General features: G+C 43.3%; 51 protein-coding genes (1 of these 51 running past the window's edge). 14 read left to right on the top strand and 37 right to left on the bottom strand.

Annotation, left to right across the window (positions count from 1 at the left end; all coding sequences use genetic code 11):
• Positions 1-40: the 3' portion of a glycosyltransferase family 2 protein gene (locus PNK_RS00250; protein ID WP_059059545.1), read on the top strand. It extends 869 nt beyond the left edge of the window; only the last 40 of its 909 coding nucleotides appear in the window; its start codon lies off the left edge, out of view; its stop codon occupies positions 38-40.
• Between the two features lie 356 nt (positions 41-396).
• Positions 397-2502 (top strand): hypothetical protein, encoded by a 2106-nt coding sequence (locus PNK_RS00245; RefSeq protein ID WP_059059543.1) that lies wholly within the window; start codon positions 397-399, stop codon positions 2500-2502.
• 65 nt (positions 2503-2567) lie between these two features.
• Here PNK_RS00245 and PNK_RS00240 read toward each other — a convergent pair whose 3' ends face one another.
• The 4 genes from PNK_RS00240 to hemF form a co-directional block, all read right to left on the bottom strand.
• A complete protein-coding gene (locus PNK_RS00240; protein ID WP_059059541.1) occupies positions 2568-3431 on the bottom strand; it encodes a class I SAM-dependent methyltransferase in 864 nt (287 codons plus the stop codon).
• 279 nt (positions 3432-3710) lie between these two features.
• Positions 3711-4550 (bottom strand): SAM-dependent methyltransferase, encoded by an 840-nt coding sequence (locus tag PNK_RS00235; protein WP_059059539.1) that lies wholly within the window; start codon positions 4548-4550, stop codon positions 3711-3713.
• 157 nt (positions 4551-4707) lie between these two features.
• Positions 4708-5391, bottom strand: a complete 684-nt coding sequence (locus tag PNK_RS00230; protein ID WP_059059537.1) for an outer membrane beta-barrel protein — start codon at positions 5389-5391, stop codon at positions 4708-4710.
• 75 nt (positions 5392-5466) lie between these two features.
• Positions 5467-6267: an oxygen-dependent coproporphyrinogen oxidase gene (hemF, locus tag PNK_RS00225; protein ID WP_059059536.1), complete on the bottom strand. Its 801-nt coding sequence runs from the start codon at positions 6265-6267 to the stop codon at positions 5467-5469.
• A gap of 1 nt (position 6268) precedes the next feature.
• On the opposite strand from hemF, the gene PNK_RS00220 reads away from it, so the two are divergent.
• The 3 genes from PNK_RS00220 (at position 6269) to PNK_RS00210 (ending at position 7784) form a co-directional block, all read left to right on the top strand.
• A complete protein-coding gene (locus PNK_RS00220; RefSeq protein ID WP_059059534.1) occupies positions 6269-6460 on the top strand; it encodes a hypothetical protein in 192 nt (63 codons plus the stop codon).
• Between the two features lie 119 nt (positions 6461-6579).
• Entirely contained in the window at positions 6580-7317 is a 738-nt protein-coding gene (locus tag PNK_RS00215; RefSeq protein ID WP_059059533.1) for an SIMPL domain-containing protein, read from the top strand.
• Positions 7318-7439: 122 nt separating this feature from the next.
• Complete coding sequence (locus PNK_RS00210) at positions 7440-7784, top strand: hypothetical protein (protein WP_059059531.1); 345 nt, start codon at positions 7440-7442, stop codon at positions 7782-7784.
• A 37-nt stretch (positions 7785-7821) separates the two neighbouring features.
• Here PNK_RS00210 and PNK_RS00205 read toward each other — a convergent pair whose 3' ends face one another.
• On the bottom strand, positions 7822-8259 hold the full coding sequence (locus PNK_RS00205; protein WP_059059529.1) for a YchJ family protein: 438 nt from the start codon (positions 8257-8259) through the stop codon (positions 7822-7824).
• Between the two features lie 167 nt (positions 8260-8426).
• Between PNK_RS00205 and PNK_RS00200 the strand changes: the two genes are divergently transcribed.
• Positions 8427-9248, top strand: a complete 822-nt coding sequence (locus tag PNK_RS00200) for an inositol monophosphatase family protein (protein WP_059062291.1) — start codon at positions 8427-8429, stop codon at positions 9246-9248.
• Between the two features lie 87 nt (positions 9249-9335).
• A complete protein-coding gene (locus PNK_RS00195; RefSeq protein ID WP_059059527.1) occupies positions 9336-11399 on the top strand; it encodes a hypothetical protein in 2064 nt (687 codons plus the stop codon).
• A 106-nt stretch (positions 11400-11505) separates the two neighbouring features.
• On the opposite strand, the gene PNK_RS00190 is transcribed toward PNK_RS00195, so the two are convergent.
• From PNK_RS00190 to PNK_RS00115, 19 genes are all read right to left on the bottom strand, one after another.
• Complete coding sequence (locus PNK_RS00190) at positions 11506-13065, bottom strand: hydantoinase/oxoprolinase family protein (protein WP_059059525.1); 1560 nt, start codon at positions 13063-13065, stop codon at positions 11506-11508.
• A gap of 12 nt (positions 13066-13077) precedes the next feature.
• A complete protein-coding gene (locus PNK_RS00185; protein ID WP_059059523.1) occupies positions 13078-14136 on the bottom strand; it encodes a DUF917 domain-containing protein in 1059 nt (352 codons plus the stop codon).
• Positions 14123-15403, bottom strand: coding sequence for a cytosine permease (locus PNK_RS00180; RefSeq protein ID WP_059059522.1), 1281 nt, complete (start codon positions 15401-15403; stop codon positions 14123-14125). The genes PNK_RS00185 and PNK_RS00180 overlap by 14 nt, the downstream gene beginning before the upstream one ends.
• Positions 15404-15426: 23 nt before the next feature.
• A complete protein-coding gene (locus PNK_RS00175) occupies positions 15427-16893 on the bottom strand; it encodes a hypothetical protein (RefSeq protein WP_059059520.1) in 1467 nt (488 codons plus the stop codon).
• 252 nt (positions 16894-17145) lie between these two features.
• Positions 17146-17280, bottom strand: a complete 135-nt coding sequence (locus tag PNK_RS13830; RefSeq protein WP_269446520.1) for a hypothetical protein — start codon at positions 17278-17280, stop codon at positions 17146-17148.
• Between the two features lie 122 nt (positions 17281-17402).
• Entirely contained in the window at positions 17403-17585 is a 183-nt protein-coding gene (locus PNK_RS13255) for a hypothetical protein (protein ID WP_158021645.1), read from the bottom strand.
• 106 nt (positions 17586-17691) lie between these two features.
• A complete protein-coding gene (locus PNK_RS00170) occupies positions 17692-19236 on the bottom strand; it encodes a hypothetical protein (RefSeq protein ID WP_059059519.1) in 1545 nt (514 codons plus the stop codon).
• A 205-nt stretch (positions 19237-19441) separates the two neighbouring features.
• Complete coding sequence (locus tag PNK_RS00165) at positions 19442-19756, bottom strand: hypothetical protein (protein WP_059059517.1); 315 nt, start codon at positions 19754-19756, stop codon at positions 19442-19444.
• Between the two features lie 253 nt (positions 19757-20009).
• Positions 20010-20699, bottom strand: a complete 690-nt coding sequence (locus tag PNK_RS00160; RefSeq protein ID WP_059059515.1) for a biliverdin-producing heme oxygenase — start codon at positions 20697-20699, stop codon at positions 20010-20012.
• A 24-nt stretch (positions 20700-20723) separates the two neighbouring features.
• A complete protein-coding gene (locus PNK_RS00155; protein WP_059059513.1) occupies positions 20724-21035 on the bottom strand; it encodes a hypothetical protein in 312 nt (103 codons plus the stop codon).
• Positions 21019-21228: a hypothetical protein gene (locus PNK_RS00150; RefSeq protein ID WP_032124717.1), complete on the bottom strand. Its 210-nt coding sequence runs from the start codon at positions 21226-21228 to the stop codon at positions 21019-21021. The genes PNK_RS00155 and PNK_RS00150 overlap by 17 nt, the downstream gene beginning before the upstream one ends.
• Positions 21225-22514, bottom strand: coding sequence for a cbb3-type cytochrome c oxidase subunit II (locus PNK_RS00145; RefSeq protein ID WP_059059511.1), 1290 nt, complete (start codon positions 22512-22514; stop codon positions 21225-21227). Before PNK_RS00145 ends, PNK_RS00150 begins: the two co-directional genes overlap by 4 nt.
• Positions 22511-23944, bottom strand: coding sequence for a cbb3-type cytochrome c oxidase subunit I (locus PNK_RS00140; protein ID WP_032124716.1), 1434 nt, complete (start codon positions 23942-23944; stop codon positions 22511-22513). Before PNK_RS00140 ends, PNK_RS00145 begins: the two co-directional genes overlap by 4 nt.
• Positions 23945-24194: 250 nt before the next feature.
• The gene (locus PNK_RS00135; protein WP_059059509.1) at positions 24195-28367 is read right to left on the bottom strand and encodes a c-type cytochrome; all 4173 of its coding nucleotides are present in this window, start codon (positions 28365-28367) and stop codon (positions 24195-24197) included.
• Positions 28368-28409: 42 nt separating this feature from the next.
• On the bottom strand, positions 28410-29735 hold the full coding sequence (locus PNK_RS00130) for a cytochrome b N-terminal domain-containing protein (RefSeq protein WP_059059508.1): 1326 nt from the start codon (positions 29733-29735) through the stop codon (positions 28410-28412).
• A gap of 21 nt (positions 29736-29756) precedes the next feature.
• Positions 29757-30269: a QcrA and Rieske domain-containing protein gene (locus PNK_RS00125; RefSeq protein WP_032124713.1), complete on the bottom strand. Its 513-nt coding sequence runs from the start codon at positions 30267-30269 to the stop codon at positions 29757-29759.
• A gap of 9 nt (positions 30270-30278) precedes the next feature.
• Positions 30279-30422 carry a cbb3-type cytochrome oxidase assembly protein CcoS gene (locus PNK_RS13250; protein WP_158021644.1) on the bottom strand — a complete coding sequence of 48 codons (144 nt, stop codon included), beginning with the start codon at positions 30420-30422 and terminating at the stop codon, positions 30279-30281.
• A 3-nt stretch (positions 30423-30425) separates the two neighbouring features.
• Complete coding sequence (locus PNK_RS00120) at positions 30426-32270, bottom strand: FAD-dependent oxidoreductase (protein WP_059059507.1); 1845 nt, start codon at positions 32268-32270, stop codon at positions 30426-30428.
• A 259-nt stretch (positions 32271-32529) separates the two neighbouring features.
• Positions 32530-33153, bottom strand: a complete 624-nt coding sequence (locus PNK_RS00115; protein WP_059059506.1) for a hypothetical protein — start codon at positions 33151-33153, stop codon at positions 32530-32532.
• 166 nt (positions 33154-33319) lie between these two features.
• Here PNK_RS00115 and PNK_RS00110 point away from each other — a divergent pair, with 166 nt between their 5' ends.
• Complete coding sequence (locus PNK_RS00110) at positions 33320-33925, top strand: HD domain-containing protein (protein WP_059059505.1); 606 nt, start codon at positions 33320-33322, stop codon at positions 33923-33925.
• A 426-nt stretch (positions 33926-34351) separates the two neighbouring features.
• Here the strand turns inward: PNK_RS00110 and PNK_RS00105 are convergent, their stop codons facing one another.
• Entirely contained in the window at positions 34352-35518 is a 1167-nt protein-coding gene (locus PNK_RS00105; protein ID WP_079992733.1) for a class I SAM-dependent methyltransferase, read from the bottom strand.
• 4 nt (positions 35519-35522) lie between these two features.
• The gene (locus tag PNK_RS00100; RefSeq protein ID WP_032124708.1) at positions 35523-36185 is read right to left on the bottom strand and encodes a transaldolase family protein; all 663 of its coding nucleotides are present in this window, start codon (positions 36183-36185) and stop codon (positions 35523-35525) included.
• A 360-nt stretch (positions 36186-36545) separates the two neighbouring features.
• Here PNK_RS00100 and PNK_RS00095 point away from each other — a divergent pair, with 360 nt between their 5' ends.
• Positions 36546-37748, top strand: coding sequence for an NAD(P)/FAD-dependent oxidoreductase (locus PNK_RS00095; protein WP_059059504.1), 1203 nt, complete (start codon positions 36546-36548; stop codon positions 37746-37748).
• A 44-nt stretch (positions 37749-37792) separates the two neighbouring features.
• Here the strand turns inward: PNK_RS00095 and PNK_RS00090 are convergent, their stop codons facing one another.
• The 8 genes from PNK_RS00090 to PNK_RS00055 form a co-directional block, all read right to left on the bottom strand.
• Positions 37793-39373 (bottom strand): TraB/GumN family protein, encoded by a 1581-nt coding sequence (locus tag PNK_RS00090; protein ID WP_059059503.1) that lies wholly within the window; start codon positions 39371-39373, stop codon positions 37793-37795.
• Between the two features lie 182 nt (positions 39374-39555).
• Entirely contained in the window at positions 39556-41913 is a 2358-nt protein-coding gene (locus PNK_RS00085; RefSeq protein ID WP_059059502.1) for a glycosyltransferase, read from the bottom strand.
• A 258-nt stretch (positions 41914-42171) separates the two neighbouring features.
• The gene (locus tag PNK_RS00080) at positions 42172-43266 is read right to left on the bottom strand and encodes a linear amide C-N hydrolase (RefSeq protein ID WP_032124704.1); all 1095 of its coding nucleotides are present in this window, start codon (positions 43264-43266) and stop codon (positions 42172-42174) included.
• 228 nt (positions 43267-43494) lie between these two features.
• On the bottom strand, positions 43495-45039 hold the full coding sequence (locus tag PNK_RS00075; RefSeq protein WP_032124703.1) for a hypothetical protein: 1545 nt from the start codon (positions 45037-45039) through the stop codon (positions 43495-43497).
• 197 nt (positions 45040-45236) lie between these two features.
• The gene (locus tag PNK_RS00070) at positions 45237-45992 is read right to left on the bottom strand and encodes a YqjF family protein (RefSeq protein WP_032124702.1); all 756 of its coding nucleotides are present in this window, start codon (positions 45990-45992) and stop codon (positions 45237-45239) included.
• 27 nt (positions 45993-46019) lie between these two features.
• Positions 46020-46313: an acylphosphatase gene (locus tag PNK_RS00065; protein WP_032124701.1), complete on the bottom strand. Its 294-nt coding sequence runs from the start codon at positions 46311-46313 to the stop codon at positions 46020-46022.
• A gap of 150 nt (positions 46314-46463) precedes the next feature.
• The gene (gene dusB, locus PNK_RS00060) at positions 46464-47492 is read right to left on the bottom strand and encodes a tRNA dihydrouridine synthase DusB (protein WP_032124700.1); all 1029 of its coding nucleotides are present in this window, start codon (positions 47490-47492) and stop codon (positions 46464-46466) included.
• Positions 47492-47758: a YggT family protein gene (locus PNK_RS00055; RefSeq protein WP_231909259.1), complete on the bottom strand. Its 267-nt coding sequence runs from the start codon at positions 47756-47758 to the stop codon at positions 47492-47494. The genes dusB and PNK_RS00055 overlap by 1 nt, the downstream gene beginning before the upstream one ends.
• A 160-nt stretch (positions 47759-47918) precedes the next feature.
• On the opposite strand from PNK_RS00055, the gene PNK_RS00050 reads away from it, so the two are divergent.
• From PNK_RS00050 to PNK_RS00035, 4 genes are read left to right on the top strand one after another with little or no spacing between them, the layout of a single operon-like run.
• The gene (locus PNK_RS00050; RefSeq protein WP_032124699.1) at positions 47919-49538 is read left to right on the top strand and encodes a hypothetical protein; all 1620 of its coding nucleotides are present in this window, start codon (positions 47919-47921) and stop codon (positions 49536-49538) included.
• 3 nt (positions 49539-49541) lie between these two features.
• Positions 49542-50165: a hypothetical protein gene (locus tag PNK_RS00045; RefSeq protein WP_032124698.1), complete on the top strand. Its 624-nt coding sequence runs from the start codon at positions 49542-49544 to the stop codon at positions 50163-50165.
• Positions 50162-51466 carry a toxin-antitoxin system YwqK family antitoxin gene (locus tag PNK_RS00040; protein ID WP_051981797.1) on the top strand — a complete coding sequence of 435 codons (1305 nt, stop codon included), beginning with the start codon at positions 50162-50164 and terminating at the stop codon, positions 51464-51466. The genes PNK_RS00045 and PNK_RS00040 overlap by 4 nt, the downstream gene beginning before the upstream one ends.
• A complete protein-coding gene (locus tag PNK_RS00035; RefSeq protein ID WP_158021643.1) occupies positions 51441-52022 on the top strand; it encodes a 5-formyltetrahydrofolate cyclo-ligase in 582 nt (193 codons plus the stop codon). Before PNK_RS00040 ends, PNK_RS00035 begins: the two co-directional genes overlap by 26 nt.
• Before the next feature lie 89 nt (positions 52023-52111).
• Here PNK_RS00035 and PNK_RS00030 read toward each other — a convergent pair whose 3' ends face one another.
• Positions 52112-53818, bottom strand: a complete 1707-nt coding sequence (locus PNK_RS00030; RefSeq protein WP_059059500.1) for a RasGEF domain-containing protein — start codon at positions 53816-53818, stop codon at positions 52112-52114.
• A 338-nt stretch (positions 53819-54156) separates the two neighbouring features.
• On the opposite strand from PNK_RS00030, the gene recA reads away from it, so the two are divergent.
• A complete protein-coding gene (gene recA, locus PNK_RS00020) occupies positions 54157-55254 on the top strand; it encodes a recombinase RecA (RefSeq protein ID WP_032124695.1) in 1098 nt (365 codons plus the stop codon).
• A gap of 116 nt (positions 55255-55370) precedes the next feature.
• Here the strand turns inward: recA and PNK_RS00015 are convergent, their stop codons facing one another.
• Positions 55371-56267 carry a polyprenyl synthetase family protein gene (locus PNK_RS00015; RefSeq protein ID WP_051981795.1) on the bottom strand — a complete coding sequence of 299 codons (897 nt, stop codon included), beginning with the start codon at positions 56265-56267 and terminating at the stop codon, positions 55371-55373.
• Between the two features lie 272 nt (positions 56268-56539).
• Positions 56540-57220 carry an acyltransferase gene (locus PNK_RS00005; RefSeq protein WP_032124694.1) on the bottom strand — a complete coding sequence of 227 codons (681 nt, stop codon included), beginning with the start codon at positions 57218-57220 and terminating at the stop codon, positions 56540-56542.
• Between the last annotated feature and the right edge of the window lie 451 nt (positions 57221-57671).

The raw sequence follows: 57671 nt of genomic DNA, 5'->3' as shown, positions 1-57671 counted from the left end.
CAAAAGAACATTAAGCAGCCAAAAGTTTTATTGGAAATAGTATCTCTGAGGATCCCTTAATGCGACCTTGTAATAACACCATATCCAACTGAAATTAATCGATACTACGCTTATTTATTTTTAAATAGATTGTTTATTAATGTTTTGCTAGAATTTGTAACTTATTATTATTAACCTGAAATTTCGAGTTAGATCGAGTTAGATATGTTCGAAGAAAGTCTAATAGCGGCTTGACTATTATCAAGGAGCAATTTTTTGGCAAATAGCTGCAAAATGTTTAAATTTCAAGTAGATGAGCCAAAAAAATCAGGTTTATAAGAGTATCTTGTGCAAGTATAATGTGTTAAGGATAAATAAGGTGATAGTTTCCAACCCTCCAACTGGTTTTTTCAAGCAATGAATGTAGTACCGATCAATCAACAGCACACACAGCCGTGGACTGTTCGAGCTAAAACGTTTGTTCAATCCGCTTCCACAATGACGCTTTTAGCTGGAGGGGCGCTAGGTTCAGCAGCTTTGCTTTACCAGCAGCCACAGCAATGGCTTTTCACGGCAACATCTGTCAGCCTTATGAGCCTGTACGCCACTCCCAAAATTTTGCGACATGGAAATACTTGGATGGTAAAGACAGCCATTGCTGTCTCATTAGCTGCTTTGGGATCGTTAGCCCTCGGTGGATCACTCGTTGCTTCTTTGACTATGGGAAAGGCGTTAATCATCTCGTATCAAATTAACTCTTTAACAGCCAGTTTGTTTTCTTCCTTTTTCTTTACAGGGTTAGTTGGCTATGCCATTCCGCATAGCTGCAGCATACTTCAAAAAGGCCATAGCATGCTGAATCACTCATACTGGCAGGCACGGTTTGCTTGCCTGACCAAGCATTTTAACAATCTTCCACAATTGGGATGCGGATTCTTACAAACGAACATTTTGCCCTATATTAGCTTATATGCAGCTTTAGTAGCCCCCAATCAATTTCAGAGTTTGTGTCAAACGCTATATATTGATCCTCAGCCCTATCTGCAGGCGGTAATTAAAAATTCTCTTCCTCCAGGAACAAACCAATTAAACATCATTCAAAGATTCTTTGGACATCTTCCCCCTGCCCAACAGCAAGATGGAGAAACCAGGGGCGAAACAATAGCTGTTGTATTAGACAACCTCAAATACATCTTAGATTATCTCAGTCCCGAAGAGTTAGATGCAGAAATCGATTTACTGTTAGACCAAAGTTGTCAAATCGTTCCACTACAGCTCTCAAGGGAGGAATTCCTCTCTCTCTTTCAAGGTTCCACACAAAGAGCCATGAATGCTAAAATTGAGCATTTCCTGAACCAAATGGCCGGCCTTCCGGCTCAACAGGAACGCTACAATCAACTGATTGCTGAAAGCGAAGGATTAAGAGTTGCAATTGAAGAACAAAGGGTTATAAATGGAGCGCCCTATTCCCAACAGCTGCTGGAGCTTGATCAGCGCTATATGCAACTGCGGTCGGAAATAGAGCATGTCCATCGACAAAGGCAGAATTGGAAAAATTTTCGCCTCGCTTTAGAAGGAATTGATCGCAATCTTTTCCACCATTTTGCCCGCTTTGAAGAAGTTGAGCAACTTCTTCAAAATCAAGCTGCGATCAGATCGTTTGAAAGCTTTTATCTATCCATGTACGGATTCAATCCTCAAGAAGAGCTGTCTTTGATTGACCGCATTCAGCGAATCACGAATCTTTTAAATGAAAATGCGGCCTTAAAAGCTTGGTCTTTTTTGGGATCCGATAACTGCGGTTTCGAAGCCGATGATTATAATGAGCTGTGCCGCTGGCTAGGAGTTCATTCATTCAATGATATCGAAGCCAAGATGGTTGAAATTGGATTAAGTACAGAAGAAGATTTATACGCTAACAATATTTTACCTCGCCAGCTGATCATTCCAAAAGATCAAATTAAGAACAGCTTACGGCAATACATTGGTGAAAGATTAGAAAGCCAAGGGACTTTTAGAAATCGAGTTTATCGAGCTTTAGCGCAAGTAAGCCAAATTCAAGTCAGCGCTATCAGCAAAAAAGTCTCCCAAGTCATTTATCGCGCAATCACCATAGGACTCATTCTCGTCCCCGTCTGTCTGTACCCTATTGCCTCTGGGATTGGTTTTGGATGCGGACTGATATACTTTATATTAAAGAGATTTGGAAGAGATTTCGGGGCAGCCGTAGGAGGAGTGGAAAATGCCTTATTCGGCGATAGAATAGCCCAAATCGTCACTAATTTTGCCACCGAACGCAACCTTTTTTCCCTTTCGTTGCAATCCAGAGAAAATATGGAAACCTTTAGCCAGTCAAATTTGTTCGGACGCATGCGCATGATTAACTTTGAAATTTTAGCGACGATGGCCATAACATACTTACCCGACTCTTTATGCCACGACTTTCATCCTATCGGCACGCTAGGACTGGGAGGATTTATTCAAGGCTCCGTCTTAGCGAAAGAGGTCATCAACCTTTTCTAGAAGAAATCTAGGCAATTGATCTGACCTGGTTTAACATCCCATGGTCAGACCAATCAAAAAACACATTAGGCTTTCTTGCTGGCCGTGAGCGCAAAGCAAGGGCCATGACAGTGATTAAGCTCTTCATAATTAATTTGAATGTCCGTAAAACCTACATGCTTGCAAGCATCTAAAATAGCTTGCCGCTTCAACCAATGGCTCGTACCACCTGGTCCTCCGCAAAACACTTTCCACGAACGAGACTTGTAAGTATATACGTGATTTTGATAGCGGAACCCTTTATAATTCGCCTCTTCTACGGCTGAAAAACGAGGCTTCAAATAGGTATTTTGATTGCAAAGCTTCGCATCAAAGTAATGCGTCCATAAAAAGACTTTTGATGCCCGTCGCGAGATTAAATCCAATAACTCCACTGGATTTTGCATGTGATAGAGCACGCCTGAAGCAAAGCAAATATCAAATGACTGCGAAGAGTGGCGCAGATATTCCATAAAATCGCCGCAAAGAAATTTCACCCGATTTAAATCCAGCACCTCTTTCGCAATTAAGCACTTCATGTAAGCCCTGGGATTGGCTTCTACCGCAGTGATGGATGCAGCTCCCTGCTTTTGCAGCATATGAGAATGCCCCCCTTCAAAGGGCCCTAGCTCTAACACCGATTTTCCTACGACGCCCCCCAATTGCTGAATACCCCACTTTACCTTGACATCGTTGAATAGGTCAGCCTCTCCCGCTTTCAAGGCTTTTGAAGGGAATTTCGAAGTCCATTCACCTCGAAAAATATCGATTGCATTTTGATGGCTTGGAGCCGTTTGAAAATATTGATCCCAAATTCCTTTGCGCATATTAAATAAAATATTGCATGAATCTTTTAATCGTTTCTGCGCAAGCTGTGCACGATTATTTAAAGCCTTTAGATAATTAACCATTGCCATCCATCTCAAGTTAAAATTAAACGGTTGTAAAACCCCACTACTACTCTGGCATGACCCTCAAGGGCCATCCCCAAATCGGCGAATATTTCTACTTAGTAAAAGTTATTCAGCAATACCTTTTTCAATGAAATAGCCCTTAGCTTAGATCTAAGAAAAAACTTCTCATGAATCGATAAATAGCTGAAAGTCAAAGAGAAAATCCTAGAAATCAGTCTATCCTGACTTTCCTAAGATAGCGCTTTAGATTTAGCATATATTAAAATTATGGGATTATTATTTTTTGGCATAAAAAATCCCATAGGACCACAACCCCTTCTTCAAGGTTGGATACTGGCAACGCGCACCATGGAGATTTTCTGTCTGCGCTGCTGTACGCAAGCCAAGCCACTCACCTATTTTAGATAAAATGATTGCGGGTCCGGCACACCAATATAAACGTTTAGAAGAAGGGATGACATGAGAGGTAATATCGTCAAATACAATGTTTTGAAACCCCTCTTGGATCAGGTAAGATTCAAAAGAGGAAACCATGGTTAGTTGGCTGACTCCCCAGCCTTTGAGCCATCTTTCCATGTCGACTAAGTCTTTGCCCATATAAGAAGCTTGATTTGCAAAGCCATCAGCAACAATTAAGCGGCCATTTCTTTTTAAAAGACGCCAAGCTTCTTTAATAAATGCTCGCTTATCGTCTGCATGACAAATGCTTTCCAATCCCCAAACAACATCAAAATAGCCGTCTGAAAAGCGGGTGTGGCAGTAATCCATGACTTCGAATGAAACCAAAGATTCAACACCCATGTCGCGAGCGTTCTTTTCAGCAGCATCAACTTGCTTTTGACTTAAAGTAATCCCAACTACCTCACAATTGTAGGTTTGGGCTAAAAAAATAGAGCTTCCACCCACTCCGCAACCAGCATCTAAGATGCGATCACTTGCATGGATGGAAGCCTTTTGAGCTAACACTTCATTCTCTCTTCTTAGAGCATCGCGAAGCGTTTTAGTGGTCTCATCCCAATAGCCAGCATGCATGGCACGGCTATGATTCAAATCCCATAAAAGCTGATAATCAATCTCACACGTATCATAGTAATGAACGATTTGATCTTTTCGCATTTTCTTTCGGTCTGCAATTAATTTGATTTTTTCAAATTCTTATCAATCACCCTCAAATAAATAGCGCAACAAATACAGTAAATACAAGTCATTTTCAGACAATAATATCTCAAAAAAAACGCATTGGGCACAAAAGCGCCGCTTATGAAAGAAGCCTCTAGAAGTAATAAGCAATGCCTAGTTTAGCTCCTTTTCCACGAAGACCATGCTTTTCCTTAGACACTGTAATGTTATAGCCCACACCAAAACTCAATGACCAATTTTCATTAAGGCTGTAATCGATTCCAAGAGAGTAATTCGGCCCGCAAGAATGGCTCTTATCAGATATGAAAGGTTTAATTTTTGTATGGGTATGACTCCAAGCATATTGGTAAAGGCCAACTAATGTCCATTTGTCAGTTAATTTGTAGGAAAATTCTAAACCAACAAAGGGGCTGGAAGAGCGGAAGCGCTCTTTTAAGTTATATAAATGAAACTCATCGAAATCGACACGCAAGTGCAAATAACTGAACGTGACGCCTACAGAGGGTAATATGGCTAATTTTTCAGTAATCGGAGTATAATGCCCGACTCCAATTGTGAAGGATGCGATCTGTCCCTGTCCTTTCCGTTCACCTAAAATAAAGCCCGGCTTTATGCATAGTCCTCGCCACACCAAAATCGTCGCATCACCTTTAATCGCACCCATGCGAACGGTGTCTTCCGTCTTTCCAGATTCGAGAATGTCAATCGAGAGAAAAGTAGGCCCAATATCAACTTTACCTTTGATTTCAGCCGACAGAGAAACACTTGCAAAAATCGCACTGACTAATAAAAAGCGGAAAAAAGTCTTTGTGATCATAGATATCCTATTATCGTTTATTTAGCTCATCTAAGGCATGATCGCATGAAACAGCATCGTCTCAGATGAATAATTTTACCATTTGACAAGCGGCGGCATCGAACAAAGAATGGCCTCAGGGTTGCCTCCCGATTGAAATCCAAATTTTGTGCCTCTATCATAAATTAGATTAAACTCGGCATAATGCGCGCGCTGCTGGAGCTGCAACTCTCGTTCTTCAGCCGTATAGGGCTGATTCATTCTTTTTTGATAGATGGGTACAATAGCTTCAATGAAGGATCGTCCAACGGCTTGCCACAATTGTAGATCAGCTTCAAAATCACCCGTATTATAATGATCAAAAAAGATCCCCCCAACCCCTCTTTCTTTTTTGCGGTGGGGAATGTAAAAATACTCTTTGGCTTGTTTGAAAAATTGCGGATATACATGAGAGCCGAATGGAACAAGAGACTCTTCAGCTATGCGGTGGAAATGCTCAGTATCTTCAGCATAAGGAAATCCCATCGGAGTCAAATCATATCCTCCCCCAAACCAATACCGATCCTCTGTTTCAATAAAACGAATATTGAAATGGGTTGTGGGAGCGTGGGGATTGGACATGTGAGTAATTAAACTTACCCCAGTCGCAAAAAAAGGCCCTTTCCCATCAGCTAATGGAAAAGTAGGACCGCCGACTCCTGACCAGTTAACAGCCGCTTTTTCAAATACATTTCCACGCAAAACAGCCATTTCGCCACCACCTTCCTGATGATGCTTCCACGGCTTGCGTTCAAAAGTGGTCGATTGTTCGAGTTCCTCAAATGCACGGATGATAGTTTGTCGCAGTGATTTTAAAAAATCGACCAGTTCTAAACGACGAGGATGTGGAAAAGACATAATGGACCTCTTTCTTTTGAAATTGGAAATCGATTTTAAAAACCCCTTTGTTTTAGAGCCAGAAAAAAACGAAGGAAATCGACCTTCTCCTAAAATCAGCGAGGCTCCTGAAAAAATCTTGCCGACTACAGCTTTCAATGAATGCATGCAAATCCGAGTAAAAAGAATGGACTTCATTGCGCTTCTTTTTTAATCTATTGAACCTGCACACAATACATCTTAAATTGACATTCAAAAACAAGCTACGGGCAGACGCTCGAATATAAAGGATGCTATTGATAGCATCCTAGCCGAAAATGAGGAGAGAGAACCATGCAAAAAACAGCTCGAGAAGGCTTATGGGGTTTTGGCTTACTGATTATGCTAGGCCTAATTTTATCTGTCTATTTAGTGGCTTCAACACTACAAACGATCATCCTGAAGCAAGGGAAAATTACAGTTAAAGGCTATGCTGAGCGCAAAATTGATTCAAATTTTACCACTTGGCAAGGGAAACTCAATGTCCGCTCAGACACGCTCACTAAAGCCTATGAACAACTTAAACAACACCTAGATGGAGTTAAAACCTATTTAAACAGACAAGGCATTGACTCTAAGGAACTTTCAATCTCCCCTATCTACACCTCGATACTCTACAAGTCAGACAGGAATGGGCATTCTACACACGAAGTTGAAGGCTACACCCTATCTTGTGATCTTACAATCAGTTCGAACCAAGTCGAACGTGTTACACAAGTATCAGAGCAGGTAACAGAATTAATTCAAGAAGGCATTGAGCTCTATTCTTATAAGCCTCAATACTTTTACACTAAAATTGACGAGCTCAAAATTGATTTGCTTGGAGAAGCTGCAAAAGATGCCCTAGCACGTGCTTCTCAATTGGCGACTAACAGCGGAAGCCAGGTTGGCCTGCTCCGCTCTGCTACCCAAGGAGTCTTTCAAATCACTCCCGCTTATTCGACAAGCATTTCTGACTACGGCGAAAACGATACATCGACTATTCAAAAAAGCATCAAGGCTGTCGTTACCATGGAATACGGGATCTATTAAATAGGCCGTTCTCAGGACATTGAATTTCAATCGGCTCAAGACTTTTTCTTTACCTTTTAAGGACCAATTTTTAATGTGAAATCAATTAAAAATTGGTCCTTCTTCTTTGGAGATACTTGCACATGAATTCAAATTCTCAGCGCCTCCTCATTCCTCTTCGTCAATTTTTGAAGAGGCTGACTTTTAATATCTTGCTTGGCGTGACGATAATCACAGTATCTCTTTTTTTGGGAATGTTGGGCTATCGCCATTTCGAAAATCTTTCCTGGATAGATGCTTATGAGAATGCAGCTATGATTTTATCCGGCATGGGCCCTGTCTTACAGCCCAAAACCGATTCCGGAAAAATTTTTGCAGGCAGTTACGCACTTTTTAGCGGAATTATTTTTTTGGGAGTCATCGCACTTATCCTGGCTCCAGTTATCCACCGTTTACTTCACCGCTTTCACGTGGATGAAGCAAAATGAAGGAGCTTTTTACCAATCAAAACGAATTTCGGATGCATCACAGTTTTTTTGCCTCATCCCAAGAAAGCTTTCCTTTGGCCAATTGACCATCTACATATAGCCATGCCAGCCCTTTCCTCCTAAAACGACTTTTTTCTGTAAAAGAAAGATCAGTCTGGTCCTTACGTAAATGAGCAATAAAGACCACAAACGCCTCATCGCCCCGTTCTTCAAAATTCAGGATTTCTAGCTTTTCAAATAGGGTCTGCATTGAAAAATGATGAATATTCGCCAACCATGACTTCTGATTGGCAAGATAGTAAGGACTTGCTGGATCTGTCGTAGCTATAATATAAGGCGCTAAATCTAAGGCATAGGCAGCAAAACGTGAACGCATCAAAGCCAGCGCTGTTTCTGGGATTTCTCCGCGATGGTAGCGTTGACAACACATTGGATAAGATTTTCCGCTGCAGCAGGGACAGAGCCGATCTTTCATTTTAAACCTGAATGTTGAATGTAATTGTAACTAGGGCGAGTTAAATTGCTATCGCCTAAATTCAACCTACCTAGGAAATAATCTTGAATGTAGGCATTATGAATTTTGATGACATGCCCTACAAGCATTATCAATCTAATGACACGCCCTTTGCAACAGGTTTTCGCATGCACGACTCAGCTCAACTGTCCCACTGGTTATCACTTGCCACTAAGATCGCCCATCAAGCAGGAACCATTCTAAAAAAATATTGGGGAAATCTACAATCTATCCAAGAAAAAGACTTCCCGGGCGATCTTGTCACAGAAGCAGATAAACAATCAGAGCAGCTCATCGTCAATGCTTTGCAAAAAAAATTTACAAGCCATCAAATTCTTGCTGAAGAGTCTGGACTTTTCACAACAGAATCGGAGTTCATCTGGGTAGTGGATCCGCTCGACGGCACAACTAACTATGCCCACCAATATCCCATGGTTGCCATTTCTATTGCTCTTCTCCATCAGCACATTCCCCTCATTGGGATCGTCTACAATCCTCTAACAGAAGAGTTTTTTTCTGCCGCCCAAGGACTTGGCGCATACTTAAATCAAAAACCTATTCGCGTTTCTAACTGTACCTCTCTAAAAGATAGCCTGCTGGCAACTGGATTCGCTTATGATAGAAGAGAAACAGAGGATAATAACTATGCAGAATTTTGCCGCTTTACTCACTTAACCCAAGGCGTGCGTCGAGCAGGATCAGCTGCACTAGACCTAGCTTACGTAGCCTGCGGCAGACTGGATGGCTACTGGGAACGGGGGCTAAAGCCTTGGGATATGGCTGCAGGCACCTTACTTGTGCAAGAAGCAGGCGGAAGAGCCTCCAGCTACAACCTGGATCCTATCGACTGGTCATCAGGACGCATCCTCGCCTCAAACAGCTTTTTACATGAGAAAATGAGCCAAGAGCTTCTATTTCCAACCCAATTTAAAAAATTAAGACTCAACTAACACAAGCAAATAAATAAAATACTTACGTTTTTAAAAAGTTGAGACTATTATTTAGTTTTTAATAATTATCTTAAAAGCAAAAATAGTATGGTAAACGCCGTTTCTCTCGCCTCCTCCTATCTTCCCCCAATGCCTCACGTGCAAGAGTTACGCCGGGCAGCTTCGCTGGGTGCGCTAGCAGCAGCTGCCTTGAGTTCCATTGCACTCGCTTATTATCACCCCGACAGGTGGATACAAGCAGCAGCTCTTACAGTCAGTGTACAAGCCCTAACTCTTCCTGCTCTAATTAAAAAGGCAAAAACTGATTGGCTAAGACCCCTATTGATCGCATCAATGCTCGGTACCACTTGTCTTCTGAGTGGTGGCATGATGGCCAGTGTTTTTAAACATAGTGCGGCTCTCCTAGGAACTTTAAGAGGGGCCCGCTTCACAAGTACCGTTAATGAATTCATGTGGGTTAGCAGTCTGATTGGATACGGGCTTCCTGCTTGTCAAGTCATCTTTGATAAAATGAAGGAGCTTGCACAGTTTTCCCAATGGAGTGATAAACTTCGCCATTTAAAGACACATTTAGAACAAGAGTTTGGAAATAGGAGAGGATATTTGAGTCAGATGGTACAAGGCAGCTTGATGCTCGCCATACTGGCTTTGCCGAATTTGATTCAACATTGCTTGATCAGTCTTTGTTTGCTTTTAAGAGTCGATAGTGTTCCTTCGTTATTGATGATGGAGGCAAGTTCGACATCTCGTGGAATTGAACGCTTGAAAGAGATCATGAACACTCTCAAGTTCTTAAATCGCGTTGCTGATTTTTTCTCAATATCACTTGCAGACAATGTAAGAGAAGCGATCCATAGCCAATTAAAAACAGCCTTATTTCAAATCGACAGCGAAAGAGACCTGCAAAAAGCCTTTGCTCTTTTACAAAATGATTTAATTCCCCTTATTCCTTCCTGGCAGACACCGGAACAAATGATCGACTTATTTCAAGGCGAGTTTTTAATTGTCCTGAATGCTAAAATTGAGGCATTTATTCAAGACATTGAAAGCGATACAGGAGCGAGAAACCGACTCATTCTGGATTACGAGGTATTCGAACAAGAACTGCAGGCTTTTGAGCAGGCTCGTACCAATCGAGCCCCTCGACAAGAGCTCTTAACCAGAAGAGATCAACTTCTGCCTAAACTTGCCCAGCTAAGAGCAGCCTCCGAGAAGCTTCTTATGTCTAAGCAAGTATGGCAAAATTTTTTCAATTTTTTTCAACTTGTCGAAGAAGATGCTTTGCTTCGTTTAACAAATCCGCAACGCCTCATGAACTTCTTTGAGGAGCATGCTCCCGATTTTCTACGCATTCGAACTATCTATCACTCCTTGACAGGAGAAATAAATCAACGTTTTCAGCGCTGCATCAATTTATTAGTAAACGAAGAGGAGGCTGAAGAAGCTGTCTCCGCCTGTTTATTTTTAGGTGCCGAAAGATGTGATTTCAAGATAGGAGATTATCAGGACTTGCAAAGATGGCTAAATATACATTCAATGCCTGAAATTGAAGATAGGTTAAATGCTATCGGCCTGCAATTTGAAGAGGATCTATACATCAACGGCATCATTCCAAGAAGGGGCTTGATCGATAAGCAAGCTATAAAAACCAATCTTAAAGCTTATATTGACCGGCATCTGGAAAGAGAAAGAAAATGGACAACCCGCTTGTATAAATCAATCTCGCAATTGAGGCAGACAACCCCTTCGCTTAATGCTATGGTCGAAAGAATCATCCAATTTACCTATGCTGTTTATTTAAAAGGCCTGATTTTGCTCCCTGTTTTGCTGCACCCTGAAGCAGCAGCCCTTGGTTGTGCGATCCCTCCCTTAGCGGCAGTTGTACGTCTTTCCCCCTTTTTAGAGAGACTCTCTTCGCGTGAAGACATGCGAGTGTTTATTTCATCTGCTCGCCTGTGTGCACGGCTAAATCTCATTACAATTACCTCTTCAGAATTTAATCGAACAACATTTGATAATGGCAATTGGATAGCTCGTACACGCCTTGTATACTGGATGGCTGTTGCAACTTTTCTCTTGAATTCGTCGTTTGGAAGCTTTCTAGAAGGAGTTGAAATCGGAAAAAACCTCGTGAACCGCTTTAACGCATAGATATTAGATTGCTTTCAAACTTCATTTAGGACAGGAAAAGGGATTAACACAGAGGCAGAGAGTGACACTCTGCGCTAATCCCTTTACCCGTGCCTCACTGTAGGCTTTAGACTTCTAAACGAGGGCCTGACGCAGTTACCAAGACCTTCGCCAAGGCATCCGTTGTATAGGCAAAAGGAAGAATCGACAAACTGGCAATGCGAATTTGGGAGGCATCGGCCCCTTTTTTAATCGCAGCTTGAATGGCTTGATTCTTCAATCCATCGAGTACAGCCTCCCGCTCTTTCAACGATACCACGCTATCGATTACACCAGACACTTCCGCTAATCCAGCACCATAAGCATTGGCTATGCCCGCTCTTTCAGGAATAATCCCTTCCAACTCAAAAGCTTCAAATAAGGGTTGAAGTAAAGAGGCTCCACCGCCTACAACAATGACTGGTATCCCCTTGCGCTTGCCTTGAATGACTTTGATAGATTGATAAACTTGTTTACACACATGTCTGATTACAGTTTGTGCCTCATCTGGCTTCAATACAATCTTTGACGGCATCCCTCCGCTAACACTAAAGTGGCCCGCCGCGACTGCCGCATCTGTAAGAGTTAAAATAGATCCTCCAAATACTTGAGAACTCGTTTTTAGATATCTAGCAACGCTATTTGGACCAATTTGAATATCGCCTGCCTCCCAATTTTTAATTAAACTTCCTCCGCCTAAGGCTAAAGAAATCATGTCAGGCATGGCAAAGTGCAATGGTATTCCACCAATGGTTGCAGCCTGCAAAGAAGAGCGGGCATACCCACCCTCTATCAATCCTATATCGGTCGAGGTCCCTCCAACGTCCACAACAATGGCTTCATCTAATCCGCAGAGTCTGGAAGCTCCAATAAACGAGTTCGTCGGTCCCGCTCCAATAGTTTTAATGGGAAATAATCGAGCTTCGGCCAGGCTCAAAAGGCTTCCATTATTTTGAGTCAGCCACACAGAGGCGCAAATATTGAGATCCTGAAGAATCTGTTCAAGCTGGGCAAACCCCTGCACAATCACTTTTTTGAGAGCGGAATTGAGCAAGGTTGCATTTTCCCTTTCAATCAAACCGATCCCTCCAATTTCATGCGAGAAGGAAACTGGAAAATCACTCCCAGCCAATTCCTTAACCAAGCATCCTATAAGCCTTTCTTGCTCACCATTTAGCGGTGCAAATGCGCCTACAATGCTTATGGCCTCAACACCTGCATCCAACAACTTTTCAATGGCGTCTCTTGCTTGAATCAGGCTGAATCGCCTTGAGCCTCTTGCATCGCATTCATACCCGCCATCAATTACTTGTGTGGCTCCGATGACCTGCTTTTGCAAGGCTCTTGGCCATCCAAATCCAGGTGAAGGAGAAAGAGGCTTAGCATCAGAAATTCTAATCAACCCGACTTTCAAAAGCTGACTCCCCTCTAAAATCGCATTCGTTGCATGGGTCGTTCCCATGATTACAGTTTTGATGCAAGCAGAGCACAAGTTGGCCTGTTGAAGGACATTTTGAATGATGCCTTTGACTCCATCTGTTAATGGATGCGTCGTTGTCCCTTTCGCCCATGCTGCCGTTTTTCCGCTAGCATCGAGTAATACGGCATCTGTATGCGTACCTCCAATATCAATCCCTATCGTATACATGACCATGTTCCTTTACTTATGTTTGCCAATAGATTCAAATCCAAATACCTCAGGGCCTACACAAGCAAGTCCTGCCGCCGTCTGCCAAATGACAGGTGCCGGGAAAGTACAAACGGAGACGGACAGCCCATACCTTAGCCTTTCTATGGGCACGGGCATGCCATTTTCTTCATCAAAAAGAGTGATGATGGTAGGCGTCGTCGCTAAGTAGCTACCATTGTGTTCGACGGCCAAAAATTCATTCTGGTAGTGAATTGCCCATGTTTGCTGGCCTTTTTCTACGACAGCTTTTCCTTTTAAAAAGGAATCTTCAAGTCTAGAATCGATATCTACTAATGTACCAGAAAACAGCACCTCTCCTTGCCAGGGTCGGATAAGTTCCGCTAAAGAAATACCCCCTTGTGCTAACACAGCTTTTCCAATTTCGATGGCTAATGAAAGCATTCCCTTGATCAAGGTTTGCTTAGCTTGCTTGCCTTTCATCGGATAGGTACAGACTGCAGCACTAGCACCCATCGCTGTAGTCAGAGCCCTCAGTTGTCTTTCCATCTGATAGTCATCTTGAGAAGAGACAACGGCATGATTGCCTACACTGTCGGCAATAAATGCAGGAGATGGGGAGAGGCCGGCGAGACGACAGACACTCATGTGCATCTCTGGAAATGCTCTGCCGAAGGTATCTGCATCTAAAACTGGCAGCCCAAGTCGCCCTGCCACAGAAAAAGGAGCCATCGCATTCGATCCTCCAATTTCAAAAGGAAGGATCGCCGCTACAGACAGCTTAAAATGCGCTTGAATCAACTCAAAGAGTAAAGGAAATTCGAGTCCGCTTGGAAGTTTTTCCAAACAGACTAAAGGCGCCCCCATGTATCCAATAGGTACAACTAAATCTTGATCGTCTATGTCACCCACTTGCAACAGAGGAACTGGGCCATAGAGCCCGATATTTTCTTTGGCGATGAGCAAGTCATAGGCCGGATCGCCCCCGCCTCCCGATCCCAAGACATTTGCTCCTACGGCTAAGGCCTCTAACTCTGCTTCTCCAATGGTCATTATGTTAAGCGTTTTCACAGCTTCTTTCCTCCAGGAAAAATTGATTTTTTATTCTCTGTACAAGCCTTTGCAAAAAATAAGAAACGATTAAGGTAAAGGCAGCAACCAATCCCGCATCCAGCACCGGAGCACCCGACCCAGCTAGAGATAAAGGATCAAGCCAAGAGCGTAAGCCAACGACAATTCCGGCCAGCCAGGCCAGCCAAGATAGGGCTGGATTCGCTGCATAGCCGCTTGATTCCAAAAGATAGGCTGTTAGAATAATCCCGCCCATAGCGACAACAAAAATGCCCATTAAATCTAAAACGGATGCAAAACTTTCCAGCAAGGGAATGGTGATCAATCCAAGCCCAATGAGCCCAGCAATTCCCATCGCCGTACTAAAGGACAGTTTTTTGGATAAACTTCGCAAGCTCAATAAAGCCGAATAGAGATTTACATTATTCGTCGTCCATCCAGCAATCAGCATAAAGAGCACAACCCACACTTTCCATCCAAATGCAGCTGAATAAGAAAGAGCCTCTCCAATTGTTGCTGCATGTGTTCCATGATAAAGGAAAACACCCGCTAGTTGAACAAGCGGCATGGCAACAAGATAAGTGGAAATAGAGGCCCAAACAACGGCTTTTGGATGGCTGGCGTGCCTATAAAAACTTGGCAGATCAATTGTCGCTGCAATGGATGACGCAAAGACAAGGGAAACTCCTTTACCATCCCACCAGTTAGCAGGGATCTTGACCATTTGTTCGATTAATGGAGTCTGATCAACCAAATAAACCGCATAGCCAATTGTAAAAACGAGCAGAGGGACGCAAAGATCGGCCATGCGAGTGAGAAAAGTTAAGCCCCAAAAAGCTCCCATGATTATTAAACAGGCCAAAATCAAGCTAAAGATTAGTATCCATTCTTGTGAATTAGCTGAAAAATGGGGATCTAACTGTTTGACAAGCTGGTAGAGATCTGTTCCCATGCACTGCGCCTGGATGGCAAACCAGCCAAGCATCGATAAGGCAAGAGTAATTCCAAAAAAAACTCTTCCATAACTGCCAAAGTAGAAAAACGCGTGTTCAACTGTTGTCGTCTCTCTTTTTAAACTTAAAAAGCCGGCAACTAAAGCCAATCCAAAAAGAAATAGGTTGCCCCATACTATCGACCATACAGTCGAAGCTGGATCTTGATACTTGGCTAGTTCATAGCCAACTAAGAGCAGGGGGAGGCAAATAGCTCCCCCTACTTGAACGCTGGCCAATTGTCGCCAGTTTTGCCTTTGTAGTGCATTTTCCACTGATTGACTCCTATGCCATTCATCTATTTTAAATCTATCCATTTAGCCGTCTGCAAATAGAGTTTGTCGGCTTCATCTTTCATTTGACGCTTAAATGTATCTGCAAAAATATGAGAAAGAATCAAAAGAGATTGATCATGGAATGCACAGCCACTCGCCTGCGCCTCCAGCTTGAATCGATCGAGTTTTTTACCCTCTTCAACATATTGAGAGTCTTTCAGGATTGGAATGACCTCAGATGGTTTTTGATCCAAACTCTCTGCATCACTCGTATACTGCTTATGCTGCGCCCCATCCAACTGGCAAAAGTGAAGGAAATCAAACCCCTTCATGAGCCTTGCGAGATAGTCACAGGTCTTTTCTTGCTGCACCTTCTTTCCACTTCTTTTTCCTTCTACAACAATGACGGGAAAGTCCGCGCCGTCATTCGGTAAAAGCGACGGTTTAAAAGCTTTTGTCTTTTGATCCGGTATGAGCAAAAAAGCGGCTTCAAATGGTGTAGATGGCTCTTGATAGCGATGTGCATGCATGCATTGCTTAATCTTTAAGAGCACGACAATGTCTTTTTGGCTGCAATAGTGGAAAACCGACGTTAAGCTGTAGTAGTCAGGCAATTCGACTTTGCCATCTACCTCCTTTTTGTTTGCAACCAACATCGTGTGATTAAAAATGTCTCCGATGGCTTGCATTTGGTCGATGACAAAATTGGCGGAAGCAAGCGTTAAATGCTTCTTGGCAAGTCGATACACCTCTTTGTCCAAGAGATTGCAATTCAATGCTTGTTTACTTACTTTTACGACATGCTTAAGCGCGTATTGGCTGATCCCATTTGCAAGCGTCGTCTCTTTATAAACGGCATCCTTTTCGGCTAATACCTCCTCGCAGTCTGCACAAGCCACTTTGTCTGCTGCCTTGACCTGCTTATAATCTTTGACCAATGTCAGCATAAAAGCATTAATGGCATAAATTAAAGAAGAGGGAAGCTCTACTGACAAGTCAAATTGAATAATGACCTTATCCATATCAAATTCAAAAGACGTTGACTGTTGAGAATCCTGCAATGCGTGAATGTCTTTAACAGGTGTTAAAAACTCGGACCCATTACCCAACATTTTTTTGCCTTTTTGACACCAAATCACAAGCTTTTCATTCAATGCCGAAAGAGTCGTTTGTTTTTCTTTTAATGACTCCTGAACCAAACAAAGTTTTTCCATAAGGACTGAAGAAGGTGCTAAAAGCTCTTTAGCCAGCATCACCAATCTAAAAGCTCTCAAGTGGCAGGAGCAGTCTGTTGCTAACGCATCAAAAGAACTCAATTGTCCTTTCTTAAGCAAGTCCAACGCCTCATAAGCCAGGCCGTACATAGCCGTAATCGCGTTTAGATTTTTTTGAAATATGCCTGGCTTGCCTAAATCAATTTTTTTGACGGGTAAAAGTAACTGGGGGAAAAGCACTGGAGCTTGATTCCCTGAATGAGATTGTATATTCACAATTAATATCCTTAAAATAAACGTGTTATATAAAAAATGTATTTTTATCGGCAAAACCGTGCGCATGCCAAGCCGGAACCATGGCGCCATCTGCTGTAGAGCATGAAGTAGAGCATGAATAGGTGCTCGCTATAGTTTCGACTTAGCATCAACCTAGGTCGTAGGCAGATACCTAAAACTTAAGGCTCTTCAAACCAAGTTGCTAATGAACGAGGCTTTTTAGCGATTCAAAAATGTGAAAGGGAAAAATGATTACGCGTTGCCGCGACCGCGCAAAGAAGTGCGCGCGAAGACAAAAATAAAAGACATGCAGATTTGGATAACACAGTGGCTTGCAAAGAGGAGGGGCCTTTGCATGGCAGCCTTGATTTGACTAGGATAAAACATATTAAGCCCTTAACAATTAGGTTTTTAGTAAAGACAACATTTAAATGATTTGAGGCTACATGCCTTCAGAATTACCGACAAAGCAAAGATAAGGCTCTTTGAGAGCTTAGCTTTCATTTTTTTTAATTAGGCGAATAAAAAGTAAAAGAGGGGAATAGGTATTTACGCGTTGCCGCGACCGCGACCGAAAGAAATAAAAGAGGAAAAGAGGAAAAAAGAGAAGCAGCCAGATGCACATCTTTTGCACAAGCTTGCGCTGGCAACAGCCCCTTAGGATAAGTGGAGAGTAGATGTGAGTGCTTCATAATATGTTCAATTTAATGGTAATTGATGACTTCGATTATAATCATCTCCATTATTTAAAGTCTAATTTTTTTTAAAACAAGCTTTTTTAGTATCTCTAATGCAAGGCTAGGCATTTGGTACGTAATCCTCGATAATTGTCACTTGAAAGCCCCCTTCACCATGCGTAATTTGACAATCACTTGCATCTGCCACATGGCTTCCAAATAGCTGCACCAAAAAAGTCAGCTCCTTTTTGCGAACTGCAAGATCTTTAAGCGTCGGGGTGGTTATGATTGTTTTCAACAGCTTCTGCTTCATGCCAGCTTCAACCTTTTGCCCGTCTAAATACAAGAGCTCTGTCTTTTCTTTGTTTTCGACTAGCTGCAGCCTTAAAAATGAGCAAATTTGAGTAGCCGGCAAAACATTTAAATAATCGACTAATTTCTCATATTCCTTTTCATTTAAAAGCACCTTCAACTCCTCAAGTTGCTTTAAATCATTCTCAGCCTGAATTTTAGCCATGTCCGCCAAGATAAATGCCATTTCATTATTGGAAATTACAAGACCTGCCGGTTTTTCATTGCACTCTTCTGCTAAGAAATAAACCCCATCTTCAGCCCTGACAATGTAATTTTTCCACTTATCCTCATCTTGGAAAACAGAAGGCATTCGCAACGGCATCATGGGTTTGCTCAATGCAGCCTCTTTCAATTCATCGCCTTGCAAATGCTTCATTGGAAAAATAGACTGCTCTCCAAGCAGGTGAATAGCCTTACTCAGCTCAGTTTTGGAATAAGTTAAATTGAGGGATTCTAAAACAGCCATTGCCTCAAGAATCCTTTTCTGCTGCTTTTCAGTGATAAGAATACCGCTTGGAAAAACTAAAACCTCATCTCCTCGCTTGATGTAATAGCTCTTCATCAAGGCCTCAACATAAGAATGCACGTCTTCTCTTAGTTTATTCTCTGCCTGCCGCTCAGGATTCGACAAGGCGAGAGAGTCAAGCGTAAGCACATCATCAAAGCTCTCTTCTACAGCAATTTTAAGGGCATCATATTTTTTATCAATCTCTTGACACATTTGAAGCAGCTTGGCAACCAAATGATATTTAGCCGTGGCTGCTAAAACATCTCGTGTATCTTTTTCGGTTAATAAACGCCCGAAAGCGTCCCTTAAGCCCCTTGTTTCAGGATCTATCGTGAATAATTCATTGAGCTCCAGCTTCACAAGCTGCTGGGCTTCTAGTGGATTGTACATGACCTTGTCGTAAACAATGCCGACCAAACTTGTGACCAATGGCAAAGGGAGTTGCCCTCCAATACCCGCCAGCAACGACATCATGGGTACAACTGTCTGTGCAATGGTCAATTTTGCAACATCAGCCACTTTAGGTTGAGGGATTTGATAGAAGTAATCCCAAATAGACGCACCAGGTTGTGGCTCGAAAAATTTGCTAACAGCAAATTCAAATGTTTGATCGCCCCATTCCTGCCCATGCTTTTGCAAGACCGTCTTGCCAATCAATTTTCCGGTCGTTTCTCGCTTCGGTAAATAATGGCTAATCTGTCCCCATAGCGTGGGCTCTTTAGACTCACCCACGTACTGCTCCCCAATTTTATTTCCAATGAGTCTCAAAACAACTTGGTTGTTAGACGTTTGAGTTGGCTCCATCCATTAGCCCCTAAATTAAAAAAATCTTAATAAAATCATCGCATGTCTTGATCTATAATATCAAAATTTTTTATCAGCTTGCATTTTGGGGAAATGAGTCGATTATCTGACATAAATGGCCAGGCGTGCCCATTGATAAAGGCAAAAAAAATCCACTCCCTAGGTAAATCAAGGAGATGATTTAACAATGTTACAACAGCATCTGTCAAAGATCTAATTTGAGCTCTTCAGCCACTACAGAATCCTCTGCGCTTTTAAACCAATTAGATAGAAAAACGACATCTCCTCCCTCTTTCTTCCTTTCGACATCAATCGTTTGATTGCTCCATTTTTGTCCATGCGTTTGGACAATATGCTCATCAATTATTTTCCCTGCCGTTTCTTGAGTTGGGAAATAATAAGCGATTTGACTCCACAAACTAGACTTTTTAGGCTCAGGCTTAACGCCATAGTTATCCCCAATCATCTGTCCAATTTCTATCAAAACCACTTGATTATTATATGTTTGAGTTGGCTCCATCTATCATCCTCTTAAGTAAACAGTAATAAAATCATGTATAAATAGATTTAAACAAGCATTAAGATCTAACAAATATTGAACGTGATTTTATTTAAGTTTTTTATTTAATAAATATCTATTACTAAGACACTACAGATACTAAGACACTACAGATTTGTTTATTTTTTAGAGGAAACATGAAAAAGACTGAATCCTTCATGGATAGGAAAAAGCTCGATCGACTGTCTGTCAATCGAGATATGAAGGAATTAGACTAAACTGGATGAAGGGCTGCATCGAATAGTTTTCCAGAGAATTCGAAAGCCTTCTTAGCTTCTGCGGCAAGTTCTTTTCTTTGCAGATCATTTAATGGCATTTGATTCATTTTAACTTTAAAGAACTCCTTAAATGCCCAAGCGTTCTTCTTGTCATGCTTTGTTAATAGGGAAGCAAAATCGTAAAACTCGATAGCATCCGGCCATTTTTTCTCGAGGTGCTGTTTTAAAATCATTCCCCCTGATAAATCTCCCAAATATCTGACATAGGCGTGAGCAACGAGTAGGAGCGGGGTGGAGTCGGCTAAATGATTGAGATGCAGGACATAGTCATTTGCTGATTGGGAGCATTCGATCGGTCTTTGATTGCATGCTTCTCTCAGCAGTTTCAAATCCCTTTGCAAACCATTTTCTCGGCATAGCTCTTCAAAATAGATAGTTTGGATATGAGGAGTCTTCTTGAGATTCGCGCGGAGCCCATCTTCTAGGGATTGATAGATGGCATGCAAATCGACTAAGTGCTGCAGATAATGCTTACCCTCTATGCTATCTGAAAGGATTTGTTTGACAAACTCATGCTGCTCTACCTCTTTATGGATAGTCTTCGTCTCTGATTGAAAGAGTTCAGACAATGTACGGTCGCCTTGTGTCGTTTGTCCGAAACTAAATAAACCTTGAAATACTTGCATAGATTAGCCTATCAGTAAGATAATTTAAGGATGCCCATTTTTAGATTTAGGTTCTTCTTTGGCCTGCACTTCGGCAACCATATTTTGATTTTCAATGGGAAAGGTCGTGTTGGCAGCAATCTGCAATTGCCGCCAGGCGCCCCGGTCAAACCATCCAATGCTTCCATTCCAAAAAAAATAGAAAGAGACGACTCCCCAAATGGGAAGCAACAAATAGGTCCATAAAAGAAATTTTGGGACTTTAGCATCAAATGAAGCAATGCCGGGATCGCCATAGAGCTCGATTTCACCAGGAAAATGAGGGTCTTGAACCTTGTCACTACCTTTTTGTGTCATGTTGATTCTCCCTTTGCAAGTCTGCCTCCTCGTTCATCATTTGATATTTTGCCTCTTCATCCATTCCTAGGCGGCCTTTTTTCCACAAATAAAAAAATACGAGAAAAGAGCTGCCAACTATGCTGATGACAAAGCTATAGTGCAATAAATTACCGTAGATCCCAAATCCATCGACGACTGCCAATATTTTCATTTTAACACCCGCTGCCCTTCGATGATTTCTTTAGTTTTGATTGGATCCTTGCCGAGCCACCAGGCTTGCGTAGGAGCCGTGATACGCGTTCCCTTCGTCATCATGTATTGATAAATGGCTTCAAAGCGGTGATTGGGAATACCGATCGAACTCTTGCCAGTCCCCCGTGGATCATTATCAAAAAAGTGCTGGAAGGAGGGCATAATGGAACCGGCACTGGCCGTCTTTGGCGCCCAAAAGTGGGCCTTATGCCAATCACGGCTAGGCTTTTTAACGCCTACTCGCGAAATATCAGGGCCGATGCGGCGCGTACCAGCAAAGGTAATTTTTTGATAAATATATTCGTTTGCAGACGAAGGCGGGGCCGGGAATGAATCAGAACCATTCAAAACAGTATCTTGAATCAACGTACGCGTTTGGTCCGTATGGCAATACCAACAACCTTCCACGGCGTAAATATGCTCTCCAAGATAGATGAGCTCCTCCCTAGAATGGAATCCCATTTCTGGACTCTTCAGCTCTGCTAAGCTTTGAAGAGGACGCCCATTTGGATCATACCGCCATCTTTGAGTGTTTCCAACGCGGCTCGTGCTAATGCGAAATTCTTGCGGATTTTGAGCATAAATAACTCCATAATCTTGATGATAGGGATGTTTTACGCTCTCATCTAAAATGGCAAAATTTTCATCAACCCAGTTTTGCAAGATTCCTCCATAAGGCTCAAAAGAAAAGGCCTCTTCAACCCCAGGATCGTAGAGCTCTAACACTTGAAAGGTCACCCTTTCTTGAGGCTTATCACTCTTTTGCGACTGTTGGGCAGATTGCGAAAGTTGCTCAGCCCGCACTTTAGCCTCACCTTGCGGCTCGCGCAACATCAAAAGGCGGGACGTCAGTTTGAGCTGAGGATCGCCAGTGCGCGTGATATACTTTTCAAGCTCTTTGGGAGCAACCAAACGGAGATTATTAGACTCTTTGAAAGCCAAGAGTGTAAAATCCTGCTTCAAATGACGCACATACTGCAAATCTGCCCCGCCAGTCGATGCACTGCTGATATAAATGTTTGGATCTTCAACCTTATACATCTGCACTTGATACGGACTCGAAGGGCTCGTCCAAGTAGAATCGACATAGGTAGGCGCAACTAAGACCACTGCAACTGAAGTGGAAAATAGTAGAATCACCCCTATAATAACCAAAATGGCAGACTTATCCAACTTGTGTATAAAATGGGTATGGGCCGGCTCTTTATGAGGAGTAGCCTGCTCCTGTTTGCTATTGTCTGTCATACTGTCACTCTCACTTCTCGCGGCGTATCCACTTGCGATGCAGATTTTAAAACGATTGTGTTAAACATGTTGACTACAAAGATAATATTACCGAATAAAATGACAATTCCACCAAGCCCTCTTAAAATCCACCAGTCGCGCATATCGGCCACGGTTTGTATGAAAGGCAGGCGCGTTAAGTTATCGTGAAATTCGGCGTAAGAAGAGCCATCTGCCCAGTTCGCCCACATGAGACCTTGTAAAAATCCTCCTAGCCAGAGCGAAAACAGAAATAACAGGCTGCCCCATAAATTTAAGGCAAAATGCCAATCTGCAAGCTTGTTTGACCAAAGAGGTTTTTTAACTATAGTTGGAATCGCTTGATAAAGCCCTGCAATGGCAAAAAATGTAAATGTTCCATACAGCGAAATATGAGAATGCCCAATGATCCAATCGGTTTTAGATGTGATTTCATTGACGTTGCGTAAAGATTGCAATGAGCCTTGGGCACAAGTAATCAAATAGAAAATATTACCCATCATCAAAAAGCGGATGGGAGCACTTTGCAGGTATTTACGCCAATCTTTTTGCAGGGTCGCAAATAAGTTATATACGACCGTCCAAACTGGAATAAACATCCAAATCGAAAAAACAATTGAAGTCGTCTGCAACCATTGCGACATAGGACCGTGAATGATGTGGTGTGTACCAATCCAAGCATAAATAAAGGCAATCGACCAAAACCCAATCATCGATAGACGGTGGCTATAAATGGGCGTATTCGCAAGCTTAGGAAGAAAGTAATAGGCTGTAGCCAATCCCATTGGGGTATAGATGAGTCCAACCAAATTGTGTACATAGAACCAGCTAACGTTGACTCTAGACATCCCTTCCGGAACCCAGTTGATGGCCACGCTGCCTGCCAAAACAACAAAAGTCGTCCAAATGATCGTTCCCATGCTATACCAAAGGGAGACATACAGCTTTTCAAAACGGCGGTTAGATATTGTCATGAAAAAATTGACTACAATCATGACCCATGACCCAATAAAAATAAATTTTACAGGTATCCAGGAAACCCAATTGGGCAGCTCAGCATATTCCCAACCAAAGTTTGTCCCCCAAGGATAAGAATTCACTCCAATAATTAAAGCAAACCACCACAAGAGAGCGCTCCATAGCGCAAGCTTCTGGCTCCATAACGATACACCGCACAGCCTTGGAATAAAATAAAGCATCAATCCAATATTCACCGATAAGAGCCATAAAAGGGTAACTGTCCCGACATGAACCGGGCGCACGCGACCAAAATGAATGTACTCGCCAGCAAAGTAGTCGGGAAAGATAAAACCATTAAAGGCAATAAAGACTCCAATTGTCATTCCTACAATCATGAATAAAATGGAAGGATATATAAATAGCTTCGCAGCTCTATCGTCATATGTAACCATGCAACACTCTTCTTTCGTCTTGAGATTTTGGTGCCGTTCAGTCTAAGCAGTAATCAAAGTCCCTTTAAACCAAATTTACAACCTTCATGGGCAGCAAATAGGGTTTAAAGCAAGAGTAAACAAAATTAGCACGATTATTTGCCAGCCTCTTGCCTCATCAGTTTGAACCATGCCGAAATTACCAATGCTTTGGATGGCCCACTTATACTCTTTTATTGAATTATACACAAAATAGATGCTCTTTTTACGATCATTTAGAGCTCGATGGCGTCTTAGTAGCTTCAGAAGACAATTTCAAAGCTTGTAAGATGCTGTATTGCTTGCCAATCGACCGCATCGCCTCTTCTGTATCGGTGATTAATCTGGCCTTCAGTTTATTGAAGGCATCTAAGTCGGCTTGATTCGAAGCTAGCTCTTCGCGCCGCTGGGCAGAGATGATTTTCCCCTCTAGGAGCTGCTGCTCTTTTGCCAACTCATCGATTTTTTCATCCAATTCTTGTTCGATCTTTTTGCGCAATTCGCGGCTCTTTTGAACCAAGTCGCCATTCTTCTTTAGCACTAATTCTTGATTGTCAAAGCTATAACGGGCGGCTTGAAGGCGAATGAGGCGATCATAATTTTCTAAGGCAGTTTCACCCGCATTTTTAGCAATTAAACTAACGCCCAAATTGTAGTAAAGATCCCGCTCCCGCTTTACCTCCGCCTTCATATCAACTAAAAGCTGATCTTGCTGTTTCATTTGCTTAATTTTTTGCTCGACTTCCAACCGTTTTTGGTAAAGCTCTGCCGCTTTTTGAGGCGATTCTTTTCCTTGCATGACAAGGCTTGCTTGCTGCATTTGCTGCTGCTGAAGTTCTTTTTCCTGTTGCATGGCTTGTTTTAATTGCTCATTCCTGGCAACTCGAGCTTCTTCTAGCATTACTTGAGTCGTTTCAAATGCATAGTAAACGGCTTGATCTAAAGCTATCCGCCGGTCCCGCTCTTCACTGAGCGTGCGAATAAACATGACAAGCTGCATGCGTTGCAATGAATTTGTGTAATCCCCCCAAGAAGTCATCGATGTGCCCGGCACCCCATATTTAATCGAGCGGATTAAGCGCAAATCATCTCTCGATTGAATCCAATCAAGATTGGTCAGCATGCGCGGCTTGGCATCCTGCATCGCCTGCCCTCTGATGCCACTGCCATCCCCTTCATTGCCATGACAGACGGCACAATTAAGCAAAAAGTACTTCTGTCCTTCTTCTATATTGTGCAGCGTGTAGTACTTTTTTTTGATGTAGTAGTGATAAGGACTCTCTTTGTCATTCGATGGAACGACATCAAAGACATCCTCGACTGTATAGCCTGGCTGTTCTGCTTTCGGCACGCTTTTGGAATATACTTCCGGTTTAAGAGCCGCGTAGTAGCCTTCACCGGTCGGTAAAAAAGAAAGAGGAGATGGCGGTGAGGGAGGAGTACTATCCGGCTGTTTTTCTTCGCTTGGCCACCCCTCACCTGTTTTACTCGGAAAAGGAATCAAATGCCCTCCCTCTTTTTTCAACTCATTCAAGATGTCTTGCGGCTCATAGCGCCATTTAGGAATCTCTGTTTCTCTGATCACTTCGCCGCCTGGCAAGGAAGAGTAAATCCAATCGACCAAATAGTTTATTTCAGACGCTGTCAAAACAGGTGTATTGCCTATTTCTTCCTGCAGATTTGTTGACTTGTCCTTAGCAACTTCTCCCCAAGGCGGCATGGGTGTTCCTCTCACGCCGTTGGTAATGGAGCGAATGGCTTCTTCTTTGGTCAGATTCCTCAAGAAGTCGGGATTCTTCAAATTTTTTGGGATTGGATAAATCCACTCTGAAATGACTCCATAGCCTTGATGTCCAATGCCATGACACTGCGCACAATGCATTTCATACGCTTCTTGAGGATCAAACCCCTTAAGAGACCAGATGTCGCGTACATGCTTGCGATTGCGAATGCCAAGCTTATCGAGCATGTGAGTGAGTGCATAAAACTTGGTATCGTCAAACGGCATGACCGGCATGATTGAACGCGGCACATGGGCCGATGGGTTGCGAAAATGCTCCATCAACCACTCATCGGAGCGATAGATGCCCGACCAATTCAAGTGTGGCCCGATCAGCCTTCCAAGCCCATAGACTTGAATATAGGTCATGAGAACGCGATGTACCCGTTCCTTCCAAGCTTGATGCTCAGCTCGAAGGCTCTCTATTTTGGCTGGGTCGCTTTCATTTTGAATAAGCTCTTCATAGTATTGATTCTTAGCGCGAGAAGCATAGCGGAAGTTCGAATACAAGGCTTCGATGGCTTCTGGGTGGTTTTGATTAATCTCTTCCAAAATTCCATCTTTTCTAACACCTGTTACAATGCGCTCATCAATGTCTTTAGCATACTTTTCGATCTGAGCTACAATTTCAGATCCGGGAAGCTCTTCATCGTAGGTGCTAAAGCGGATGACTTCAGGAAACAACCGCTTAAACCACACTTGCTGCTCATAGAGTTTGTCAAAAGAAGGATCTGCCTTTTCAACCTGAAATCCAACGTTAGATTCAAAGCCTTGTAAACGATGGCAGCTTGCACAGCCTTGAGTCGCAAAAATTGTCATCGCATAGCGCAAGTCATACATATCGGCCGGTGAAATGGGCTTTTCCCAAGGCATTTTTCTACCCGCTTCCCAAGCTTGCAAGGAAACCTGATGGCTCGTTTCAGCAACGGCTTTGTTTCCTCCCCTTTGGGCCAACAAGAACGTCATTAAATCTTCTAATTCTCGATGGTCAAGTCGAAAATTTGGCATTGTGGATGATTTCAAGTCGGCTTGCGGCCAAACGATTGACTCTTTGATATACCAGGGATAGCTTTCTCCAATACGAGTTAATTCAGGCCCCACACCACCTCTCGCGAGTCCAGAAATGCGGTGGCAAGCAAAACAAGCCTGTGAAAGGTAAAGCTCTTTGCCTCTTTGATAATTGCGCGTTAATTCATCAACATCCGAACTCATAGCCGTTAAGTTCTTTTGGTCACTGACTGCGGCTTCAAAAGAGCGCTGTGTGTCTTTTGCGTGTTGTAAAAGATCTTGATTAAAGTCTAAGGCCTCAGCCTTGACAAACAAGCTTCCTTTGGCCTCCGGATCTGCTTGATGCTGTTTTAGAAAAGCTTCCAAGGCAGCACTGTTTTGCTTTTTGTAGGCAGCTTCGGCCCCCTGTAGGAGCACTTGCGATCCTAGCAAGGCAAGCAAGCTCTGATCAAGCCGCTTATTGATTGCCTCCTCTCTTCGCCCTTCCACAGGCTCGCTCTTAGCAAGCTGAGTTAGGTAATTGAGCTGCGAAGCAGCATTTTCAAGAACTTCTGCTGGCAAGATATAGTTGCTTTGCTTCCCTTTCAATTCTGCAATAGTTTGCTCGTAACCCTTTGTTTGCAGCTGTTCACGCAGGCTAAGCAAATCCATAAGCGTTTGCTTTTCCTTTTCGTAAGCGTCAAATACAATGTTGAGCCGCTTTTCTCTTTTCTGGGTAAGCTCAATCGCAGAGGTTGCCGCTCCATCTAATTGTTTATCACTCGTTTGGTGGCATTGCATGCATTTAGCTTGAATTAAGGAACCGACAAAGAGAGGCTCTGTTTGAAAGAGAAGATCGTGTCCTGGCTTGTCGTTGAACACACGTGCAAAAGGTGGATCATTGCCTGGATCTTTCTCCGTAAATTGCGGAATATCGCCCCGAAACTCAACCTCGTATTGCCCATCAAAAACAGGGCCATGCGCCTTATCAGTCACCAATCCCTTTCCATTGCCGTTATGGCACACCGTACAACCGTATTCTTCAATGGGATGGAATTCAAAGGGGCGCGTTTCATTGCCAATCAAAGGATGCATAGCCAAGACTTTGGTCACATCATAGGTTTGATGACCTACATGGGCAACTTTTAGAGCCGCATACCTTTCAGCCTCGGCTAAACGTCGCTTAATTTCGCCTGTTTGCCCTTCTTTTTTTAGCTGTTCCAAGACATTTTCGTCGCGAAGCGACGCAATTTTTTCATCGAGTTTAAGCCAAATGTATTCTTCATTTGGAATTAAGACAGGTTTGCCATTCTCATCGCGCACCAAATTGCCATTGAGATCTTTAGCTATTTTTGTCGGAGAAAAATAAGGAACTTGCAGAGCAACGTGGCATGATGTGCAACGATCAACAGTAGCGGGCCCTTTATCTTCTCTTTCTAATACGATTTGCTTGATTCCAAGCTTAAAAGGCGGAATGGGATGCTTTGTATAGGTGGAGCGGAACTCCTCTAACGCCAAATAGTCGTCTTGATAAATGCGATATTCTGGAAAAATTTCTCTATAGAGAAAGGCTCCAAAAAGGGCCGTTACCAAGAGGCCTGAAAGAATCAGCAAGATTTGAGGGGTGTCCGAACGCATACTGTTGTTCCTAGTTCCTTAGTTCGTTGATGTGCCAAAGTCCTAATGCCGTGCGAAATTTTCTGTCCATGGCCAGACCCATCCCCAATTGGCCCCTCTAAAATAAGTTCCAATGATGATTAAGATGCCTTGCCAGGTCATGAATAAGGTATATAAAAAGATCGCCAGATAGCGACTCCTGTGGAACCAATATCCTTCCCCATGTGGGTTGCGGTCTAGATATGGAATGGACATTAAGCCTAACACCATCAACGTGGGAATCCCAACTCCTCCCCAAAATGCATTATAGGCAACCATTTCCTGCAGTCCTAAGAAATACCAAGGGGCTTTGGAAGGGTTCGGCGGTTTACTTGGATTGGCCGCCTCTTCTAAAGGTGCATTAATAAACGACAGGCACAAGACGAGCGCTGTTGTCAACAGGAAGACCAGTAGCTCAGCTCTAAGAAGATGGGGCCAAGTAAAGACAAAATTGTAGGGACCTTTGTCGACAGTTGGACACGTTCCCCGAACCAACTCCATGAGACCATAGGTACGCTTGACTCCCGGAGCAAACGATTCTTTCGTATCCGAGCGCTGTACGACGCGGTAAGGATCGGGACGGAATTTATCAGGGGGACGAGACAAGCCTCCGTCTTTGCGAATACGCCAAAAGTGCACGCCAATCAAAGTTCCCGTTATCAAAGGCAAGACAGCCACATGCAAGACATAGAAGCGTATTAAGGCATCTTGTCCGACATTAGTGGAAGCTAAAAGCATCACGCGGTTGACGTTGTACTCAAAGCCTGGGATGTTTGGCACATACCCTGCAATATTTGATCCAACAGTGATCGCCCAAAAAGCGAGCTGATCCCAGGGCAGTAAATAGCCAGTAAAGGAAAGCAAAAGAGTCAATACCATCAAAACGACTCCTATCACCCAATTAAAGCGGCGCGTCCCCTTATAAGATCCCGTGTAAAACACTCGCGACATATGCAGAAAGACAAACAGAACCATCAGATGAGCGCTCCAACGGTGCATGTTGCGATACATCATGGCAAAAGGAGTCGTATCCTGCCAATCCTTCATGATTTCATAGGCACGGTCTTCGGCTGGAATGTAGTAAAACATCAAGACCACACCCGTAAAAGTTAAAAGCAAAAACAGGCTCGTCGTGATCGTCCCAAGCCCTAGCGTGTAAAAAGGATCAAGGGAATGCTTATGGCATTTGACCGGATGAAAATGAAGGAAAAAATTTTTAAAGACGATCTCGGAGCGGTCCACATCGTTATTCGGATAATTATGCCGAAAAATCGAACGAACAAACAGAGAGGGCAAATTTGCCAAGTACTCTCCCCATGTTTCCCTTTTTTTTCCTTGAAAAGCGGTCATATGCGACTCCTTTAATGCATGCTAAACGTTTGGTGTATACCAAGCCGATTCAAAATCAAGTGTTGTTTTGGCCTTATCAACCATTAATTCTCCAGAAGCCGCTTTAAAGACAAAGAAATAAACCAATGGAGCAGGCGCCGGACCGCCTGTATTTTTTCCATGGCGATCATAAGTCGATCCATGGCATGGACAGGAATAGCCTGTCTCAACTAAGTTAACCGTGCACCCCAAATGGGTGCAAACGGCCGTTTGAACGCGCACCTTTCCAGATTGGGTCTCGATAAATACTTTTTGCTTGGGATAAAAAATCTTCCCGTCGCGCGATAAGACCTCTTCTGGACGACCGATAGAAAAGACGCTTGGAGGAACCTTCATGGCATTGGGATACAAAAAACCAAGCAACGAAGCGCCCACCATCTGCCCAGCACCTATTAGGCAAGCTCCTACTCCCATTAGGGCTAGAAAGGAGCGGCGTGAAATTAACGGATCTTTATCGTCGGGATCAATATTCAATGAATTGCGATACTTTGGCATGAACTCTTCTCAATTATCGGGATTTTCTTCGTGGAACAATTGGTATTTAATAGACTCAGAGTCTTCAAACTGACCCTGCCTGGAATAATAGACGTATATAGCAAGCCCCGTCAAAGACGCTGCAATGGAACTAATCAATGTCCAAAAAAGCATGAGTTATCCTATCCACCTGAATGAATAATTCATCACATCCATCGTCACAGCCTGCGTCGGACACTTTTCCGCGCAAAGCCCACAGCGAATGCACAGATCTTCATCCTTCAGCATCGCCGTTCCCATTTGACCCAAATCATCGTCATCCATGGCAGCCGAATCGACACCATAAAAATTGTCGACAGCAAGCCTTAGGTTGCCTTCACCGGCATCCAAGTTAAGCTTGCTAATGGGGATTTGCTTGAGACAATTACAGGGGCACACATCGACGCAACCATTGCACTTGATACACAGCGTTCCATCAAACACGGGTGAAATATGGCATTGCAAACAACGGTGAGATTGCTGGTGCGTCTCTTCGGCGGTGTAATTATTTTCCACCAGGTTTTCATTTTTAATGCGGATAGAAGGAGGTTGCATAGAAGGAAGCGCCCACTTCGTGCGTAAGTAGCTCTTGTCGCGCATAGGGGAAATTTCAGTAAATTCAGCCGAAAATTCCAAATAGGGTTTCGTTCCTCTCAAATCGCTGTCAATTGCCCGTGCCGCCTCTTGGCCATGCCTAATGCCTGTAATAAATAGCGCCGGACCAAAAGCCGCATCTCCACCGGCATAAATTCCCTTTACAGATGTGCGTCCCGACTCCCGCTCGGTTTTGATGACCCCTCTTTCCATCTTCAACTGATCTTTTTTATCCCACCCATCGAAGACACTCATATCCATCGACTGGCCAATAGAAAGTGCGATTGTATCGCAAGGAATGACGTACTGACTATCGGGAACATACTTTGGTGCAAAACGCCCGGTATGATCAAAAAGAGAATAAATGGGCTGAACGCGCAGCCCAACAACCTTGCCCTCTTCGTTGCGCTCAACTGCTATGGGACCCACGCGATTGATGATCTTGATTCCTTCTTCCATTCCATCTTCAATTTCAAACTCATCGGCCGTTTGTTCATCGCGAGCTTCCAAGCAGACCATGGTCACGCTCTTGGCCCCATTCCTTATAGAGGTACGAGCCACGTCAAAAGAGACGTTACCGCCTCCGACAACAACGATGTGCTCCCCAATTTTCCACTGCTCTTCGACACATCGAACGCGTAAGTATTCAATTCCACGAATAATGTCCGGAGCATCGGCTCCGGGAATAGGCAATTCACGCGATTTCCACAGCCCAACGCCTATAAAAACGGCGTTATAACGCTCTTGCAACTCTGTCAGAGTAATATCACGTCCCACCTTCATATTGTAATGCATCTTCGCACCAAGGTGTTCGATTGCATAACATTCGTTAATAGCCACTTCATTTTTTAAGCGGTAGGTGGGAACACCATAGACAAGCATTCCGCCAGGTTTGCGCATCATCTCGTAAACATCGACCTCATATCCTAAGCGAAGAAGGTCGTGGGCACACGTTAAAGAGGCGACACCCGCCCCAATGCAGGCCACGCGCAATCCATTAGGTTCAGGTTTGGTTGATCCGCGGGCATAGCTGTATTCGAGCGACTTGATATGAGCCTCTTTATCTAAGCCAAACCACTCATCGAGATAGCGTTTCTGAGCCCTGATAGTCAAAGTTTTGTCGACCCGGTCACGCCTGCACGCGATTTCACAAGGAGCACCGCATATCATCCCGCAGATAGAAGCAAAAGGATTAGGCCCCCTAGCAATTTTGTACCCTTCCAATAAATTTCCGGCATGCAAGGCCATCATGTAGCCGCGTCCATCTGTTTTGACGGGACAGCCATCACGGCAATCGATTTGACGAATGTAATAATCGAGGTCAGGAATGGTGACATCATACAGTTCCCTATATGCTTCCATTACCTTTTCGTCTTGTTCGTCACCCATTTCTATCCCTCACAAACGCGTAATTGACTTTGATAAACCTTTTGCCTTCAAAATGGAAAAACCTACCAAAGACAAAAAGCAAGCTCCGCCATAGAGATTTATCAAGTCAAAACTTAATTTACTAGCAATCTAGCAAACTGAGTTGTTTTTGAAAAAGACTATTGTAGTAAAAAAGGATACCTTATCAAGGCAGATGTTGATTGAATTGAGGTGAAAGTTGCGGGAAAAAAGAGAGGTAGAAAACCTCTCTTTTCTTAAATTAGAAAAAATCAATGACAGGCATCGGATCATCAAAATGAGGATCTGCCAGCAGATATTGCCCAGCCGGTCTATTATCAAAGGGATTAATCTTATCTAAGCGATCCTCGCAATTGACCGTCCACTCCCTTTCCTTACCATCCATTTCCTTTTCAATGATCGTCACCAAATGGCGATCTTGCGGATGATCTTTGACAAGCATGTATTCGGTATTATGCTCTCTACCAAAAAAGGCTGACACATCTAAATCCGGATCGAAGTGAACATCCGTCTGATCCAATTTGATCATTTCAATAAGATAGGTTTCAGAGGTAATTAAATTAACCATTCTTTTAGCCTCAATTTCTGCTCTTCCCGTCTCCGTAAGATCATAAAGAGGAGCTCCATCTCCAAAGCGGTGAATCCTTTGAGGCAGTTGATCAACAAAACCCTCTAGAGAACCCAATCTCTTATAATAGGCGCCATAACAATAACGACAGACATAATCAACGATTTTTTCAAAAATATTGAGCGCAATCTCGTGAACTTGCTTATCAATGATTTTCTCAAAAAAAGGATGAAGGCGAGGAACTTCATTCAACTGAAGAAAATTCTCAATTATTACAGGATGAATTGTTTGAATCATAAAACTCCAAGTAGATTTTTTTAACAAAGAGCATACGATTTAGCAATGAAGATAATATAAAGAGATAAGTTAATTTTTTCTTAATATTGGTTAGAAAAAGAGCATTTTCAAAAAATAGGGATAAAAGGGATGATTGAAATTCATACATTAGCCAAGGATGTTACGCATGTCACTTCTTCCTGAAATTGTCAATCTCCTACATGAAATTGGAATGCTGGCTCATGTTCCTCGTTCAGGCTTTGCCTTTCTAGGCTCTGGCAAGCAATCGGTTGCCGAGCACAGTTTCCGGGTAGCCTTGATAGGCTATGCTCTGGCTCACTTAAGCGATCAGCCTATCGACCGTTATAAGCTGATGATGCTATGCCTTTTGCACGACTTACCTGAAGCGCGCATCGGTGATCTTAACTACGTGCAAAAAAAATATGTCAGGCCAAATCTTGGCATAGCCTTAGAAGATCTAGCGAAAGGCTCTACTCTTGGGCCTGAAGTAGTGAACTGGATCCAAGACTATGAACAAGGTGATTCGCTAGAGGCTCAAATTGCCCACGATGCCGACCAGATAGAACTCTTGCTCGTCCTCAAAAGAGAACAAGAATTGGGAAATGAAAGAGCATTCGATTGGTTTCAACGCGTACGTCAGCGGCTTCAAACCCCCATGGCACTCAAACTGGCCGAAACAATTCTGCAAACTCCTTCCGATAATTGGTGGATGCAAAATCGCAATGATCCCCACTGGATCGATGGAGGCAAAGGAAGACACCTTCCAGAATAAGAGTTTGATTACATTACGTTAGAACAAATCAGGCCCCTACACAGACAAGACTCTACACCTGCTTGCTCATCAATCTAAGGCCGTCATAAGAGACGCTCACAACTTTTTCTTTCAGCTCGCCTTTTATGCGCTTAAGTCAAAAAATTACCGAGACATTCTGGTATTTGCAGAAAATCATTTGCCAATACACTTTGCAAAAGAGCTTGGCCTATCATTCGGAGTATGTGCAAGTATATTTGCCTGCTTAATCAATGCCAATAAATCTCTATACAATGACAAGCTCTCATCTAAACATCGGTTGTTTCAAGCGAGAGAAATGTACTTCAAATCAAAGTAAATTCATCTCTTTCGGTGCCTGCATTAATCATTCGGCACAGAAATTCGAATCCCTAGCCCACTTAGAAGAATAGCCCCACACCTTAAGGGTCATCCACCCAACTCTTTTTGAAAACGCCTTTCTAAAGAATGATCGATCTGCAGCGCCTCTTTGAAGGTTAGGTAGGCTTGCCACGCCTGCTGTGCATGAGCCTGGTTATCTGCTTTGCGACGCGTGGCGCGAATCAGGAGGTTCTTGGGTGTGTGTTCAAGATCGATAAATTCCATGATTTGAGCCTGATACCCCAAAGCCTCCAAAAGCTGAACGCGTGCTGCATCGGTTGCCAAGGCAGCAAACCGCTCCTTCAAGATTCCATGTGTCAAAAGAGGAGCGAGCGCTTCATTGCGCACCTGCTTGAAAAGCTCATGTTGACAGCAAGGCACGCACAAAATGGCGCGAGACTGCCATCTAACAGCCTTTTCTAAGGCCGCGTCGGTAGCCGTATCACAGGCATGCAAAGAAATAACCAAATCAACGGACTGTTTTGTTTCGAAGCCATTGACATCACCTAAAACGAAGTTTAAATCGTTTCCACATCCAAGCTTGCGAGCAAGTTTTTGACACAGCTCAATGACGTCCGATTTCAAATCTATTCCCGTCATTTTGACACAATAGCCCTTGATCGATGTCAAAAAGTAAAACAGTGCAAAGGTGAGATAGGCTTTCCCACATCCAAAATCGACGATATGCAAAGAAGGCTGAGGACTCAGTTGAGCCAAGAGATCGTCGACCATTTCCAAGAAGCGATTGACCTGCCGGAATTTATCCTTCTTTTGAGCATGCACCTTTCCCTCAGGACTCATCACCCCAAGCTCTATCAAAAAGGGGATCGGTGTTCCTTCATTGAGAATGTAGTGCTTTGTGCGGTTATGAGCTAAAGGAAGGGTAGTTTTTGAAGAAGCCTTCTTGAGAATCGTTACATGCCTCTTCTTGTTGATGAGGACTTGATAATCGGTATCAGTGGCATGCAAAAATGTTTGCTTGAAATCAAATATATTCGCTTGAAAATAAGCAAGAGCCTCTTCTGAAGAGTAGTTTTGATGAAATGCCTGCCGCTCTTTCATCGTCGTGACCTGATAAACTGGCCGCTCTTTAATAGTCAGCTGCCGCAACGTCACTTTTTGCCCCCCCTTTGCGAAAGGGGAACTCAAAACGGCACTCATCAAAGCGTTTTTCTCAAACAGATTAACTAAAAGGAGTTCTAGTTCTTCTGGCATACGATCACGAACTAAAAAGAGAAGAAGAAGCTTTTTTCCAGTCTTCGGAAAACTGGTGAACCCCTTCTAAAGTGGCCGGATTATCTTCAATCATTTTTTCAAAAATTTCATCCTTCAACGTCACTCCATAGATGCCTATTTCGGCACACTTCACAACCTGCTCGATCGAACTTAAGGAAGCCCCTAAAATTTTTGTTTGCAAACGATAGTGCTGAAAAATAGTTGTCATAGAATTGAGCATCTCCCATGGGTCTTTGCCCATTTTTTCAATGCGGCTTATATAGGGAGCAACGTAATTGGCTCCGGCCAAAGCAGCCATCAAAGCTTGACGAGGATGGAAAACGACCGTCGCCATGGTTGGGATTCCCTGCCTAACCAGGAGATGAATGGCCTCTAATCCATTTTTTGTGATTGGAACTTTAACAATGATGCGGTTGGAAAAAGAATAGAGCATTTGCCCCTGCTGGAGCATCTCATGCGTATCATCGGCCACGACTTGAACCGTCACAGGTCCTTCTTGGTGATGCAAAAGGTCTTCTAAAGTTTTTTCTACATCTTTTTTGTTGTGGGCAAGCAAACTGGGGTTCGTCGTAACGCCAGATAGAATCCCCACACGAACAGCTTTTTGAATAGTTTTTACATTGGTGGTATCGAGCCAAATGTCCATAATTCCTCGCCTATTTCATAAGACAACGATCATACCACAACAGTGCAATTTGGCAAAAATTTTTCAGTGACCACCCCGCAAGCAGTAATGCTAGGTCCGTCTCATACAACCCATAGGTTCTCGCTAACCGTTCGTCCCTAGAAGGCTTACAGTCGTTCTAAAACCCTCTGTAACTTGAATAGTTGTTGCTTAAGTATCAACAGTCTGCCTGGTTATAAACTTAAAACCCTTAAAATCAACCTATTAAATAAAAAAACCATTACAAGTATAAATTAAAATAATTTGTTTATTTTCATCTTTTGAATTAAGTTGCAGATCAGGCTTATTGGTATCTAACTATTCATGCACACTGGAGGCTATATGGACCACTATGACGCCATCATTGTAGGGGCAGGACCTGCCGGTGGACAATGTGCGCGGGAACTTGCCCTTCGAGGCAAAACAGTTCTTTTAATCGATCGAGCCAAAGACTTTTTGGAAAATAACTATTCAAGTGGAGGGGGACCGCTTCAAATGATGGAAGAATTTGCCATTCCCTCTTCCACAGTCGGGACCTATTGGAACAGGTTGGCCATCTCTTCTACTAGTACACAAGCGAATTGGGAGGCAGATGTTGCTTTTGGCCCCGTTTTGGACTTTGACAAGCTGCGCGCCTTTCTCGCTGAGGAAACGGTCAAGCAAGGAGGGGAAGTGCGCTTAAGCTGCAGCTATCAATCCCACGCTCTTTCCAATGGCTTCGTGCAGGTCAGGCTTAAAGATTTGGCTACCCAGGAAATCTTTCCAGTAAAAACAAAAGTTTTAGTGGATGCTACCGGAAGCGAAAGAAAAGTCCTTTTAAAAAACGCATACGACAAGAATCAAGCCATGGCTGTTACAGGGATCGAGTATCACCTCAACGTCTCACCAAGTGCCTATGCCCAATTTGCCCAATCGATGCACTTTTTCTTAGGGCATCAATGGATGCCTCAAGGATATGGCTGGATTTTTGCCATGGCACCCAATCGTCTAAAAGTAGGAGTCATCCGCTATTTTCAAAATAAACAGTATCTTCCCTATGACCCTTCTTATCGCCACTATCTGGATAAACTTCTCGCCTTATGCGGAGAAAGTGAGGAAGGAGACATCATTGACAAGCATGGAAAAACCATTTACTACACCAAAGGTCAAAAAGAAAAACGGCATGCAGGTCCCGTGATTGCCATCGGCGATGCCATCTCTTCCATTAATCCGTTAGGATGTGAAGGTATTCGACATGCCTTAGTCAGTGGCCGAATGGGTGGAGAAGAAATAATCCGCTTCTTAAATCAAGACATCGTCAATTTTGAAGATTACGACAAAAGAATGAGCCATTATTTTGGTAGGAAATGGCTCTATTCAAAATACATCATAGAACATCTAGTAACTTCTCGTAAGGATTCATTTGTCGATCGCGTTGTCAACTCCTTCAGGCTCCTGAGCAATCAAGACATTATCGACATCATCTTTCACTATCGTTTTTTCCCCTTCTTCAAAGCCTACCTCACCTACCCCTTCCATCGTCTTAAAAACCGTTATTTAAAATGATTTCCCAGGCAGGCTGAAGCAAAAAACTGTAGGACATATTTCAGCTAAACCTCTTCTTTAATATCTATAAGAGCGTTCAATCGATAAACTTGGTTGGGTGCATGGTTAAACACTTGTTGCGCCTTTCTCAAATGCATATTTAAGTTGACGCTATCAGGAGTGTAGGAGGTCTTTTTCTCACTTTCTCTAAAAAATAGGGAAGGAACGTGGCAAAGCTCCGATAATCCTGGCACCCCGTCGCAATAAGAAAGATGCCCTGCGCCAACGAGTACCATATATTTACTTTCACCCGCTTCCCGCTCAATAATCTCTTTGGCACACATGTTCATGGCAAGCATGCGCGCCTTTCCATCCGAGCCTTCAAAGCTCTTATACCCCACCAACTGAGTAATTGCCATTTCGAGGCCAACCGGGCGAATGCCAGCTTGGACTGCTGCATCAATGAGATTAAAATAATTAGACGATCCTATGCTTCCCCCATATCCAGAAGATAAAAAGGCTCGAAGAAAATGAGAAGGAACCTGCGTTTTAAAAAATTGATCTAACTCATATTGAAGTGTGTCGAAGCAGCAATGCTCCAAAAAGAAGGTTTTGATGCCAAGAGAGGCCAAGTACGCCATGTGCTCCATTAAAATTTTTCTGGAAAGCTTTTCATCATGATTTTCCCCGACCAAGATTCCTTTATGCTCTTTTAATAACACCTCAAAGAGTTGGGAAATTTCTTCTGATGAACCTGTAAATGTTGGGAAAGAGGGTAAAATACACAAAGGAGATGAGAGCGCCTCTTGGTCAACATCTTGCAATTTCTCTTCCCAAAATCCAAACTCTCCGCCCTCTTGTTTGACAATCGATGCGGCCATTAAATAGCGCGTATATCCCTTGAAGATGCTTTTATATCCACTAAAATAAGGGTCTAGATCGGGGCAGATCGAAGCCCAGGTATGCATTTCATGGCGCGTGTGGTAGACAAAAATCTCTCCACCCTCCTCAAATACATTAATGTGATTTCCTTGACTGCGCTGAACCTCTACAATCTGCATAATTTTCATTTTAACTTTAGGATTGAAGAATCCAAGTCGATAGACCGGCTGATCCAATTTCTGCCCAATAACAGCACCCTCCGACTTAGTCACGAAAGAAGGGTCAGTATTCTTTATGTCGATCTCTAAGGGGGTTGTGGAGGGTGATCGATTGACTGCTAACAAGGCATTCTCTCCAGGAACTGGAGAAGCTCTTTTTGATTCACTCACTTCCTTGATTAAAAAGGGCTCTGCAATGCAAAAAATTTTGCTGATTCCCCATTTCGGCTGCATTTTCACTTGTAAAATCTGCACGTTTTTTAGCAGTTTTTTTTTGTCATTTTCTGAAAAGTTAGCATGCTGCAACAATGCAGCGAGCTGCCTTTGCCCTTCCTCCGACTTAAAGAAACAATTGATTTTTTGCAGACTAGCGTCTCCTATACCTATCTTGGCTAAAATGCGCTCTAAGAAACAGGGTTTAGTCAAGGCTAAAAAATGGGATATCGATCGATCTTTAGACAGCTTCAAATAGCTTTTAGTTTTAGCCTCTTTCTGGAACAATTGCGGATCAGTCAAGCTTTGGTAAGTCTTTTCAACAGGTCCCATTCCGTCTCTCCTATATCGATTGCTTGGAATCTTTATCACATTTCAAATTCTGCAGATTCGAAAATGAAAATCAAGAAGTGCTGGAACTAAGACCCCTGATAGTACTCTAAAATGTAGGCTTGCGTACGGATTAGGGCACTATCAAGGCAAAATCTGTGTGCAAAGCAAGCTCGCTAAATCGGCTACTCATTCTTTTGAAAGTATTCAATAAACTGCTCTAAAATCGTTTCAAATTTCTGGACGTACTTGGGTGTATCAACTCTTTTCTCATACTGGCTAAGAGCATGCTCGGACCATTCTTGATACATTACAGGATTTTCGATCAAGCGACATGCTAAATCCACATAGTCATCGATTAGCCCACTCTTAATGACATAATCGCTGCCAAAGTAAGTGGCCGCATAGCGCGCTTGCTGCGGACCATGCTCATCGTACATCGATACTACTGGGCATCCGGCAGCCATAGCATCTAAGATGCCGAGTCCGCTGCCAAAAGGAAATTCATTTAAATACAGGTGCATCGAACGGGCAAATTGGCTCGGATTATAGCACTCTCCTAAAAAAAAGATCCGACTAGCCACTCCATACTGTTCAAAAATAGCCATCCATTGCTTTTTTTTAACAACCTCTCCCATTGGCGCATAAACAGCTTTTGGGCACCGCTTCAAAATTTTTCCAATAGCATGGCACATCTCCGCCGTCACCCTCGTGTCCAAATGATGCGAGATGGTCGTCATGACAAAGCTCCCATCTGGAAGTCCAATCCCTGGCAATCCAAACGGACGATCGAGCCACCCCATGCGTACATCGATGGAAAAATGGAGAATGCAGCTCTCCATTCCCTTTTGACGAAAAGCCTCGTGATTTTGATGATAAGCCTCATCTGTACTTAAAATGGCTAAATCGAAGCAGGGATAGGATGGAAGCGTTCCGTGATCAAATAAGACTCGAATAGGCACTTGTGTACTACTGCTAATCAAGCTGTTGAGCTCGTCTGGTCCATGGAAAATAGCGAGATCGATTGAAAGACTCTGCAAAGTATCGAGCGTATTTTTAATAGCTAGGTCATAAGTAGGCGATTCTCCATCAAACAAGGCAGTCACGCCTATATCATTAAAATATTTAAGCGTCAAAGAGCCCCTTTGCGACGAAGAGGGCGAGCTAAAATGGCTAACGGGATAGCTTAATACGTGGTCTGCAAGCCTTTCCGTACTAATGACGTATACGTCAAACCAGCGACGATCTGCAAACGTACAAAGAGTTTTTAAGAGTTTCGTTGGAGCATGGCCGCCGTCGACAATTTGAGGTACAACATGTGCTAATCTTATCTTATTTTTAGGAAAAAAAGATGGCCTTCCACGCACTTTTAAACGTTGTTCTATTTCTTCTTTAATGTAATTTTCTGGTAGGGGGCCTAAAGGAGCATTAACTGGAAGATTTCCTTTGTGAGGGTCAAACCATTTTTGCAAGCCTTGTTCAATGCTTAAAGCTATGGCCCGCTCTTTTCCATAGCGATGAGATTCGATTGCTGAAAGTGCTTGTTTGGCTGCACCATAAAGCCAATTAAATGGAGGCGTATCGCGTTCAAAATCTTCGCTCGGCTGCATCAAACTAGCTTTCAAAGACTCACTCAATGCAGGCAAAGCCTCTTTTAATTGCATTTGAGAGAGCATCCAAACAGGGTAAAGGGAGTGCTCATTTTGCCATCTTAAATTTTGATGAAGAAACTGGCCTTGTGGATAAAGATCCAAGACATAGAAATAGACATGCGGCCTTGCCAATATTTCATGCAAGGCTTCAAATTGCAAAAGCTGAAAGAGATGAGAAACTGTTTGAAAGACAATCAAGCATTCCTGCGAACAATAAGGTTCAAGAAAGGCAGCATAATCCATTCCCTCTAGCGGCTCTAAAAAGATTAAGGGCCACCCTTCAATTTTCCCCTGCGGCTGCCGCTCTAAAGGAAGAGCGTAAGAAAAGGCCCTCCAGGGCTGTTTATAAATCCACTGATCACCCTCACCCAGTTCCTGCATGAGGCCAGGTTTCGCTAGCTGCAGGACTTCCCATCCGCGCATCATCGCTATTTTAGGACGTAGAATCTTTTGAAATTGATTTGGAAGCCTCTGAAGTATAGCTTCAATGCCTTCTTGATTGCTCAAGACTCCCTGTTTGAGCAAAATAAAAAATTGCTCAACTGCAGGAGGAAGCTTAAGTTCTTTGACCTCTTCCATAGGGGAAATGAAAGACGTAAAGAGCTCATACTCTATTCGTGACTGTTCTAAAAAGCGGTCGGCTAAAATTTTCAGCGAAGGATATTCTAAGCAAAAAGATTCCAAAATCTGGAAGATGACTTTAAATTCTAAAGCCCCTTTGAAAACGCATGCATCGGCATAATTAACAAAGTAGAAGAAAACCCTATCTTTTGAGAAAAGAGTCTCGTAGGCGATATTGGGATGGGGAATAATGATACGCAAGGCTTCGATCTGCGACTCTTCATCATAGCGGTCTAAAAATTCATCGAGAAGATCATGTTGCTTATCCATATAGGCCATATCCTCATGAGCAGTGTCATTGATAATGAGAGTTATTTTAAAAAGAATTTTTTTAGTTCATTTTAATCCATTTGGCAAGTGATATCGAATCAAGGCAGGACTTCAGCGGTAGTAGAAAAATCATTTTAACCTGATTTTAGATCTTCTAAAAATCAATAAATAGAAAAGAAACAAATAGTAGCCTTCCAGAAATGCTTGTACGAGAGAGGTAAGAATTGCCAGCCATTCTTACCCTCTTCCCCATTCTTCCTAAAACTTGGCTGGCAAAAACGTAAACCCTTTGTGCTCCTCCAAGTATTTAGCTGCATTGCTCGCGTAAATTTTCCCCCCATCCAAAGATAATTTCATGACTGGAGCCCCTTCTTTGAAACTGAGATCACTTAATGGTATCCAAAAGGTATTTGGGCTAGTTGCCGAATCGAAATAATAAACCTTGTTTTTTTGATCCGAAATTGTACGCCACAAAGTTGAGGCTATATTGGGTTGATTGGGCGTCGTGATACCCAAAGGAACGCTTACTCCTCGCATAACGCTAAGAACACTTGCCACGGCCTGGTAGATAAACTTCTTTTCTGGAACAGCTGAAATATAGTGAGAATCTGTTTTGGTAGGAATCGTTTCCACGAAAAACGATGCTCTCGCAAAGCGATCGGCTGCCCGATTGGTTCCTGGAAGGAAGGAGAGCCCACCAATGTATTGCCAATAACGATTAAGCGCCAATTGCTCTTCATAAGAAGGGGAATTGGTCATGACTGTATACTCTTTTCCATGGTGAATGACTAACTTTCCATCAAGATACTCGAAGACAGCCGAATCTCCGCTTGGATCTGAAAGTGACAAGTGCAGCTGCGCCGGAGAACCATTCGGCAAGATGGGGGCAATGATGCAGAAAGGTTCGAGACGTAAAGCGTCCACAGCTTCGGCGACGGTAGCAAAATTATCTAAGACATACTGAGCCCACAAGCTGATTGACATCGCAGGTTTACTGCTATCTGGTTTGCCATACTCTGACTCAGCTAAATAAAGCAAATTGGCAACCAATCCCTTTTCATTCATTCCATCGGCAGTTCCTACATCATAACCCGAAACAGCTAAACTGCCGTATTTAGAGGTCCAATCAAATGCGTTTTTATCCACAGCACTATTGCGCTTGATGCCGCGAGGAAATACCCACAGGTTCGAATGAATGTCTTCGGACCAATCCATTGAACGTCCTGTGATCACCGTATCCTCAGCGCCTGTGTACAGAACGCGTGTACAAGCATCAGCCTGTCCAAAAAAAGAACACGCACAGGCCAAGGCTGCAAGAGCTATATCCCAAGCTTTAAATGCTTTGCTATTCATTTTCACCTCAAAATTTTTAACATTCTGTAAAGAACTGAACTAATAGAATCAGCCAAACAAAGTCCGATAAAGGCTCAATGTCTTTTAAGATCCTGGTCCTTTTATAAGGGAAAATGAGATAATTTAAATAATTTATCACAACATTTTTACACTTCCTATTTTAGGCAAAAAAAAGCTGCTCGCATCGTTAAGGATGCAAGCAGCCTTTAATCAAAAGACTCGTATCATTTAACTAATAAGGACCGTCCGTTTTTTTATTTGGTCAAGCAATGTCTCTTCCTGGCTATCACTTTTTTCGGCCAAAGGCTTCTGCTCGGTTGCAGAGCGCAATTTTATACCACGCTGAATCATTCCAAGATCCAATTGCCCGCCACCTGACTCGCTGCTGCGTGCCACTGGCTTCTTAATTGCTTTTTTCTGGGCTTCTTCGAATGAAACAGCTTTATATTCAGGCGTTTTCAAATGATCGATATTTTTGACTGGTAACTTGCGCTTGCTGAGAATCTGCATAAAGGGAGTAACTCCTCCGCTCAGATAATTATCCCATCCCTGTTTATGGGGCGCAAAAGCTTTACCAATCTCACTTGTGGAGAGAGCTTCCCATTCAGGCAAAATCTCATCAAAGAATTCTTTGTTGCTTGTGTAGCAGCGATATTTCAACACATCGCGTACATTCGATTCTTCACCATTCGTTGATGGTTGGCTCGGTACCTTGCCATCAAGGAATTGTAAAAGAATAAACTTGATTTCCTCATTGGTAAGTTTTTGTGCCTTAGAAAGAAAGTCTGAATTAAAATGCCCTTCCTGCAGCCCTTTAATTGCCTTAGTCGTTCCCTTCAATTGCTCTTCAATCGAATCAAGCTCTTTTTGCTTTTCCGCAATCCATCCCTCTATTTGCATTTTAATGTGCCCAGGGACTGAACCTTTGACAAGATTAAATTTACTGATATCGGCTTTGAACTGGGTCTGCTGCTTCTCTAGCTGTTTCTCGTTTTTAGGGCGTGAAACATCATAAAAGTTGAGTGGGTTGGCCCTTTCCTTCAGGTTCCGTTCAAGAATGCGCTTCTGGTTTTCATCGTGTTTTTGCTCTGGCGTCAATGAGGGCTTTGCTTGACTGGCCAACATTGACATAGGCGCTAGAGGCTGAGGTTGTGGCCGCGGTGGTGGTGGTGGTGGTGGCGGGAGTTTAACAGGGCTAAGAACGTCGCTTTCAGATTTTGGAGGTTCTATTTTCAACGGCTCTGATACGACTGATGGCTTCTCTTCTTTGATTGCAGGCCGAACGATAAGCGTGGAACTTTGTTCTTTAACTACTGGATGACTCGGAAATGAGGGCTTCTCTTGCTGCTCAAGCTCATTTTTTTCCTTTTTTTTCGCCAATAGTTGCTCCACAACAGACTTTAAGCCTTTCATGTAGTTCTGTTTTTCCTTCTTCTCTGCCTTGGCACCCGGGCTGAAAAAATAACGGAAAAACCCGCCAATCCCCCCAGTATCGGCCTCAATCACAGAAATTTCCTTATCCAGGACAACCTTCAGCTTAGCTAGGTCAGGCAACGCCAACCGATCTTGACTGTTACTAATCAAATTCGCAATTCTCAAGAAAATGACATTGCCAAACTCGCATTTAGAGTCAACAAACTTGACATCCCCAAATGTATGAAAAGATCTCTCTTTCTGCTCAACCTTGTCAAAACCCAAGACTGTTCCATTCTCAAAACTCTCTGTGATGATTTGAAGCTGAAATGCAGCATTTTGTGAAATATTGCTACTCATATTAATATTACCTTTATTAATTAATCTATTAATACCAATTACATCAAGTAAAAACTTAATCAAAGATATGTGGTAATATTAAATCGAATATAAAAAGATTTTATTAATTAGAATTAAAATAAGCAAAAAGAGAATATGTATTTATTTTTTTAATCATATATTTAAAAGAATTTAAGGATTTAGCAAGCAAATTTTTGCTAAGCTTTTTCTGCGCCATCCTTAAGCATAAAAACTTCGACATCGACTCCGGGTGAAAAAATAGCATGGTCGGGAGCTCTATTTGGGTTGACCAGCCCATTGACTTCTAGAAGCTGAGTATCCCATTGAGCGACCTCTGCACGTGTTAGAGGATAGGGTTCATGGTGAATGCGCCCAAGCGCAATGCTATTGCCTTGTTTGGAAAATAGTGCATAGCGCTCGGTCAAAAAAAACTCCAGCGATTCAGGATCTGCCGTAAATGTCGCTTTCTCCGCTTTGTAGACAAAAGTGGATTGAAACTGCCCCCCTTCTGGCTGGCAAAGAACGGTTGATTGGCTTTCGTCATCGGTCGTTGAAGTAATATTAGCCAAGAGATAAGGGAGAGAGAAAAATTGTTTCGCCATATCCACCGCAAACGATTGATTGGCATACAAGGAATAAAACCAAACACCGGGCACACCAGCTTGGTCGTAAACATAGGTTCGAACATTGACCTCGAGCATGCTTGCAATCACAGGCAAGAAGGGAAAAAATTTGGGTTTGATTGATTCCATGCCAAAAACAACGATGCTCACATGAGCCCTATTCTGAAACGTATCAACAGTCAAACCTTTAGGAAGGGTTTGCTGAATGGTTGACGGATCGTATTCCCAATCAAGAAAGAGAAGGTTGCGCCATTTTTGATCGATAATAGGCTTTGAATCGGCAGGGTAATCCCTGACAGCTAAACGAACAGCTGGTGTTGGTGTGGTCATAGAGATGCCTTCCTTTAAGCAAGGTTTCTAATGTAAAATGCGAAAATCATCGTGACACTGTTCTATAGGAAAATATTCTATAGAGGCCTCTTCAATTTGTCCTGGAAGAGCCTCTTCTTTAAGCTTTTGAATGAGCTCTTCCAAACGCTGCTTGGAACCTTGAGCGTAAATTTCAACCGTTCCATCAGACAGATTTCGCACAGTCCCTCTCAGGCCCAGTCCTTGAGCCTGATAGCGAGTCAGTGCACGGAATCCAACTCCCTGCACTTCTCCTTTAACAATTGCATGCATTTCATATACATCTTGAGAGGAGTGTTCCATGATAAGCTCCTTTGAGTCGATGAAATTTAATTTGTTAGTTGGAAATGCAGGTAGAGAATCCAAGGGCTGATGAGTTAACTATCTTTCCATCATCCTGGACGCGTTCGAAATAGCTATCTTCAATGATATGGGATATATCATAAATAATAGTTATACACAACAATCAGCTTCTTGCCCTGTATCATCGATCTCAATCAAATCTCCCAACGGGAAATTCAAAATCAGATCTTTGATCACACTCATCTCCGTGGCTCGGCTGATCAATTCTCTGAATTGACGCGTTCCAGAAGATTTTTTAAGATACCAGCACCCGACACGCCGCATGTCGACACAAACGCGATGGTCGCCATGGTAGTGGTGGGTCCATAAAAAGTGCTCATATAATGCTTGACGACAATCTTCTAGCGTGCGCTCAAGCGGGGGCAAATTGTCTAAATGACGCAGGATATCCTGCACGGCCCAAGGCTGTCCCATCGTTCCACGCGCAACTAAAACCGCATCGCAGCCGGTTTCTTTAAACATTTTTTCTGCAGAAGGGCCGTCTAAGACGTCCCCATTACCAATCACTTGAATAGTCGTAGCAGCTTCTTTAGCCACTTTGATATGATCCCAGTTAGCCGGCCCACGATAACCTTGTTGACGGGTACGCCCGTGAACGCATATGGCTTGCGCACCAGCCTCCTCGGCTATCTTGACGATTTCGGCTACCTGAATGTGCTGTTCATCCCACCCCGCGCGAATTTTCACCGTTACTGGAATCTTAACCGCAGCCACCATATTCGATAAAATCTCACCAATCAATTCTGGAGTCTTTAATAAGCCCGATCCGCTTCCATCCTTGGTAATTTTATCAACAGGACATCCACAATTTAGATCGACGACATCAAATCCCAAGTCTTCAATAATCTTAGCCGCCTGCCCAGCCAAGGCAGGCTTGCTTCCACAGAGCTGGCCGCCGATTGGATGCATGTCAGCCGAATAATCCAAGATGTGATAGGTATGGGGATCATGGCGCACAAGAGCATCCATTTTCACCATCTCGCAATACATCAAACCTGGACCATAATGGGCCGACATTTTTCGGAAAGGAAAATCGGAGCACCCCGCCAAAGGCGCATAGAAAATTCGATTGGGCAACTTCAGATTGCCAAACTTAATTGGAGAGGCATGAATCGACATTATCGCACAAATCCCAATAGTAAATTGATAATTAAACTCTGCATAAAACTGAGGCAGATAAACGCCACAATCGGACTAAAGTCAATCATTCCCAATGGGGGAATGAAGCGACGGAAAAAATTGAGATAAGGCTCCGTGTAATACGCAACGAATTGCATCAGGCGATATTCATAGAGTTGCGGAAACCAGGAAGCGATGATGCGCGCAAAAAGCATCAGCGTATATACTTGAAAAAAAACGTTTATCAATTTAATGGCAATCAACATAAGTCATCTCTATCTTTGATGGTCCAGTCATGTTAGAACAATGAGCGCTACTTTGTTTATTTTAAACGACTTTGTAAGTCACTATAAATAAATTAGTTGCTTGAATTAATATAAAAATTCTATTAGAATTCATAATTTAAAGCATTAAAAAATAGGTGTCATGTTAGAGCTTCTTCCATCTTTAAAGTCAATTGGGCTTGAACTCACCCCCGCTTGCGTCAAAGGAGCCGAGGTGATCGAAAAGCAAGGCCAGCCTGTTTTACTCGATTTATTCAACCTCCCGAACGAATCACTCTCTAATGTAAAACGGCTTTACACGAACCATCCCGTTTTAACGACTGGCCTCGATGGCACACAAGTGCTATTGCGTCCCCTTTCGCTGCCCTTAACTAAAGATAAAGACATCGATGCAGCTCTCTCTTTTCAGGCCGAACCGCTTCTTCCCTATTCAGTCGATCAAGCTCTTTTAACGCGGCAAACCATCAAAAAAGAGAGCGACGAAACCCAGCTGCTAGTCTTAGCCACTCGTCAAGACTGCTTGCAAACCCAACTCGAGCAATGGTCGCCCCTTGGGATAGAGCCAGAAAAAGTGAGCTGTACGCAAGCCGCTCTTTGTCAATTTGGCAAGGCCTACATAGCCGCAGATCAAGCCTATTTAATTCTGCACCTTGAAGAACTGGTGGCAACCTCTCTTTTGATGAATGAGTCGCAGATGGTAACCTCTTTTGCCCAAAAAGAGGGATTGCAAAGGCTGCAGGCAAGTGAAATCAAGACAGGCGAATCCATTCTTGCTTCCTCGCAACCTGCGAGCGTGAGGGAGGCCATCGACCGCTTAAAGAAGCTGGCAGCCAGAATGGGTCATGCCATGTCCAAAGAATCGAACCGAACCTTAGCCGGCTTGATCATTACTGGCGAGATAGCCAAATGGCCCGAGCTCACTCAAGCCATAGCCCAGCATCTGCAGCTTCCGCTTTTAACCTTAGAGAAAAAGGATGACTCTTTTTCAGATCAAGACAAACTGATTTATGCCCTTCCGATTGGACTCGCCATATGCGGTTTACCAAAGACGACACCAGCGATTGACTTTCGCCAAGGCGTGATGGCTTATCCTCACTCCTGGAGAAGACTGAAAGTGCCAATGGCCCTCTACTTTGCTCTGATGATAGCTCTAAGCTTCGTTTTTTATTCCTTCGGCCAATCCTACCTGCAATACCGAGAAGATGAGCTGAAGCAAACGTACGTGAATACTCTAGAGGGAATGAACAAATCATATGAGCAGTTTGAGACGGCTTTCTTGGCCAAGACACCAACTGCCCGTGCAAAATTTCAAGGGGAAGTGGTCGAAGTGGTCGATCTTGACAGCGAAGATCTGATGGAACGGCTCGCCTTTATTCAAAAAGATTTAAAGGCGACACCCGACTCATTTCCACTTTTCGCCAACATCCCCCGCGTAAGCGATGTTTTAGCGTGGCTCAGCATGCACCCCACAGTGTCTTATGTCGACGACAAGGGAGAGCGTCAAACGCGCCTGCAGATCGAAAATTTGAGCTACGTTATTTTAAAGAGACCCATGCAGGGGAAAAAACAGGACAAATATCAGGTCAAAGTTGAGCTGGAATTTAGTAGCCCAACGCCCAAATGGGCTCGCGAATTTCATGACGCCTTGATTGCGTCCAATGATTGGGTCGACCCCAAAGGGGAAGTCAAGTGGAGTTCAAATCGGGGACGCTACAAGACCTCTTTCTACTTAAAAGATAAAACCTCTTATCCTAGTCAGTAACTTATGTTAAAAACGATTCCACTCAATCGGGCCGTTGCTTATTTAATGGTCATTGGCTTGCTTCCTTTTTTATTCGTTGTCTTCTTATTCTTCTCGCAAAGAGGGCAATTAGAAGAGCTGAATGGAATGCTGGAGAGCCTGCAGCATCAAGCCTTCGTCAAAGAAAAAAAACAGGCGCTTAATTTGGCCGTCAGACAGCACTTTCGCGATGCAGACCACTTCTATATCGATAAGTATTTAGAAACTTTGGTGTTTTTAGAACCTGAGATCGAAACGCTGCAAAAAATCGCGGCCGACAAAAATTTTTCCAACGACGAAAAGATTAAAAAACGGCTGGAATTATTGACCAGCCAAGGCAATAGCCTGGTTTTTTCGGAAGGGGTCGTACAAGCCTTTCCTTTATTTCAAGAAACGATTGAAACGCTCGTTCATCCAGTCGAAGTAAGTTCCACCGACCTTCAAAAAATTTTAGCCCGGATCGAGGGGATTCAGATAGGTTCCTTTGCACCCGGTCCAAATCGCCCTCAACTAATCATCACCGAATTCAAGCTTGATAAAAAGAAGGTGAATGAAAAGAATGAAGTGTTTGTTCTTAACCTCAAATTGCTGAAACGGGAATTTTTATGAGACAACTAAAGTTCTTTAAACAAGCTGCCCTTTGGATGCTCTTAGGGTTGCTTCTCCTGACTTTTACAGGAGCTAAGCGTTCAGGCTGCAGAAAGCGTCTCCTTCCACTGACGAGTATTCATATCATCGACCGTAATGGATTTGCCGAGACGATCAGCAACAAAGACAGGCTTAATCAATATCAACAAGTCGACTTCTTGACATCTCAGCCCTATCAGAAGGTATTGCGCATCTACGCCAGAGATTCAAAGGGAAATGTGCGCTCTGTCGTGACGACCTACCACAGCAACGGCAATCCAAAGCAGTTCTTGCAGATTTTAAATGGCAGAGCCTTTGGCTACTACTACGAATGGCATGAAAATGGCAGCATGAGCCTTTCCACTCGTGTTATCGGCGGATCGCCAGACGTTACGCCAGCAGCCGAGCGCTCTTGGCTTTTCGACGGCCCAAGCTATGCATGGGATGAAGATGAACGCCTCTTGGCTGAAATCTTTTACAACCAGGGCTCTTTGGAAGACACAGCCATCTATTATCACACATGTGGCCAAGTCTGGAAGAGAGTTCCCTACAGCAAAAATCAAATCAATGGCGTCGTTGACATCTATAAAGACAATGGCGAAATTCTCCAACAAATCACCTATGTCCAAGGGCAAAAGCAGGGCCCAGCCTTCCGCTACTGGGATGCCCAGCATTTGGCCAGCCAAGAGGATTATTGCAAGGGGAGACTGGAAAATGGCCAATACTTTGACTGCCAGGGAACGCTTATAGCAGAAGTCAAGCAAGGCACTGGGGTGCGCGCCACTTTCGGCAAAGAATGCATTAGAGAACTTCAAGAGTATCAGGATGGCATTTTAGAAGGAGAGGTAAAAGTCTTCGACCGCGAAGGGAGCCTCAAGCGCATCTATCACGTCAAAAATCAAATCAAGCATGGCGAAGAAATCGACTACTACGAGCGGATATCGGCTCAAATCCCGCTTCAGCCCAAACTCGCTTTTTATTGGTATGAAGGAAAGATTCAAGGGCATGTTCGCACCTGGTACCCAAATGGAACGCAAGAGAGTCAAAAAGAGATGGCAAATAACACCAAACATGGCGTATCCACAGCCTGGTACCGCGATGGCAATCTCATGATGATCGAAGAATACGACAATGATAAGCTAGTCAGGGGTGACTATTTCCGCAAAGGTGAAAAAACACCTAGTACACAAGTCATTGCCGGCAAAGGGATCGTTACCATTTTTGACGCGGATGGCCATTTTGTTCAAAAAATTCCCTATGTCAATGGAAAGCCAGATTTTTAATTCCACTACCTCTACGGCAGCCTTGGCTAAGCAAAGCTGCCGCCTTCATCTCAAAGCCATGCGGCGCTCAATTTCATCAGCCCGCCGCCAAGCCGCCACTTCGTTTGCCAATCAAACCCTTTGGAATCGCTGCAAAGGCTTTAGATTCATCCTCTCCTACGCAAGCTTTGGAAGCGAGCTCTCTTTAGACCCCTTAAATGGCTGTCTGGCACAAGAAGGCAGGCTCGTCTTACCCAAAATGAAAGGGGAAAAGCTGCAACTCTTTTTAGTTGAAGATTTACATGGCCTAGAGCCAAATTCCTTGGGAATTCGAGAGCCGAGCAAGCAGAATGCCAAGCTAATCGACCCATCCCTTGTCACCCTTGCTCTGATTCCAGGCTTGGGATTTGATCCTGAGACAAAACATCGCCTGGGATATGGAAAGGGGGTTTATGACAGGTTGTTGAACCAATTCCCCTCTTTAGTGGCATGGGGAATTGGTTTTCACGAACAAGTTTTTTATTCGCTTCCATCTGAAGCCCATGATCGCTCACTAACAACTCTTTGCTTGGTTTAAACGCCTCAACCGCAGCAATCCAACAAAACCAGCATAGCTATTTGTAAGGGCAGACTGGCTCGCAGTCAAGGCCTATTATCCCCTGTTTTTTACTCGTCCCGAATACCCGCTAGAGGCTCCAATTTTAAAGAGCGTTGATAGGCCTGTTCTTCAGCTTTTTTCCGTTGCTCAAAGCTCAAGTGCCGCCGATTGATCCAAAGGTCAGTACCATAGTGGGAAACATGCCTTAAATAGTGTCTCATCTGATCGGCTAGCTTTAAAATCATCTCAATGACGAGGCTCATCTGACGATCATATTTTTCTATTCCTTTTTCCAAAGCATGTATATGCTCTAAATGGATGGAACGGGAGAACACATCTTTATCGCTTGGTAAAATAACCGCCTTGTGGACAGTCTGAGCCAGTTTCAAACGCGAGGCGACGTTTTCTATTTTGTTAATCAAATCCAGGCTACAGACCTTTTTATTTTTTTCACGATTCAGCGCCTTAAGCTCCTTAGCTAATTCTTCGATCTTGTCTTTGATCCCCTCTTCCCGTTTGAGCGACTTACATTTATTAAAGAAAGATACATCTTCTTGAAGCAATTTCTCTTCTTCCAAGATTTGCTGAGATAAGGCCTTTTGCCGCTCTTTTGCCATCACAAGCGTTGCTAAATAAGGATTAAGCAGTGGAATGCTGTGGATTTTGGCAGGTAATTCAGCCATTCTCTTCATATCTTTTTCGTTGATAGCAGAGCACATTTTACCTAGCTTTTCCGTAAGCATGTGATGCATTTTTGTAGATTCTTTCGACAATCCATCCCAACTCATTACTAGCCGATTTTCCCGAATCGATTCGCTTTGCAACCCATCCCAGACCGCTGCTGCGGTTGAGAAATCATACTTTTCCATGGCTTGATAAGCAACCCGAATGAAGAGTTCGATGATTGCTGTGCGCTGCTTTACCTCTTCTTCTTTCAGAACTTCATCGATAATTGTGAATTTGATTTGATCCCATAAGCTAGCCAATTGAATTAAATGGGGGCAAACTTGCGATAAATGCTCGATTTTATCCCCGCTTTGAATGCGATTGAATAGCTCCTGCCGATCAATCCGATGCATGGCCTCGGCAAAAAGATGTCCCGAATCTTTAACCACTTGATCGACAATCTGATGATAAAGGGCTTGATGATGAGACTTTAAAGTGCTATGAAAGCGCATCACACTTTTTGCCCACTCATTGCTCTTCATGCGCTGCAAAAGTGCCAAAGCAGCCAACTTATCAAGCTTCATAGCCTCTTCTGCCACCTCGAGCATGTTTTTAAAACAAAGCGCCCCCTCCTTAGTTTTTAGCAAACCAGATAAATTGCCCGGCTTTTTTCCCAAGAAAATCGTAGAATCAACAGGCTTAAGAAGCTGAGCCAAATGATGCTCGTCAGCCTCATTCAAAAGCAAAAAATAATGAGAGGCCTTATTAACGGCTAAGGCCGTTTTAGACTGTCCCACAGCTTTTAAAGAAGTGCTTTTTCCATCCCCCTTTAAAACAGAATGTCTTTCATTAGCAGGCTCTCTCAAATCAGGCTTAGATTTAATGACATCAATTCGAGAACCCCTTTTGTCCTTCAATCCAGTACAAATATGTTCATCTTCTTGAGAAAGCGAAAGCAAGGAGCTATTTGTAGATGCGTTTTGAACCTTAACATCTACCTTGGCTCGAAACTCCGGACAAGATTGCGAAGGCTGACTCACAACACTGGGAGAGATTTGTTGTTGTGCCAGTAATTCATATTTCTCTACTAAACGTGAAACACGACCCATAATCACTCTCACACAAAAAGTTTAAGGTATGCAGATTTGATTATGACATTCCTATGTTGCGAATGTATAAATGCCAGGTCAGGATCATATTTAGCGAGCCTGAAAAAAAATTTATTACATAGGAGACAGGAAAAAGAGGGATTTAAAATTAAAAAGCTTTTTAACAACTTTCTTCTCTGGCATCTTAATCCTAAAACAGTTATGATTAAGGCTCTTTTTAATTATCCCATTCGCCCTCAGATGCCAACACAAATGCGTATGCCTATTCTCTTGTGGACTGACGGCAAGTCTTTCTCTTCAGCTATTGTATAAAATTATTCAAACTCAAAGGAGTTCATATGTCTCAACCGGCACCTGACACAGAACGCAAAAAAGCGTTAAGTCTAGCAGTGACTCAAATTAAAAAACAATTTGGTGATGGCGCCATCATGTCTTTCGGCAAACACTCTTTGGAAAAAGAGATGAGCGTGATCAAGACAGGAGCCCTCGCCTTAGATATCGCCTTAGGAATTGGCGGTGTTCCACGTGGACGAGTAGTTGAAATTTATGGCCCAGAATCATCTGGAAAGTCTACTTTGGCTTTGCACATCGTTGCCAACGCCCAAAAAAATGGCGGCCTAGCAGCCTATATCGACGCGGAACACGCTCTTGACCCCAGCTATGCGGCTAAAATTGGAATCAATTTGGATGACTTGATGATTTCTCAACCCGACAGCGGGGAGGAGGCGCTTAATATTGCCGAAATGCTCGCCCGCTCAAACGCGGTAGATGTCATTGTCATCGACTCTGTGGCAGCTTTGGTTCCCAAGTCAGAATTGGAAGGGGAAATCGGCGATCAATTCATGGGGCTCCAGGCTCGCATGATGTCGCAAGCACTGCGTAAATTGACTGCTGCTCTTGCTAAAAGCAATACCTGCGCCATTTTCATCAACCAGATCCGCGATAAAATTGGAATCGTCTATGGCAATCCGGAAACGACGACTGGTGGACGCGCCCTGAAGTTTTACTCTTCGGTTCGCTTAGACATCCGGCGCACAGGAGGCATTAAAGGACCAGACAACTCAGAAATCGGCAACCGCGTCAAAGTTAAGGTGAGCAAAAACAAAATGGCGCCTCCTTTCCAAATCGCAGAATTTGACATTCTCTTCAACGAAGGAATTTCTCGTACAGGCTCGGCTATCGACATGGCGACAGAATTCAATATCGTCGATAAAAAAGGAGCATGGTTCAGCTATAAAGGACAGCGTTTGGGCCAAGGAAGGGAAGCCGTCAGGGAAGAATTTAAAAACAATCCCAAGCTCTTAGAAGAAATTGAAGGCTTGATTTACCAACAGTACAAAGAAAATCGCTCTAAGCCAATGCTGTCTAAAGCGGCAGCTGCAGCAGCAGCGGCGGCAGCGGCATCTGAAGATATGGAAGAAGCACTAGACGACTAACCTCTTGCTACTCACAAAAAGGCCCTCCCTACACATAAAACCGTTCATTAGGTAAAAAAGTGCAGGGAGGGCCTTTTTTTGGCCCCAAAGGCCTTAAAACCGCAAAAACAGCCTATTCAGGCAAGGTGGTTCACTTGCTCAATGAGAAGCGCGCTCAAGGCTTGCAATTCTTCTGATGAGAGGCTGAGTTCCTGCAAAGTTTGCTTGAACTGTTCAATCTCTTCATGGAAAAGGGCGACGGCAGAATCTTTGCCATAGACATTGGCAAAATTCATCGTATGTTCATGCGAGAGATCTTGTGCCATGTCTCCTAAATCGTCGGCAACCTGAAAAGCCATGCCAAAATGGGCAGCGCTCTTTTTGACCAGGGGAAGCTGCTCCAAGTCGCCCCCACCAAAAATCCATCCAAAAACGAAAGAAATCTCGAATAGAGTCACGGTCTTTTTGTCGATCACTTCTCTGAGAGTTGACAAAGAAAGGTCTGGCGGAGTGAGATCTAAAAACTGCCCCCCCGTCGCTCCCAAAATGCCGGTATTATGGGTCGCGTTCTCTAAAGCCAGCACGCAGAGACGATCGCTTTGATTGGCAAAAGGATGGGCACTGCCTGCCAATGAAGCGGCATTGCGGGCCAAACACTGATAGCCAGCCGCAATCAAGGCATAAGTAGCCAAAAGAGCCACAGACTCACCATAAACCTTATGCAATGCCGGCTTATTGCGCCTTTCATCATCATTGTCCATGCAAGGCAAGTCATCGGCAATCAAAGAAGCTGTGTGAAAGTATTCAACACCTAAAGCCGCTTGCGACACATCGACCTGAAAATTCAACGCTTTGGCAATCATCAAAACCAAAGCTGGCCGAAATCGCTTTCCTCCATTCAATAAGGCATATTCGCAGGCATCTCTGAGCAATGTTTTGCTACCTAGAGTAGCGATGTTCGCTTGAATTAATTCCTCGATTTGCCGTTTATAGGGCTCTAAAATGGAGGAAAAGGAAGGTCTAGTTATTTGCATAAAAGCCCGAACGTTGAAATGTGGACAAATTGTTCACCAATTACGGATAGCCCCTGGTAGACCAACACCTAAAACATTAATTTTCAATTGGATAAACCAATTTTCTGATCAAAAACAAGGGGTGTGGAGATTCATTACAGTTGTGAATAACCATGCCAAATGGACATTTGGTGAGGTTAATTGTAAGCGATAGAAGATTGAATAGCAAATGTCTTTAAAAGTGCTTCAATTTACGATTAATGGGCATCTTCAAAATCAGCCTTGATGGAAGTCTAATAAGAGCTGATTTTTACTTCATGGCTTGGTTTGATTAAAGAGCGGGTGGGAATCCAGCCGCCAATATTGAGGCAAGGATAGCATCTCACCTCTTGCCCAATGAGAGTACCCGGATTCGTGACCGAATTGCAGCCGATTTGGCTCCGATCGCCAATGATTGCGCCAAATTTACGCAATTGGGTAGGAATGCGCTCGCCTTGATAATGAACCGTAATTGTTTTTTGATCTAACTTGAAATTGGCACACTTAGTTCCAGCACCCAGGTTGACCTGGTTGCCCAAAATGCTATCCCCCACATAGGCAAAATGGGCCGCATGGGCACGATCTAAAAATAGGCTATTTTTAACTTCTGTGTCATGCCCAATGACGCAACGCTCTCCAGCTAAAAAATTTCCTCTTATGTAAGCTCCATGACGTACAACGCTATTTTTGCCGATCCAACAAGGCCCTTGAATATAGGCTCCAGGTTCTACAACACTTCCTTCATCAAGGAAAATGAGCTCGGGATTAATTAGATAGGCTTCAGAAGAAACCTCTCCTAGAATCTTCCCCAACGGCAGCTGTTTGATATAGGACTCCAAGCGTCCTAAAATGTTCCACGGCTCCGGATCATTTTCAAACAAGGCTGCATGTGAAAATTGAGTAACGTCAAAGAAATAAGAAGATTGCAAGCTCATGATTAACTGCCATGGAAAAATGAATGTGGAAACTGTTTACTGAGAAAAATAAAGTTTCCACACCTTTCTCTCAAGAAGAATGTATTTATATATAAATTTATCTTCTTCTTTATACTTTGTGGATTTGTCTATAACCCGACCCTTTTCCCTCTCATTGGCTTTGTTAATCCCTTGTTTGTCGGCTGTCGAAAAAAAGAGAGTTACAGACAGGTGATTATTTTATCGACCTATTATCAACGAATAAACTGACAGAAAATGAGGGGTTATGAACACTTTCATCAACCTTCCACAATTTGCCAATAATTGCCATCCCTTCCTATTGAACATTTATAGGCCGCTACGCGAATGGCAAATCTCTAAAATCAACAGTTCTTTATCAAAATTAAACAGATTAAAACAACAATTGAATGGTGATAGTTAATTAATTACTGTTATTTATAGACGTCAATTT

The organism is Candidatus Protochlamydia naegleriophila, from assembly GCF_001499655.1.
Lineage (GTDB): Bacteria > Chlamydiota > Chlamydiia > Chlamydiales > Parachlamydiaceae > Protochlamydia > Protochlamydia naegleriophila.
Note: the sequence above shows the minus strand (reverse complement) of the source record. Positions and strands in the feature narration are given on the sequence as shown.

What these genes read in the sequence shown, in the direction of transcription:
- PNK_RS00155 (WP_059059513.1), bottom strand. Translation starts at nt 21,035, where the DNA reads ATGACACAAAAAGGTAGTGACAAGGTTCAAGACCCTCATTTTCCTGGT.
- PNK_RS00090 (WP_059059503.1), bottom strand. Translation starts at nt 39,373, where the DNA reads ATGGGACCTGTTGAAAAGACTTACCAAAGCTTGACTGATCCGCAATTG.
- PNK_RS00145 (WP_059059511.1), bottom strand. Translation starts at nt 22,514, where the DNA reads ATGACAGACAATAGCAAACAGGAGCAGGCTACTCCTCATAAAGAGCCG.
- PNK_RS13250 (WP_158021644.1), bottom strand. Translation starts at nt 30,422, where the DNA reads ATGCTTTTTTGGACATTGATTAGTTCCATTGCAGCGTCTTTGACGGGG.
- PNK_RS00105 (WP_079992733.1), bottom strand. Translation starts at nt 35,518, where the DNA reads ATGCCAGAAGAACTAGAACTCCTTTTAGTTAATCTGTTTGAGAAAAAC.
- PNK_RS00045 (WP_032124698.1), top strand. Translation starts at nt 49,542, where the DNA reads ATGTTAAAAACGATTCCACTCAATCGGGCCGTTGCTTATTTAATGGTC.
- PNK_RS13255 (WP_158021645.1), bottom strand. Translation starts at nt 17,585, where the DNA reads ATGAAGCACTCACATCTACTCTCCACTTATCCTAAGGGGCTGTTGCCA.
- PNK_RS00080 (WP_032124704.1), bottom strand. Translation starts at nt 43,266, where the DNA reads ATGAATAGCAAAGCATTTAAAGCTTGGGATATAGCTCTTGCAGCCTTG.
- PNK_RS00235 (WP_059059539.1), bottom strand. Translation starts at nt 4,550, where the DNA reads ATGCGAAAAGATCAAATCGTTCATTACTATGATACGTGTGAGATTGAT.
- PNK_RS00210 (WP_059059531.1), top strand. Translation starts at nt 7,440, where the DNA reads ATGAATTCAAATTCTCAGCGCCTCCTCATTCCTCTTCGTCAATTTTTG.
- PNK_RS00170 (WP_059059519.1), bottom strand. Translation starts at nt 19,236, where the DNA reads ATGGAGCCAACTCAAACGTCTAACAACCAAGTTGTTTTGAGACTCATT.
- PNK_RS00130 (WP_059059508.1), bottom strand. Translation starts at nt 29,735, where the DNA reads ATGACCGCTTTTCAAGGAAAAAAAAGGGAAACATGGGGAGAGTACTTG.
- PNK_RS00005 (WP_032124694.1), bottom strand. Translation starts at nt 57,220, where the DNA reads ATGAGCTTGCAATCTTCTTATTTCTTTGACGTTACTCAATTTTCACAT.
- PNK_RS00015 (WP_051981795.1), bottom strand. Translation starts at nt 56,267, where the DNA reads ATGCAAATAACTAGACCTTCCTTTTCCTCCATTTTAGAGCCCTATAAA.
- PNK_RS00195 (WP_059059527.1), top strand. Translation starts at nt 9,336, where the DNA reads ATGGTAAACGCCGTTTCTCTCGCCTCCTCCTATCTTCCCCCAATGCCT.
- PNK_RS00035 (WP_158021643.1), top strand. Translation starts at nt 51,441, where the DNA reads ATGTCAATGGAAAGCCAGATTTTTAATTCCACTACCTCTACGGCAGCC.
- PNK_RS00205 (WP_059059529.1), bottom strand. Translation starts at nt 8,259, where the DNA reads ATGAAAGATCGGCTCTGTCCCTGCTGCAGCGGAAAATCTTATCCAATG.
- dusB (WP_032124700.1), bottom strand. Translation starts at nt 47,492, where the DNA reads ATGTCGATTCATGCCTCTCCAATTAAGTTTGGCAATCTGAAGTTGCCC.
- PNK_RS13830 (WP_269446520.1), bottom strand. Translation starts at nt 17,280, where the DNA reads ATGTTTTATCCTAGTCAAATCAAGGCTGCCATGCAAAGGCCCCTCCTC.
- PNK_RS00095 (WP_059059504.1), top strand. Translation starts at nt 36,546, where the DNA reads ATGGACCACTATGACGCCATCATTGTAGGGGCAGGACCTGCCGGTGGA.
- PNK_RS00070 (WP_032124702.1), bottom strand. Translation starts at nt 45,992, where the DNA reads ATGACCACACCAACACCAGCTGTTCGTTTAGCTGTCAGGGATTACCCT.
- PNK_RS00230 (WP_059059537.1), bottom strand. Translation starts at nt 5,391, where the DNA reads ATGATCACAAAGACTTTTTTCCGCTTTTTATTAGTCAGTGCGATTTTT.
- PNK_RS00115 (WP_059059506.1), bottom strand. Translation starts at nt 33,153, where the DNA reads ATGATTCAAACAATTCATCCTGTAATAATTGAGAATTTTCTTCAGTTG.
- PNK_RS00160 (WP_059059515.1), bottom strand. Translation starts at nt 20,699, where the DNA reads ATGCAAGTATTTCAAGGTTTATTTAGTTTCGGACAAACGACACAAGGC.
- PNK_RS00140 (WP_032124716.1), bottom strand. Translation starts at nt 23,944, where the DNA reads ATGGTTACATATGACGATAGAGCTGCGAAGCTATTTATATATCCTTCC.
- recA (WP_032124695.1), top strand. Translation starts at nt 54,157, where the DNA reads ATGTCTCAACCGGCACCTGACACAGAACGCAAAAAAGCGTTAAGTCTA.
- PNK_RS00245 (WP_059059543.1), top strand. Translation starts at nt 397, where the DNA reads ATGAATGTAGTACCGATCAATCAACAGCACACACAGCCGTGGACTGTT.
- PNK_RS00125 (WP_032124713.1), bottom strand. Translation starts at nt 30,269, where the DNA reads ATGCCAAAGTATCGCAATTCATTGAATATTGATCCCGACGATAAAGAT.
- PNK_RS00220 (WP_059059534.1), top strand. Translation starts at nt 6,269, where the DNA reads ATGGACCTCTTTCTTTTGAAATTGGAAATCGATTTTAAAAACCCCTTT.
- PNK_RS00050 (WP_032124699.1), top strand. Translation starts at nt 47,919, where the DNA reads ATGTTAGAGCTTCTTCCATCTTTAAAGTCAATTGGGCTTGAACTCACC.
- PNK_RS00200 (WP_059062291.1), top strand. Translation starts at nt 8,427, where the DNA reads ATGCACGACTCAGCTCAACTGTCCCACTGGTTATCACTTGCCACTAAG.
- hemF (WP_059059536.1), bottom strand. Translation starts at nt 6,267, where the DNA reads ATGTCTTTTCCACATCCTCGTCGTTTAGAACTGGTCGATTTTTTAAAA.
- PNK_RS00150 (WP_032124717.1), bottom strand. Translation starts at nt 21,228, where the DNA reads ATGAAAATATTGGCAGTCGTCGATGGATTTGGGATCTACGGTAATTTA.
- PNK_RS00135 (WP_059059509.1), bottom strand. Translation starts at nt 28,367, where the DNA reads ATGCGTTCGGACACCCCTCAAATCTTGCTGATTCTTTCAGGCCTCTTG.
- PNK_RS00040 (WP_051981797.1), top strand. Translation starts at nt 50,162, where the DNA reads ATGAGACAACTAAAGTTCTTTAAACAAGCTGCCCTTTGGATGCTCTTA.
- PNK_RS00165 (WP_059059517.1), bottom strand. Translation starts at nt 19,756, where the DNA reads ATGGAGCCAACTCAAACATATAATAATCAAGTGGTTTTGATAGAAATT.
- PNK_RS00085 (WP_059059502.1), bottom strand. Translation starts at nt 41,913, where the DNA reads ATGGATAAGCAACATGATCTTCTCGATGAATTTTTAGACCGCTATGAT.
- PNK_RS00240 (WP_059059541.1), bottom strand. Translation starts at nt 3,431, where the DNA reads ATGGTTAATTATCTAAAGGCTTTAAATAATCGTGCACAGCTTGCGCAG.
- PNK_RS00065 (WP_032124701.1), bottom strand. Translation starts at nt 46,313, where the DNA reads ATGGAACACTCCTCTCAAGATGTATATGAAATGCATGCAATTGTTAAA.
- PNK_RS00055 (WP_231909259.1), bottom strand. Translation starts at nt 47,758, where the DNA reads ATGTTGATTGCCATTAAATTGATAAACGTTTTTTTTCAAGTATATACG.
- PNK_RS00190 (WP_059059525.1), bottom strand. Translation starts at nt 13,065, where the DNA reads ATGTATACGATAGGGATTGATATTGGAGGTACGCATACAGATGCCGTA.
- PNK_RS00110 (WP_059059505.1), top strand. Translation starts at nt 33,320, where the DNA reads ATGTCACTTCTTCCTGAAATTGTCAATCTCCTACATGAAATTGGAATG.
- PNK_RS00030 (WP_059059500.1), bottom strand. Translation starts at nt 53,818, where the DNA reads ATGGGTCGTGTTTCACGTTTAGTAGAGAAATATGAATTACTGGCACAA.
- PNK_RS00215 (WP_059059533.1), top strand. Translation starts at nt 6,580, where the DNA reads ATGCAAAAAACAGCTCGAGAAGGCTTATGGGGTTTTGGCTTACTGATT.
- PNK_RS00075 (WP_032124703.1), bottom strand. Translation starts at nt 45,039, where the DNA reads ATGAGTAGCAATATTTCACAAAATGCTGCATTTCAGCTTCAAATCATC.
- PNK_RS00120 (WP_059059507.1), bottom strand. Translation starts at nt 32,270, where the DNA reads ATGGGTGACGAACAAGACGAAAAGGTAATGGAAGCATATAGGGAACTG.
- PNK_RS00100 (WP_032124708.1), bottom strand. Translation starts at nt 36,185, where the DNA reads ATGGACATTTGGCTCGATACCACCAATGTAAAAACTATTCAAAAAGCT.